This window comes from Planctomycetia bacterium, from assembly GCA_015200345.1.
In the GTDB taxonomy this organism is placed as follows: Bacteria; Planctomycetota; Phycisphaerae; order UBA1845; family UTPLA1; genus PLA3.
Window position 1 is genome coordinate 2,075,928 of sequence record CP054187.1, and the last position, 57,671, is coordinate 2,133,598.

General features: G+C 64.2%; 44 protein-coding genes (1 of these 44 only partly in view). 24 read left to right on the forward strand and 20 right to left on the reverse strand.

Annotated features, from left to right (window positions below):
- The 5 genes from HRU71_08590 to HRU71_08610 form a co-directional block, all read left to right on the forward strand.
- Positions 1 to 1,192 carry the 3' portion of a sigma-54-dependent Fis family transcriptional regulator gene (locus HRU71_08590; protein ID QOJ03535.1) on the forward strand. Its footprint begins 176 nt before the window's first position, so only the last 1,192 of its 1,368 coding nucleotides appear in the window; its start codon lies off the left edge, out of view; the stop codon is at positions 1,190 to 1,192.
- Positions 1,193 to 1,289: 97 nt separating this feature from the next.
- A complete protein-coding gene (gene ribD, locus HRU71_08595; GenBank protein ID QOJ03536.1) occupies positions 1,290 to 2,402 on the forward strand; it encodes a bifunctional diaminohydroxyphosphoribosylaminopyrimidine deaminase/5-amino-6-(5-phosphoribosylamino)uracil reductase RibD in 1,113 nt (370 codons plus the stop codon).
- Positions 2,403 to 2,434: 32 nt separating this feature from the next.
- A complete protein-coding gene (locus tag HRU71_08600) occupies positions 2,435 to 3,664 on the forward strand; it encodes a redoxin domain-containing protein (protein ID QOJ03537.1) in 1,230 nt (409 codons plus the stop codon).
- A 93-nt stretch (positions 3,665 to 3,757) separates the two neighbouring features.
- A complete protein-coding gene (locus HRU71_08605) occupies positions 3,758 to 5,536 on the forward strand; it encodes a glycosyltransferase family 39 protein (GenBank protein QOJ03538.1) in 1,779 nt (592 codons plus the stop codon).
- Between the two features lie 173 nt (positions 5,537 to 5,709).
- A complete protein-coding gene (locus tag HRU71_08610) occupies positions 5,710 to 6,930 on the forward strand; it encodes a redoxin domain-containing protein (GenBank protein QOJ03539.1) in 1,221 nt (406 codons plus the stop codon).
- Positions 6,931 to 6,972: 42 nt separating this feature from the next.
- On the opposite strand, the gene recG is transcribed toward HRU71_08610, so the two are convergent.
- The 4 genes from recG to HRU71_08630 all read right to left on the reverse strand — a co-directional run bounded on the left by recG (position 6,973) and on the right by HRU71_08630 (position 11,102).
- Positions 6,973 to 9,066, reverse strand: coding sequence for an ATP-dependent DNA helicase RecG (recG, locus tag HRU71_08615; GenBank protein ID QOJ03540.1), 2,094 nt, complete (start codon positions 9,064 to 9,066; stop codon positions 6,973 to 6,975).
- Complete coding sequence (locus HRU71_08620) at positions 9,063 to 9,437, reverse strand: LysM peptidoglycan-binding domain-containing protein (protein QOJ03541.1); 375 nt, start codon at positions 9,435 to 9,437, stop codon at positions 9,063 to 9,065. Before HRU71_08620 ends, recG begins: the two co-directional genes overlap by 4 nt.
- A 35-nt stretch (positions 9,438 to 9,472) precedes the next feature.
- Positions 9,473 to 10,552, reverse strand: a complete 1,080-nt coding sequence (locus HRU71_08625; GenBank protein QOJ03542.1) for an HlyC/CorC family transporter — start codon at positions 10,550 to 10,552, stop codon at positions 9,473 to 9,475.
- A gap of 124 nt (positions 10,553 to 10,676) precedes the next feature.
- Positions 10,677 to 11,102 (reverse strand): hypothetical protein, encoded by a 426-nt coding sequence (locus tag HRU71_08630; GenBank protein QOJ03543.1) that lies wholly within the window; start codon positions 11,100 to 11,102, stop codon positions 10,677 to 10,679.
- Between the two features lie 215 nt (positions 11,103 to 11,317).
- Here HRU71_08630 and sdhA point away from each other — a divergent pair, with 215 nt between their 5' ends.
- A complete protein-coding gene (gene sdhA, locus HRU71_08635; GenBank protein ID QOJ03544.1) occupies positions 11,318 to 13,297 on the forward strand; it encodes a succinate dehydrogenase flavoprotein subunit in 1,980 nt (659 codons plus the stop codon).
- Positions 13,298 to 13,346: 49 nt separating this feature from the next.
- On the opposite strand, the gene clpB is transcribed toward sdhA, so the two are convergent.
- Positions 13,347 to 15,977 carry an ATP-dependent chaperone ClpB gene (gene clpB, locus HRU71_08640; protein ID QOJ03545.1) on the reverse strand — a complete coding sequence of 877 codons (2,631 nt, stop codon included), beginning with the start codon at positions 15,975 to 15,977 and terminating at the stop codon, positions 13,347 to 13,349.
- 360 nt (positions 15,978 to 16,337) lie between these two features.
- On the opposite strand from clpB, the gene HRU71_08645 reads away from it, so the two are divergent.
- The gene (locus HRU71_08645; protein QOJ03546.1) at positions 16,338 to 19,172 is read left to right on the forward strand and encodes an insulinase family protein; all 2,835 of its coding nucleotides are present in this window, start codon (positions 16,338 to 16,340) and stop codon (positions 19,170 to 19,172) included.
- Between the two features lie 67 nt (positions 19,173 to 19,239).
- Here HRU71_08645 and recJ read toward each other — a convergent pair whose 3' ends face one another.
- Complete coding sequence (gene recJ, locus HRU71_08650) at positions 19,240 to 21,000, reverse strand: single-stranded-DNA-specific exonuclease RecJ (GenBank protein QOJ03547.1); 1,761 nt, start codon at positions 20,998 to 21,000, stop codon at positions 19,240 to 19,242.
- 169 nt (positions 21,001 to 21,169) lie between these two features.
- Here recJ and HRU71_08655 point away from each other — a divergent pair, with 169 nt between their 5' ends.
- The 12 genes from HRU71_08655 (at position 21,170) to rimO (ending at position 35,119) form a co-directional block, all read left to right on the forward strand.
- A complete protein-coding gene (locus HRU71_08655; protein QOJ03548.1) occupies positions 21,170 to 21,841 on the forward strand; it encodes a phosphoribosylanthranilate isomerase in 672 nt (223 codons plus the stop codon).
- 200 nt (positions 21,842 to 22,041) lie between these two features.
- Positions 22,042 to 22,752, forward strand: a complete 711-nt coding sequence (locus HRU71_08660; GenBank protein ID QOJ03549.1) for a hypothetical protein — start codon at positions 22,042 to 22,044, stop codon at positions 22,750 to 22,752.
- A 106-nt stretch (positions 22,753 to 22,858) separates the two neighbouring features.
- Entirely contained in the window at positions 22,859 to 23,110 is a 252-nt protein-coding gene (rpmA, locus tag HRU71_08665) for a 50S ribosomal protein L27 (protein ID QOJ03550.1), read from the forward strand.
- 96 nt (positions 23,111 to 23,206) lie between these two features.
- Complete coding sequence (gene obgE, locus HRU71_08670; protein QOJ04967.1) at positions 23,207 to 24,232, forward strand: GTPase ObgE; 1,026 nt, start codon at positions 23,207 to 23,209, stop codon at positions 24,230 to 24,232.
- Between the two features lie 103 nt (positions 24,233 to 24,335).
- The gene (locus HRU71_08675) at positions 24,336 to 25,946 is read left to right on the forward strand and encodes a methylcrotonoyl-CoA carboxylase (GenBank protein ID QOJ03551.1); all 1,611 of its coding nucleotides are present in this window, start codon (positions 24,336 to 24,338) and stop codon (positions 25,944 to 25,946) included.
- A 160-nt stretch (positions 25,947 to 26,106) separates the two neighbouring features.
- Positions 26,107 to 26,883, forward strand: a complete 777-nt coding sequence (locus HRU71_08680) for an enoyl-CoA hydratase/isomerase family protein (protein QOJ03552.1) — start codon at positions 26,107 to 26,109, stop codon at positions 26,881 to 26,883.
- A gap of 69 nt (positions 26,884 to 26,952) precedes the next feature.
- On the forward strand, positions 26,953 to 28,536 hold the full coding sequence (locus HRU71_08685) for an acetyl-CoA carboxylase biotin carboxylase subunit (GenBank protein QOJ03553.1): 1,584 nt from the start codon (positions 26,953 to 26,955) through the stop codon (positions 28,534 to 28,536).
- Positions 28,521 to 29,099, forward strand: a complete 579-nt coding sequence (locus HRU71_08690; protein ID QOJ03554.1) for a hypothetical protein — start codon at positions 28,521 to 28,523, stop codon at positions 29,097 to 29,099. The genes HRU71_08685 and HRU71_08690 overlap by 16 nt, the downstream gene beginning before the upstream one ends.
- Before the next feature lie 29 nt (positions 29,100 to 29,128).
- Positions 29,129 to 30,115, forward strand: coding sequence for a hydroxymethylglutaryl-CoA lyase (locus HRU71_08695; protein QOJ03555.1), 987 nt, complete (start codon positions 29,129 to 29,131; stop codon positions 30,113 to 30,115).
- Positions 30,116 to 30,282: 167 nt separating this feature from the next.
- On the forward strand, positions 30,283 to 32,004 hold the full coding sequence (locus HRU71_08700; protein QOJ03556.1) for an HYR domain-containing protein: 1,722 nt from the start codon (positions 30,283 to 30,285) through the stop codon (positions 32,002 to 32,004).
- A 169-nt stretch (positions 32,005 to 32,173) separates the two neighbouring features.
- A complete protein-coding gene (locus HRU71_08705; GenBank protein ID QOJ03557.1) occupies positions 32,174 to 33,463 on the forward strand; it encodes an MFS transporter in 1,290 nt (429 codons plus the stop codon).
- A 171-nt stretch (positions 33,464 to 33,634) separates the two neighbouring features.
- Entirely contained in the window at positions 33,635 to 35,119 is a 1,485-nt protein-coding gene (gene rimO, locus HRU71_08710) for a 30S ribosomal protein S12 methylthiotransferase RimO (protein QOJ03558.1), read from the forward strand.
- A gap of 15 nt (positions 35,120 to 35,134) precedes the next feature.
- On the opposite strand, the gene HRU71_08715 is transcribed toward rimO, so the two are convergent.
- The 4 genes from HRU71_08715 to HRU71_08730 all read right to left on the reverse strand — a co-directional run bounded on the left by HRU71_08715 (position 35,135) and on the right by HRU71_08730 (position 41,396).
- Positions 35,135 to 38,023: an insulinase family protein gene (locus tag HRU71_08715; GenBank protein QOJ03559.1), complete on the reverse strand. Its 2,889-nt coding sequence runs from the start codon at positions 38,021 to 38,023 to the stop codon at positions 35,135 to 35,137.
- Between the two features lie 144 nt (positions 38,024 to 38,167).
- Positions 38,168 to 39,313, reverse strand: a complete 1,146-nt coding sequence (locus HRU71_08720) for an ABC transporter permease (GenBank protein ID QOJ03560.1) — start codon at positions 39,311 to 39,313, stop codon at positions 38,168 to 38,170.
- Positions 39,310 to 40,260 carry an ABC transporter ATP-binding protein gene (locus HRU71_08725; GenBank protein ID QOJ03561.1) on the reverse strand — a complete coding sequence of 317 codons (951 nt, stop codon included), beginning with the start codon at positions 40,258 to 40,260 and terminating at the stop codon, positions 39,310 to 39,312. The genes HRU71_08720 and HRU71_08725 overlap by 4 nt, the downstream gene beginning before the upstream one ends.
- Entirely contained in the window at positions 40,257 to 41,396 is a 1,140-nt protein-coding gene (locus tag HRU71_08730; protein QOJ03562.1) for an efflux RND transporter periplasmic adaptor subunit, read from the reverse strand. Before HRU71_08730 ends, HRU71_08725 begins: the two co-directional genes overlap by 4 nt.
- 299 nt (positions 41,397 to 41,695) lie before the next feature.
- Here HRU71_08730 and HRU71_08735 point away from each other — a divergent pair, with 299 nt between their 5' ends.
- The 3 genes from HRU71_08735 to HRU71_08745 all read left to right on the forward strand — a co-directional run bounded on the left by HRU71_08735 (position 41,696) and on the right by HRU71_08745 (position 43,409).
- Entirely contained in the window at positions 41,696 to 42,571 is an 876-nt protein-coding gene (locus HRU71_08735; GenBank protein ID QOJ03563.1) for a DUF4097 family beta strand repeat protein, read from the forward strand.
- 109 nt (positions 42,572 to 42,680) lie between these two features.
- The gene (crcB, locus tag HRU71_08740) at positions 42,681 to 43,067 is read left to right on the forward strand and encodes a fluoride efflux transporter CrcB (protein ID QOJ03564.1); all 387 of its coding nucleotides are present in this window, start codon (positions 42,681 to 42,683) and stop codon (positions 43,065 to 43,067) included.
- Positions 43,068 to 43,070: 3 nt separating this feature from the next.
- Positions 43,071 to 43,409, forward strand: a complete 339-nt coding sequence (locus HRU71_08745; GenBank protein QOJ03565.1) for a DUF190 domain-containing protein — start codon at positions 43,071 to 43,073, stop codon at positions 43,407 to 43,409.
- A gap of 64 nt (positions 43,410 to 43,473) precedes the next feature.
- On the opposite strand, the gene HRU71_08750 is transcribed toward HRU71_08745, so the two are convergent.
- From HRU71_08750 to HRU71_08775, 6 genes are all read right to left on the reverse strand, one after another.
- Positions 43,474 to 44,247 carry a type II secretion system protein gene (locus HRU71_08750; GenBank protein QOJ03566.1) on the reverse strand — a complete coding sequence of 258 codons (774 nt, stop codon included), beginning with the start codon at positions 44,245 to 44,247 and terminating at the stop codon, positions 43,474 to 43,476.
- 213 nt (positions 44,248 to 44,460) lie between these two features.
- Positions 44,461 to 46,056 carry a hypothetical protein gene (locus HRU71_08755; GenBank protein ID QOJ03567.1) on the reverse strand — a complete coding sequence of 532 codons (1,596 nt, stop codon included), beginning with the start codon at positions 46,054 to 46,056 and terminating at the stop codon, positions 44,461 to 44,463.
- Positions 46,049 to 47,473 carry a sigma-54-dependent Fis family transcriptional regulator gene (locus tag HRU71_08760; protein ID QOJ03568.1) on the reverse strand — a complete coding sequence of 475 codons (1,425 nt, stop codon included), beginning with the start codon at positions 47,471 to 47,473 and terminating at the stop codon, positions 46,049 to 46,051. The genes HRU71_08755 and HRU71_08760 overlap by 8 nt, the downstream gene beginning before the upstream one ends.
- A 74-nt stretch (positions 47,474 to 47,547) precedes the next feature.
- Positions 47,548 to 48,909, reverse strand: a complete 1,362-nt coding sequence (locus HRU71_08765) for a HAMP domain-containing histidine kinase (protein ID QOJ03569.1) — start codon at positions 48,907 to 48,909, stop codon at positions 47,548 to 47,550.
- A gap of 255 nt (positions 48,910 to 49,164) precedes the next feature.
- Positions 49,165 to 50,814 carry a hypothetical protein gene (locus HRU71_08770; GenBank protein QOJ03570.1) on the reverse strand — a complete coding sequence of 550 codons (1,650 nt, stop codon included), beginning with the start codon at positions 50,812 to 50,814 and terminating at the stop codon, positions 49,165 to 49,167.
- Positions 50,815 to 50,855: 41 nt separating this feature from the next.
- On the reverse strand, positions 50,856 to 51,770 hold the full coding sequence (locus tag HRU71_08775) for a CPBP family intramembrane metalloprotease (GenBank protein QOJ03571.1): 915 nt from the start codon (positions 51,768 to 51,770) through the stop codon (positions 50,856 to 50,858).
- A gap of 72 nt (positions 51,771 to 51,842) precedes the next feature.
- Between HRU71_08775 and trpC the strand changes: the two genes are divergently transcribed.
- Entirely contained in the window at positions 51,843 to 52,640 is a 798-nt protein-coding gene (trpC, locus tag HRU71_08780) for an indole-3-glycerol phosphate synthase TrpC (GenBank protein ID QOJ03572.1), read from the forward strand.
- Between the two features lie 56 nt (positions 52,641 to 52,696).
- Here the strand turns inward: trpC and HRU71_08785 are convergent, their stop codons facing one another.
- A complete protein-coding gene (locus tag HRU71_08785; GenBank protein ID QOJ03573.1) occupies positions 52,697 to 53,860 on the reverse strand; it encodes an SGNH/GDSL hydrolase family protein in 1,164 nt (387 codons plus the stop codon).
- Between the two features lie 47 nt (positions 53,861 to 53,907).
- Here HRU71_08785 and HRU71_08790 point away from each other — a divergent pair, with 47 nt between their 5' ends.
- Positions 53,908 to 55,128, forward strand: coding sequence for a homogentisate 1,2-dioxygenase (locus HRU71_08790; protein ID QOJ03574.1), 1,221 nt, complete (start codon positions 53,908 to 53,910; stop codon positions 55,126 to 55,128).
- A 57-nt stretch (positions 55,129 to 55,185) separates the two neighbouring features.
- Here the strand turns inward: HRU71_08790 and HRU71_08795 are convergent, their stop codons facing one another.
- The 3 genes from HRU71_08795 to HRU71_08805 all read right to left on the reverse strand — a co-directional run bounded on the left by HRU71_08795 (position 55,186) and on the right by HRU71_08805 (position 57,665).
- Positions 55,186 to 55,950 carry an N-acetylmuramoyl-L-alanine amidase gene (locus HRU71_08795; protein ID QOJ03575.1) on the reverse strand — a complete coding sequence of 255 codons (765 nt, stop codon included), beginning with the start codon at positions 55,948 to 55,950 and terminating at the stop codon, positions 55,186 to 55,188.
- A 192-nt stretch (positions 55,951 to 56,142) separates the two neighbouring features.
- Positions 56,143 to 56,799 carry an RdgB/HAM1 family non-canonical purine NTP pyrophosphatase gene (gene rdgB / locus HRU71_08800; GenBank protein QOJ03576.1) on the reverse strand — a complete coding sequence of 219 codons (657 nt, stop codon included), beginning with the start codon at positions 56,797 to 56,799 and terminating at the stop codon, positions 56,143 to 56,145.
- Positions 56,796 to 57,665 (reverse strand): hypothetical protein, encoded by an 870-nt coding sequence (locus tag HRU71_08805; protein QOJ03577.1) that lies wholly within the window; start codon positions 57,663 to 57,665, stop codon positions 56,796 to 56,798. Before HRU71_08805 ends, rdgB begins: the two co-directional genes overlap by 4 nt.
- Between the last annotated feature and the right edge of the window lie 6 nt (positions 57,666 to 57,671).

Consider the following 57,671-nt stretch of genomic DNA (forward strand, 5'->3'; position numbering starts at 1 on the left):
CGGAAAAGTGAACGGATTGGAGGTGCTGTACGCGGCGAAATCGGTCAGCACGTGGACGCAGGGCATTCTCATCACCGCGCACGGCGACGAACGGCTGGTGCGTGACGCGCTCGTGGAAGCCGGGGCGTTTGATTACCTGCCCAAGCCGCTGGACCTCGAGCGGTTGCGCGATGCGGTGCAGCGCGCGGCGCGCAAGGCCATGACCCTGCGCGAGAACTTCATGCTCCGCGAGCAGTTGGGCCAGGCCTGTTCGTTTGAGGGCATCATCGCGGCGAGCAGCGCGATGCGCGGCGTGCTCGATCGCGTGCGCCGGCTGGCCAACACCAAGCTCACGGTTCTGATCTACGGCGAATCGGGCACGGGCAAGGAGCTGATCGCTCGTGCGATTCACAACAATTCCGACCGCCGCCGCAAGCCGTGGATTCCCGTCAACTGCGCCGGCATCTCCGAGGGCATTCTCGAATCCGAGCTGTTCGGGCACGTCAAAGGCGCGTTCACCAACGCGCTCACCGACCGGCGCGGGTTGTTTGAGGAGGCTGACGGCGGCACGATCTTTCTCGACGAGATCGGTGACATGCCGCTGACGATGCAGAGCAAGCTGCTGCGCGTGCTGGAGAACGGCGAGGTCGTGCGCGTCGGTTCGAGCAAGCCCATCAAGGTGGACGTGCGCGTCGTGGCGGCGACGAACCGCGACCTGAAGGAGGCCGTGAACAAGAAGGAGTTCCGCGAAGATTTGTTCTTCCGCATCAATCAGGCCGACATCAACCTGCTGCCGCTGCGCGATCGCAAGGAGGATCTCGCGCCGCTCATTCACCATTTCATCGAGCAGGCCAACGAACTGCACGGCAAAGAGGTGAAACACATCACGCCGGAGTGCCTGCGCCTGCTGATGAACTATCGCTGGCCCGGCAACGTGCGCGAGCTGCGCAACGCGATCAACCAGATGGTCGTCTTCTCATCGGGTGATACGCTCGACGTCAAGGACCTGCCCGCGACGCCGCCGATCAGCGCGACGACCGACATCGTACCGGTGCGCCCACGGCCGTTCAGCGCGACGTTAAAGGAGCTCGAAGTCGTGGCGATCCAGCACGCACTGGCCGCGAACCAGGGCAACCGCGAGAAAGCCGCGAAGCAACTCGGCATCGGCGCACGCACGCTGTATCGCAAAATAAAGGAATACGGCATTCAGTAGGATGCGTCCCGGACGCATCGGAAATCGCGCGACAATAATTCTTGCTGGCGCAGGGTGGGCATGGCCCGCCTTTTCTCTCACGGTTCACAGCGATCGCATGCACTCTCCACGTGACGCACAACTCATGCAGCGTGCCCTGGAACTCGCACGGTGCGGCGAGGGATTCGTCGAGCCGAACCCGATGGTCGGCTGTGTGATCGTGCGAAGCGGGCGGATCGTCGGCGAGGGATATCACCGCCGATTCGGCGGTCCGCACGCCGAGGTCTTCGCCCTGCGGCAGGCCGGCAAGAGGGCACGCGGCGCGACCGCGTACGTCACGCTTGAACCGTGCAGTCATTTCGGCAAAACGCCGCCCTGTGCCGACGCGTTGATCGACGCCGGCGTGAAGCGCGTCATCGTGGCAACGTGCGATCCGAACCCGCGCGTCAGCGGCCGCGGATTGAAAAAGCTGCGAGCGGCCGACATCGACGTGCGCATCGGCCTGCTGGAGGCAGAGGCGCAGCGTCTCATCGCACCGTTTGCGAAACTCATCCGCCGGCGCACGCCGTATGTCATCCTCAAGTGGGCGCAATCCTTGGACGGGAGATTGGCTACGCACCGCGGCGATTCAAAGTGGATCACGTGCGAGGCCAGCCGCGCGGCGGCCCATGCCATTCGCGCCCGCGTCGATGCGGTGCTGGTGGGCATTGAGACCGTTCTCGCGGATGACCCCGACCTGACGGCGCGGCATGTCCGGCCGCGGCGCGTGGCCACGCGGGTGGTGTTGGACAGCCGTCTGCGCACGCCGCCGAGGTGCCGGCTGGTCCGTACCGCGCGGCGTGCGCCGGTGCTGATCGTGACATCCACCGCGCGCGCACGGGATCGCGCGGCAGTCGCGCGGTGGTCGCGAGCAGGGTGCGAGGTAATCGGCGTGCCGGTTCGCGGCGGGCGGCTGGACCTGCGGCGGGTGCTGTTGGAACTGGGCCGCCGCAGCATGACGAATGTCATGGTCGAAGGCGGCCCGAAGGTGCTTGGAGCGTTCCTGTCGGCCGGGCTGGTCGACGAGGGGCGGGTGTTCGTCTCGCCGAAATTGCTGGGTGGCGAGGGACCGCACGGGCCGATGGGAGAGTTCGCCGTGCCGGCCGTCCGCCGGGCGCTGTCTCCCCGCGTTGAGCGGATCGAGGCAATTGGCGAGGATTTGTGTTATATTATGAGCTTTCGCGGCGGCTGATGGTCGCCGTTCGCCGGACAAGGTCAACCGCCATGCAAACCATTCATCGACGCGCTGCCGCGGCGCTGGTGGGCAGTCTGCTTGTTGCCACGAACGTCGCCTCGGGGCAGGTCGCGCCCGAGGCGGCCGAGATTCTGCGCAAAGCCGCCCAGGTCGCCGCATCCCTGAAGTCGATCGGCTATTCCGCCAAGTATGTACCCGAATCACAAGATAAAACGGGCTTGCCGGCCATCGATGCAACGGTCATTGCCACGCGCGGTTCAAGTTCATCATCTCACCGCATTTCCATCATGGGCACGACCCAATCACCCCACCAGCCACGGCAAGCCGCCTTCGCCTATGCCTGCGACGGTGCAACCGTGTACTGGGTCGATCACAACGAAAAGAAGTTCTCCTTCGCTCCGGCGGCGCAATCCTACTTTATTGAGCGTCAGGCCGTGTTCCCGGAGCACTATTTTTCCGCCGACGCGTACGAGCAGGAATTGAAAGCGCCGCGCGTGAACCTGCAGCCGTCGCAAACAATAGGCCAAGTGCCCTGCCACGTTGTTAAGATTGAATACGATCCGCGAGGGCAGGCGTCTGCGGTGTTCTTTCTCGGGCAACGGGACTTCATCCTGCGACGGATCGAGCGGCGGTCCAACCAGCCCGGCATCGGACAGTCACAAGGGAGTGTTTTTTCCGTCTCGTCCATGCAAATCAACCCGACAATCTCCGATGAGGTCTTCACGCCCAAGCCTCCCGAAGGCTTCAACGAACAACCGATGCCGGCAGCGCGCGTGCGACCCGCACCGCCGCCCGAAACATCGACCAATGGCAAGCACGCCGACCGCACCGCGACCGGTCCCCTCGCTCCGGATTGGACGCTCAAGTCGATGGACGGGCGCGACGTGCGGCTGGCCGATCTGCGCGGGCGCGTCGTGCTGCTGGATTTCTGGGCGACCTGGTGCGGGCCGTGCCGGATGGCCATGCCGGGCGTGCAGCGACTGCACAACAAGTTCGCCGGAAAGCCCGTGAGCATTTTCGGCGTGAACTGCCTGGAGCGCGGCGGCACCGATCGCGCGGTGCAGTTCATCCGGGACAAGGGCTACACCTACCCGCAATTGATCGACAACGGATTCGTGGCCAATGCTTACGGCGTGCGCGGAATTCCTACTTTTGTCGTGATCGGCCCTGACGGCCGAATTCTCTTCCGCGGCAGCGGTTACAGTCCGCAGCAGGAAGAAAAGATCGAGTCCATCATCGAAAGCGCCATTCCCAACTAGCGCCTGCGTGGTCGCGGCGAAAACCACGATCGCGGGAGCGAACCGCCCGATCCCCCTTGAGGCCGCGAGCGTCCTGATCCAGACTTGCGGCCCGTGAAGATACCGCAATCCGATTCACCGCATCCCGATCCTGGCTCGCGCGCACGGTACGGTCGTTCGCTTCACCTCGCGTTCTGGCTGATCCTTGTCGGGGCGGCCGTGGTGCGCTGCGCCGGATTGGGCAGCTTGCCCCCGCCGCTCAACCAGGACGAAGCATCGCGCGGCTACGACGCATGGGCTCTGCTGGAAACCGGGGCCGACCGCCACGGTGCGGCGTGGCCCTTCTTCCTTCGCAGCTTCGGGCCGGGCGATTACACCGCAGCCCTGTCAACGTACCTGACGATGCCCTTCGTGGCGATCCTCGGGCCTACTCCGACCGCAATACGCCTGCCCACGGCGATCCTGTCGGTCTGCACGGTCGCCATGCTGTTCGCACTCGTTCGACGGCGCCTGGGGGACGGCCCGGCGCTGGTTGCTGCCTCGATTCTGGCACTTGATCCGTGGCACGTCGGCCTGTCGCGCACGGCGCACGAAGCAGGCTTTGCGCCGTTCTTTCTCATTCTCGCGCTGCTCGGGCTGGACCGCGCCGGCTTGTGGCCGGCGGACACGGAATCATCGGCGAAGCCAATCAACCCATCGGCGTCACGACGGGAGCAATGGGTCGCCGCGGCCTTTGCCGGCCTCGGACTGGCCTGTCACGCCTGGGTGTATCCCGCGACGCGGCTCTTTACGCCGCTGTTCCTCGCTGCGTATGCGATCCTCTACCGACGCCCCCTCAAGCGTATGTTGGACTCTCCCTCGCAACGCGTCATCGTGATGGCGGGGTTCGCCGGGCTGATCGCGGGTACCACGCCCTTGTGCATGACGGCCATCACGCACCCCGAGCAACTGGCGGCCCGTGCGCAAACCGTACTGCTTGATCCCGCTGCGGGCAGGTGGCCGATGCTGCGCAATTTCACTCTGAACTTCGCATCCGATTTTTCGCCGCGTTCGCTCTTCTGGCACAGTGATGACGTGACCGGGGTCTCGTTGCCGGGTGTGGGGCGGCACCTGCCGATCACCGCGCCGCTGGCCCTGGCCGGGCTGCTGGGCATCGTTGCTCAACTGCGACGCGATTGCACGGCGCGGCTGCTGTTCGCCTGGCTGTTGCTTTATCCGGTCCCTGCGGCGATCTGCGGCGACTGGAATCCACACCCGTTGCGATCGGTGGGCGGCGTGCTGCTGTATCCGGTGATGTGCGCAATGGGCGTTGCCGTGTTCACAAGGCGGCGCGTTCCATTCACCGCGGACCGGCTCGCTCGACGCCGGCGCGCGGCGTGGCGCACGATCGCCGCGCTGGCGCTGACTGTGAATGGCGCAGACGCCGCGCGGCGCTACGTCCGGGCGCTGACGGGCGACGGCGCAGTCGGATATCAGGCGGCGCTGCATCGGGCGATGGCCTTTGTCGCCCGGCACGGGCAGGATGCCGATTTTGTTCTGGTCACAAATCGATGTGTACAACCGTATATTTATGCGCTGTGGGTCGAACCGATCGCGCCGAATGCCCTGCGTGGGATGGACTTCGCCGCGGTGCCGGGGGTAAAAGGGTTTGACAACGTCGTCCGGGTCGGTCGCTATTATTTTGTCCCCAAGGACCCCCGCGACGCGGCCGAGGCGGCAGCGCTGTTTCGCAAGCACTGGGACAAGGTGCCGCGAACGGCGATCGGATTGATCATCGCACGTTGCGACGAGGCAGGAACAGGGACGCTTCTGGCGACGTTTCAGACCGGTTCGCCGGACCAAGGGGACTGCTTTGGGATATGGCGGGCGAGCCGGTCAGCCATAACTGATTGAATGACAGTTGGTTACAAGCCGATCTCAGTTGTCCCGAGGCCGAATGGAATGATTGAGGACCGAGTTTCGTTAAAGAGTATTGTGGAGACCGAGGCTCGCACGGCGCGGGCGGGTTCCAGCGGGTGGATCACGGCGCGGGGTGCGGACCTTGTGCGCAAAGGAGTCGGACCGGCATGGTCAATTTAATTAAATCGTCTATTTTAATCGTGGTGCTGGGCGCCGGACTGGGGGCGCGTGCTTCGTTCGCCGTTGCGGGCGAACCGGACGCCATGGAGATTTTGAAGAAGGCCGATGAAGCGACCAAGGAACTGACCGAAGTCAGCTATGACGCCGAATACTTCGGCGAAGGCGCCTATGCGAAGCGCGTGCCGCGCGTGACGGGCAAGGCGATGCTGCGCGAAGGCAAGACGAGCATGCTCGGCGCGCTGTTCGGCGGCAGCCGGCAATTGATTCGTTTCGAGGGCGAGTTCAGCCCGCCGGATTCATCGGTGAAGCAGCCGTTCCTCGTGGCGAGCGACGGCAAGCGTGTGTACAGCCTGGATCCGAGCGAGAAAACGTACACGTCGGCGGAACTGGCCAGCGGCGGCGACATCCTGCTGCGCCAGGGCGCGACCCTCTTCATGCGCGAGTACGTTCACCCGACGCCGTTCAGCGATGAGATCAACGCAACGGTGCAGCGCTACGAAGGCGAGAAGGAAATCGGTGGCGAACCGTGTCACGTGGTCTTTGTGGAATACAGCGGCAACCAGGGCCAGGCCCGATGGTACTTCAGCAAGAATGATTACCTGCCGCGGCGCGTCGATCGCATCAGCAAATCGCGCGACGGCAAAGAGGCCGCCACCGTCCTGTCGGTCAGCAACTTGAACGTCCATCCGAAGCTGACCAGCGATTTGTTCGCGCCGACCAAGCCCGAGGGCTACGTCACCAAGAGCTTCGAGGAAGCCGACGACGAGCCGGAAATGCTGAAGATCGGCACCGCCGCGCCGGACTTTGCCCTCAAGACGCCCGGCGGTGAGAACGTGTCGCTGGCGGGCCTGCGCGGCAACGTCGTCGTGCTGGATTTCTGGGCAACGTGGTGCGGGCCGTGCAAGATGGCCATGCCGGGCGTGCAGCGGCTGCACGAAAAGTTCGCCGGCAAACCGGTGCGCGTCTTCGGGGTGAACTGCTGGGAGCGCGACGGCGACCCGGTGCAGTTCATGAAGGACAAGAAATACACCTACGGCCTGCTGCTCGAGGGCGACGACGTGGCCGAGAAGTTCAAGGTGCGGGCCATTCCGACGTTCTACGTAATCGACCGCGCCGGCAAAATCGCATACGCCGGCTTTTACAAACCGGGCCATGAAGACGAGCTGACCGCCGTCATCGAAAAGGCACTGAAGCAGCCGGAGCTGTAAACGCGAATCAACCAATCGCCGACCATCTCATGCAAGGTCGAGCTACCCTGTATGAACGAGCTGAAGCGCGTCGCGATGCCGCTCATGCAGGGCTGCGCGCAACGCCGCGTGCGCCGGCTTGGCCAGCGCCGGATCGCCCCGCAAGATATCATCGGCGTCCTGCTGGGCCAGCCGAAGCAGCGCCGCGTCCCCGATCAAATCGGCTGCGTGCAACGCAGGCAACCCATGCTGCCTCGCGCCGATCAATTCTCCCGGTCCGCGCAGTCGCAAGTCCTCCTCCGCGATTTTGAAGCCATCCTGCGTCGATTCCATGATGCGCAGCCGCTCGTTGTCCGCTGCGGCACGCGAGTCGGTCATCAGCAGGCATGTCCCCGGCTTCGCTCCACGACCAATTCGCCCGCGCAACTGGTGAAGCTGCGAAAGGCCGTAGCGCTCGGCGTGCTCAATCACCATCACGGTGGCGTTGGGCACGTCGATGCCGACTTCGATCACGGTCGTGGCCACGAGCACGTCGATCCGCCGGGCGAGGAATTCCTTCATGACGCGATCGCGCTCGTCGGCGGCGAGGCGCCCGTGCAGCAATCCGACGGCGCGGCCGGGAAAGACCTCCTGCGCCAGCCGCTGGGACTCGCGCGAGGCCGCTCGAATTTGCTGCGTGTCGGACTCGTCGATGACGGGATAGACCACGTAGGCCTGTTCGCCGGCTGCGAGGCACTGATTGACGAACCGCCACGCAGCCTCGCGCCCGACGGGTGTCACGACGCGCGTCTGAATCGGTGACCGCCCCGGGGGCAACCCCTGTATCGTGGTGACGTCCAGATCCCCGAAGACGGTCATCGCCAGGGTGCGCGGGATGGGCGTCGCCGTCATGACGAGGTAGTGAGGAGACAGCCCCTTCTGACGGAGCACCGCGCGCTGGCGCACGCCGAAACGATGCTGCTCGTCGATGATGACCAACCCCAGGCATTTGAACGTCACGTCGGATTGAATCAGCGCGTGCGTGCCAACGACGAGATCGATCTCTCCAGCGGCCAGCGCACGAAGGGTCGCCGCACGATCGGCCTTGCGCATCCCGCCCGTGAGGCGCGCGAACCGCACGCGGCTGCCTTCGAGGTAGCGCGTGATCGATCGCAGGTGCTGCTCGGCGAGCAGTTCGGTCGGCGCCATGATTGCCGCTTGGGTTCGATTGGCGACGGCGAGCAGCGCGGCGTACAACGCAACAACGGTCTTGCCACAGCCCACGTCCCCCTGAAGCAGTCGGTGCATCGGCCGACGGCGGGCCAGATCGGCGGTGAGCGCGCGAATCGCTCGATCCTGCCCCGGCGTGAGCATGAAGGGAAAGCGGCGTCGTATCCGCGCGTCGATCTCCGGCGTAGACGGCAGCGGCCGCGCCGTATCGCCGGCGCGCGTCGCACGCCGGCGACCGACGGCAAGCTGGAGCAGCAGCAGCTCGTCGTATGCGAGCCGGCGCCGTGCCTGAATCGATTCGCCATCGCTTCGCGGGCGATGCATCCCGCGCAACGCGGCGGCCAGCCCGATCAGCCCGCGGCGCTTCAGGTGATCGGGCGGCAGCGGATCGCGCACCAGCGACAGAAGTCGATCCAGGTGTGCATGAATCAGTCTCGCGATGACCGGCGCCGGCAACTCCTGCGACGCGGGGTAGACCGCCTCGAATCGGGCGGGAGCCGATTCATCCACGGGTGGCGCATCCGCCCCCAGCACCTCGATCTTCGGGTTCACGAGTTGCGGCAAACGCTGAAACTCCGTGACCTTGCCGCTGGCGCGCACGACGTCGCCGCGGCGAATCTTGTCCGCCATCCAGGGCGCGTTGAACCACACGAGGCTGCATCGGCCGGTGTTGTCGATCAAGGTGGCCGTGGTGCGTCCGCCGCGCCAGCGACCCTCGGTCCGCACGGCGGTGACGCGCCCGACGACGGTGGCGCTGGTGTCGTAATCGAGGTGGATGATCGTGCGCGCTTCGTTGCGCTCGTGTCGATGCGGCAGATGGTAAAGCAGATCGCCACAGGTGCGAATGCCCAGCCGCTCCAGGGCCGCGGCGCGCTTCGGACCGACGCCGGGCAGAAACTGGACCTGGTCGGTCAGCGAGGGCGCGGAGCGGGCGGCAGCAGTGCTCATGGAATAATGAGCTTCATGCCCACGGGGAGATTCCGCGGGTCTTTCAGGCGGTTTCGATTCGCGACAAGAATACGATTGTATTTTAGACCGCTTCCGTAATAGCGCACGGCGAGGCTGTACAGCGTGTCGCCCGGCTCAACGATGTGGACGCGACCGGGCACTTCACCGGGCTGCACGTAGTCCGCCGCCTCATCCGAACCGCCCAGGGTCGCTGATCTGGCGTCAACCTCATCGCTGGCCGCCGGCTGCGACGTCGTTCGTTCCGGAGCAGGGCACCCCGAAAGCGTGATCCACATCGCCGCGCACCAAACGGCCCCCACCGCCGTCGAAACACGGGAGCGCGAGAAGCGAAATGGGTAGCGTGTCGCCATGGCTGTGAAATTGTCGTCTGCGCACGCGGGCGCTGTCAACGCGGGCGGCGGATCGGCCATTGGCGCGTCTCGCTGCGAATGTCGCCGACAATCGACGCGAGAATATCTTCCAGCGTCACGATGCCGAGTTCGTTACCGGTTTTGTCGCGAACCACGGCGAGATGCTGGCGGCTGGTGCGCAGATCCTCCAATGCGTCGATCAAAGGCTCGTCCGGATCGAGGTAACGCACCGGCGTGGCGAGATCGTGGAGAATCACGGCCTGTCCCGCGGCAATCGCGTTGGCATACAGCGCCATCTTCACGTTGACGACGCCGTTCACCTTGCCGGTGGCCGGGTCGCGGATCGGCCAGCGCGTGTAAGGCCGCTCGTGCAGGTAGGCGGCGAGTTCCTCGACGGTCCAGTTGCTCGGCGCGACGCCCGCGGAATGCATCGGAATCATGACATGCCGAACCGTAAGATCGGCGAAGTCGAAGGCCCGCCGGAGCAGTTCGCCGTGCTCCTCCTGGAACTCACCGGCGTCATCGGCGCGATCGACCATGATCTCCAACTCGTCCTCGGTCGGCACCGGCTCCTCGATCCTGATGCGACCGAGGCCAAGCATGCGGACGATGCCGTTGCCGGTCCAGTTCATCACGCGCACCAGCGGCAGGCAGACGATGTGGCAAAGCTGAATCGGGCGAGCCACGAACAGCGCGATGCGCTCGGTGTATTGCAAGGTCAGCGCCTTGGGCAGCAATTCACTTAACACGACCGTCAGGAAAGTGACGATCAGCAGGCCGGTGATGAGTCCGATGGGCCGCGCATAGGACGCGGGCAGAATGAAATTGAGCGGCTGAAGCAGCCAGACGATGAGTCGCGTCATGCTCGGCTCGGTGACGGCGCCGATGAGAAGATTGGTGGCCGTGATGCAGATTTGAATGGTGGCCAGCGAGCCGCTGACGTCCTCCTTCAGACGCGACAACAGCAAGGCGGCTTCGATGCCCTGGCGCCGCAATTCCTCAATTCGCGTGCCGCGCATCGTGACCACGGCGTACTCGGCAGCCACAAAAAAAGCATTCACGCCGATGAGAATCGGCACCAGGAGCAATTGTAGAAACAGGGAAGGCTCGTGCATGGATCGAAAATAACCTACGCGGAGGCGGTCGGATTCGCAAAAATGAGCGAAAGCTCCCGAAGTGAGCAGCGCCCGGCGATCAGGCCGCGTTGGACGCACGACCTACCGACCGTCACGAATTCATTCACACGCCCGGCCTATGCTCGCGATAGATCCAAGCCCCGAGCACCGTCGCGATGCACACTTCCACCAGGCTCCATGGCGCGGCCACCCACAGCCGCCATCCCGTCAGTACATCGAGGTTGCTTAATGTCATCGTCATCACCAGTCCGGAGAGCAGCCACGTAACGGTGCCGGCGAGGACAGCCGTGCGCGGGCCGGCGCCGAAGCGCGTGCGAAAGCCGACGTAGATAAATACCGCCAGAAACCCGATGAGAAATCGCAGTCCCAGATGCTCGAACATCGACGCAGGCGTCATCGGAATCCTGGATTTGAATCGCTCGAAGTATTCCGGGCCCAGCACGAAATGTGCCAGGCAGATTCCGCTCACGTTTACAAACAGCCCTGCCGCCAGGCCGCCAAGAACGAGTCGAGATCGATTGATGGCCATGTGAATAGCCCCGCCTGATGTGCTGCCCACGGCTCATCTTAATCGCGGAAGCAAACGGCGTAGCGTCCCGATCACGGGAACGACAATGGCTGCTGATCCCGGCATTGAGACCCTTTGCCGATGTCTGATTGCTCACGCTTGCCGCCCCTACGCCGTGCGACGTAGAATCGCCTCCGCGCGGACGTGCAGTGCCGCGATGAAGGATGACAACAGGCATGGCAAAGCAACGAGTGGCGATGATCGGCGGCGGGTTGGCGGGGTTGGCCGGGGCGATGAAGCTGGCCGAAGAGGGCGTGGCCGTCGATCTGGTCAGCATGGTGCCGGTGAAGCGATCGCACAGCGTCTGCGCGCAGGGCGGCATCAACAGCGTGAACACCGTGACGCGCTCGCAGGGCGACAGCGAGTGGAAGCACCTCGATGACACGGTCTACGGCGGCGACTTTCTCAATCATCAGCCGCCGGTGAAGGAGATGACCGACTGGGGGCCGAAAATCATCGACCTGCTCGATCGACTCGGCGTGCCGTTCAACCGCACCCCCGAAGGAAATCTCGACCGTCGTCGATTTGGTGGCACGCTCTACAAGCGCACGGCTTTCGCCGGCGCGACGACCGGCCAGCAATTGCTGTACGCGCTGGATGAGCAGGTGCGCCGATGGGAGACCGAGGGGCTGATCACCAAATACGAACACTGGGAGTTTCTGGGACTGATTCTCGACGACGCCGGCGTCTGCAAGGGCTGCGTCATTCAGGACATGTTCTCGATGCAGCTGAAAGCGCTTCGGGCCGACGCGGTCGTGATGGCGACCGGCGGTTGCGGGCTGATCTTCGGCAAGAGCACCATGTCGATGATCTGCACCGGCGGCGCCAACGCGCGGGCCTTCCAGGAAGGCGTGAAGTACGCCAACGGCGAATTCATCCAGGTGCATCCGACGGCGATTCCCGGGGCCGACAAGCTGCGACTCATGAGCGAGAGCGCCCGCGGCGAGGGCGGCCGCGTCTGGGTCCCGCGCAAGCCGCAGGATCCGCGCGATCCGATGACGATTCCCGAAAGCGAGCGCTACTATTTCCTCGAAGAGCGTTACCCGACCTACGGCAACCTCGTCCCGCGCGACATCGCCACGCGGGAAATTTTCGACGTGTGCGTCAACGGCGGCCTGTCGGTGGAGAAGGAAGACCTCTGCGTCTATCTCGATCTGACGCACCTCCCCCCCACCGCCCATCACAAACTCGAAGGCATCCTGGAGATTTACGAAAAGTTCGCCGGCGGCGACCCGCGCACGACGCCCATGAAAATCTTCCCCGCCGTGCACTACTCCATGGGCGGCCTCTGGGTCGATTACGAGAAGGACGCAAAGACCGGCGGGCTGGCGCTCGGCTCGCCGCGCAACCAGATGACCAACGTGCCGGGTGTGTATGCCATCGGCGAGGCGGATTATCAGTATCACGGCGCGAACCGCCTCGGCGCGAACTCGCTGCTTTCGTGCATCTTCGCCGGGCTGATCACGGCCCCCTCGATCATCAACTACTTCAAAGGCTGTAAATCGGCCGCTGCCGATGCCCCAGCCCCCCTGTTTGACGGTGCCGTCAAACGGCACCATGACAAGTTCAAGGCGCTGGCCGCGCGAACCGGCGAGGAAAACGCTTATGAACTGCACCAGGAACTGGGCCGCACGATGACGGCGAACTGCACGGTGGTGCGTTACAACGACAAGATCAAGCAGACGCTGGCGAAGCTCGACGAGCTGGCCGAACGGTACCAGAAGGCCCCGCTATCGGACACGGGCCAATGGACGAATCAGAATCTGTCCTTCGTGCGGGCGCTGGGCGACATGATCGTGCTCGCCAGGGTCATCGCGCTGGGTGCCTTGCAGCGCGACGAATGCCGCGGCGCACACTACAAACCGGACTTTGAAATCAGCGGCCTGGACCCGACCGCCGGCGACATGACGGCGCAGGCGCGCAAATGGTGCCAGCTCTTCAAAAAGCGTAACGACGACTGGCTCAAGACAACCATCGCCGAACACACGCCGTCCGGACCGAAGATGTCCTACGAGGCGGTGGACGTCAGCCTGATTCCGCCGCGACCGCGAACGTACGGCCTGAAGGGCGCGGAGGAAATCGAGCGCATCTGGAAGACGGAATTCTCCGCCGGCAGCGCGGGCACGGAGAAGAAACAGGCTCCGGTCGCCGTTTGAATTGCGCGACGAGGGGCCGCGTTTTCACCACATCGTCCTGACTCGGACCCTATCCAGCAATCGCAGCACGCGACCGCTCCGAGTGGGAGAAGATAAAACCGTCCCCGCCGACATCGACCGTCACGCTATGGCCCGGCGCAAAATCGCCTGACAAAAGGTGCCGCGCCAGCGGATTCTCCACCTCCTGCTGGATGAGCCGCTTGAGCGGTCGCGCGCCGTAGATCGGGTCGTACCCGTCGCTCGCCAGCTTGTCCACCGCCTTGGGGGTGAGCGTCAGCGTGATGCCGCGTTCGGCGAGCCGATCGCGCAAGTGTTTGAGCTGAATGTCCACGATCGACCGCAGGTGTTCGCGCCCCAGACGATGGAAGATGATCGTCTCGTCCACGCGGTTGAGAAACTCCGGCCGGAAGTGCCGCTTGAGATCCTCGCGCACGGCGTGCTCGATCTCCACCTCGGCCGCGCCCGATTCGCTCAACCGCTGGATGTGCTCGCTGCCGATGTTGCTTGTCATTGCGACAATCGTATTTCTAAAGTCGACCGTCCGGCCGTGACCGTCGGTCAGGCGACCGTCGTCCAGCACTTGCAACAGCACGTTGAACACATCGCGATGGGCTTTCTCGATCTCGTCCAGCAGGATCACCGAGTACGGCTTGCGATGCACGGCCTCCGTCAGCCGACCGCCCTCCTCGTAACCGACGTAGCCCGGCGGCGCGCCGATCAACCGCGCAACGCTGTGCTGCTCCATGAACTCGCTCATGTCGATGCGGATGAACGCCGATTCGTCGTCAAACAGAAACGCCGCCAGCGCCTTGCACAACTCCGTCTTGCCCACGCCCGTCGGACCCAGGAACAGGAACGAGCCGATCGGCCGATTCGGATCGCCCAGACCGGCGCGACTTCGCCGAACCGCATCGGCCACGGCGCGCACGGCGTCGTCCTGACCGACGACGCGCTCGTGCAGCCGGTCCTCCATCTTCAGCAGCTTTTCCTTCTCGCCTTCGAGCATCCGTGCGACTGGAATGCCCGTCCACTTGCTGACGATCTCGGCGATCTCCTCGGCCGTTACCTCCTCGCGCAGCAGGCCGCCGCCCTCGCGGTGCAGCGCCGCCAGCTTTTCCTCCGCCTCGTGCATCTGCTTCTGTGCTTCAGGCAGTTCGCCATAGCGGATGCGCGCGGCTTTCTCCAGTTCGCCGCGGCGCTGCGCCTCATCCAACTCGGTCTGCAAAGTCTCGATCCGCTGACGCACCGCCTTGATCGATTCAATCTGTCGTTTCTCGTTCTCCCATGCAGCCGTCAGCGCGGTGTTCCGCTCCTTCAGCTCCGCCAGGTGCTTCTCGTTCGCCGCGAGCTGCTTGCGGCTGGCGTCGTCCTTTTCCTTCTTCAGCGCCTCGCGCTCGATCTCCAGCTGCATGATGCGACGCCGCAGTTCGTCCAACTCCGCCGGCAAACTGTCGTTCTCGATCCGCAGACGCGACGCCGCCTCGTCCATCAGGTCGATGGCCTTGTCCGGCAAATGCCGATCCGCGATGTAGCGATGCGAGAGCGTGGCGGCTGCGACGATGGCGGAGTCCTGAATGCGCACCGCGTGGTGCGTTTCGTACTTGGGCTTCAACCCGCGCAGGATGGCGATCGTGTCTTCCACGCTCGGCTCGCCGACGTACACCGTCTGGAACCGCCGCTCCAGCGCCTTGTCTTTCTCGATGTGCTTGCGGTACTCCTCCAGCGTCGTCGCGCCGATGCATCGCAACTCGCCCCGCGCCAAGGCCGGCTTCAGCAGATTGCCAGCGTCCATCGAGCCTTCCGTCCTGCCCGCGCCGACCACCGTGTGCAGCTCATCCACAAACAGAATGATCGCACCGGCCGACTCGACGACTTCGCGCACGACGGCCTTGAGCCGCTCTTCGAACTCGCCGCGATACTTCGCGCCGGCGATCAACGCCCCCATGTCCAGCGAGACGACGCGCTTGTTCTTGAGCGCTTCCGGCACGTCGCCGGCAAGGATACGCTGCGCCAGCCCCTCGACGATGGCCGTCTTGCCGACCCCCGGCTCGCCGATCAGCACGGGGTTGTTCTTCGTACGCCGCGCCAGCACTTGAATGCAACGGCGGATCTCCTCGTCGCGCCCGATGACCGGATCGAGCTTGCCCTTGCGCGCCAGTTCCACGAGATCGTGCCCGTACTTCTCAAGTGCCTGAAACGTGTCTTCGGGATTCTGCGACGTGACGCGCGCGCCGCCGCGCAACTCGCCCAGCGCCTTCTCGATGGCGGATCGTCCCGCGCCGCTGACCGTGAGAATCTCCCGCGCTTCGCTTTTCACGTCCGCCAGCGCCAGCAGCAAGTGCTCCGTGGAGATGTACTCGTCCTTCATCTTCTCCGCGATCGACTGTGCCGTTTCGATCACGTCCTGCAACGCGCGCGACGGCGACGGCGACGAACCGCTGACCTTCGGCAGTCGACCCAGCTCGGATTGTGCGATCGAGCGAATCTGATTGACGTTTGCTCCGGCCTTCTGCAACAACGGCACAACCATGCCGCCGTCCGCCGCGCTGCCGTGCGCGTCCTCGACGAGTGCGGCCAAGAGATGCAACGGCGAAAGCTCCGGATGGCCCTGCCGGCGCGCGAGCGACTCGGCGCCCTGCAAAGCCTCCATCGCCTTGATGGTAAACTGATCCTGTCTCATGCTTTTTTCTCCGCTGGCGCGGCCCGCCTGTTACTCCAAAGCGCCGCCCCCGCAGGTTATACACGCCGTGTTCCCACAACCCCTGTAATCACAACTCTTTTACAGGCAATTAGTTACGCGGGCGTGGCGGCGCTCGGGCTGTCAGCATGGCAGACTGTTTTTGACAGGTGGCAAACGGGGCGAGGCGGCTGCACGCTCCCCGACGCGCCGAACAGGCGACGGTGTGCGATACTTCCTCAACGCCGCAACGTTAAATGGATGCGGAAATGCCTCGTTGTCCCAGGCTGGTGCCGGGGCCGGGTTCCAAATAAGCGGCCTGACGATTTCACGCCACGGCCCATCGACGACAAGGAGTTCACCATGCGACGCACACTGCTGGTCGGCTTTCTTTTCGGCGCGCTGATCACGCCGGCCCTCGCCGCCGAGCGCCAGTACGCTTTCGAGCAGATCGAACTCTCCAACGGCATGAAGGTCATCTCGCTGGAGGATTTCTCCTGCCCCATCGTCGCCGTGCAGGTCTGGTATCACGTCGGCGCGAAGAACGAGGAAGAGGGGCGGCAGGGCTTCGCCCACATGTTCGAACACATGATGTTCCGCGGGACCGACCGCCTCAACGAGACGGCGCACTTCGACAACATTCGTCGCGTCGGAGGCGATTGCAACGCCTACACTTCGTTTGACCAAACCGTCTACGTTCAGGAAGTGCCGTCGAACCAGCTTGAACTCGTCCTCTGGCTTGAGTCCGAACGCATGGCGTTTCTCAAGATCGATCAGAACGGATTCGACACCGAGCGCAAAGTCGTGGAAGAAGAACTGCGCCAGGGTCACAACCGACCCTACGGCCGAGTCCCCGAAAAACTCCTCGCCGAAATCTACGGCGACAAGCCCTACGGCTGGACGCCCGGTGGGCAGATTTCGCACCTGCGCAAGACGCCGCTGGAGGACATCTCCGCGTTCTGGGACAAGTACTACCTTCCGAGCAATGCGACGCTCGTCGTCGTCGGCGCGGTGAAGCACGCCGAGGTGCAGGGGCTAGCGAAAAAGTATTTTGACTGGATCCCCGGCGGGCCGAAGCCCAAGCCGGTGATGGCGCCGCCGATCAAGCAGTCCAAACCGCGCGCCGTGACCATCAAGGAAGACAAAGGACCGTTGCCGATCCTCGGCACGGTTTATCGCACCGTGCCGATGACCCATCCCGACGCCCTGCCGTTGCAGATGTGCCTGGGCATTCTCGGCGGCGGTGAATCGAGCCGCCTTTACCAGGACATCGTGAAGGACAAAAAGATCGCGCAGGTGGCGCTGGGCGGCGCGTTCGCGCTGGAAGCCGACGGCTTCGCCGGCGCGGGCGGTGTGCTGCTGCCGCTGGTCGGCAAGAAGAAAGAGCTTATGCAGACCATCCGCGAGCACATCAAAAAGATTCGCAGCGAGCCGGTCACCGAGGAAGAACTCACGAAAATGAAGAACCAGATGCGCCGCGGAGAGATCGCCGGCGCGCTCACCGTCGCCAGCAAGGCCGGCCAACTCGGCAGCTACGCCGTCCTCTACGGCGATGCCGAGCGAATCAACAAACGCCTCGCGGAGATCGACGCCGTCACCGTGGCGGACATTCAGCGCGTCGCGAAGAAATACCTGATCGACAAGCATCGCATTGACATCACCGTCGAGCCGAACGTCGCCGGCGCCCTCGGGTCGCTGTTCGGCGGCAAGGGCAGCGAGGACGAAGGGCCCGAGCCGCCCAAGCTCGAGAACCGCATTGCCAAGCGCACCGGTCCCAAGGCCGAGGCGAAGCGGCCAGAAGGTTTCCCCGACCAGCCGCCCGCCGGAAAGATGATGGACGATCTGCCGCCGATTCCGTACACCGAGAAGAAACTCGACAATGGTCTGCGTGTTGCGGTCGTGGCGAACCACGAAGTGCCGATGGTCACGATGGTCCTCGGCATCAAGAGCGGCGCCTGGACCGAGAAACTCCCCGGCACGGCCATGACCGCCATGGCCATGCTGACCCACGGCACCAAGACGCGCACGGCCAAGCAGCTCGCCGAGACGCTTGAGTTCAACGCCATCTCGCTCGGCGGATCGGCCGATATGGACACGGCGCGGCTCACCTGCTCGGCGATGCTGCCGCAACTGGACCTGGCAGGCGAACTGCTCGCCGACGTGCTGCGCAACCCGACCTTCCCGAAGGACGAGTTCACCATCATGCAGCAGCAGCAGAAGATGGGCATGCTCATCTCCACGAAAACGCCCGAGTACCTCGCCGAACGCGAAATGCGCCGGCAGATGTACGGCAGCCATCCCTACTCCCGCACGCCCTCGGGCGAGTTGGAAGACCTCGACGCCGTCACGATCGAAGCCCTGCGCGAATGGTGGGCCGAGCATGTGCGACCGGAGAATTGCGTCCTGTACTTCGCCGGGGACATCACGCCGGACGACGCCTTCAAGCTGGCCGCCAAGCACCTGGGCGATTGGAAGGTCGAGGGCACGTTCACGCCGCCGACTCTGCCAGAGGCCCCCGGCCCCAAGCAGACCCATATCTACCTCGTCGATCGCCCCGGCAGCGTGCAGAGCCAGATTCGCATCGGCCATCGCAGCATCACGCGAAGCGACCCGGCCTATTTCACCAGCCGCGTCCTCGGGCAGATCTTCGGCGGCGGATTCAACAGCCGGCTGAACAAGGCCGTGCGCGTCGAGAAGGGACTGACCTACGGCGCACGCGGCGGGTTCAACGCGCGGCGCTTCGGCGGTGAGTTACAGATCAGCACGTTCACCAAGACCCCCAGCACGGCCGAGACGGTCAAAGTCGTGATGAATGAAATCGAGAAGATGCGCGCGGCCCCGCCCGAAGCCGGCGAATTAAATGACACAAAAACCTATATCGTGGGGTCTTTCCCAGGGGATCGCGAAACTCCCGAAGCGACGGTCGGCGATCTCTGGATGATCGAAACGCAGAACCTGCCGAGCGATTACCTCCAACGGCTGCTCAAGGGCGTGCGCGACACGACAGCCGACGACGTGCTCAACGCCGCCAAGTCGCTGATCGACCCGAAGAACATGACGGTGATCGTGGTCGGCGAGGCGAAGCAGATCAAGAACGATCTCGAAAAGATCGCGCCGGTGACCGTGGTCAACGCTCCGGCGGGGGAGGAGGAGGCAAGGGATGGCGAAGCCGCGCCGGGCGGGGAGGAAAAACCGTAGCAATCGTCAAAGGAGCGCATGATCGCGCCGGCGAGCCATGCTAACTCGATGGCGGGCAGTGCTAGCCCTACGCCGGAAACTGAAAATCCACCACCTGCATCTCGACGCTGCGGCGGCCGTTCCATTCGTTCAGCGTCGGCTTGAACGCGATCCGGCAGCGGCGATGATCCAGCAGCATCGGGCGAAACTCGGCCATCCCGAAGGCGATGGCTTTGCAGGTGCAGCGCCCGTCGCTCACCGTGACCTGCATGTGCCGCTCGCCGTTGCCGACGAGGCGAGGCTCGCCGACGACGTCGAGCCAGCCGGTGGCGAGCTTGGGGGCCGGGTTCCCGGCCCCGATCGGCTCCAGCCGGCCCAGATCGGCCACGAGCGATTCATCAAGCTGGTCGAGCCGCACCTCGTCGTCCAAGTGCAGGCGCGGCGCGAGATCAGAATGCGTGAGCACCTGGGCCGCACGAGCCTGAAACGCCTCGCGAAACGCGTCGATCTTCTCGGTGGCGATCTTCAACCCCGCCGCCATCGCGTGCCCGCCGAAGCTCAACAGATGCCCGCGGCAATCGGCCAGCGCCTCGACCAGCGAAAAGTTTCGCACGCTGCGCGCCGAACCCTGACCCGTACCGTTATCGACCGCGATCATCACGGCCGGTCGGCCGAACGCATCGGCGATGCGCGACGCGACGATGCCGATGACGCCGGCGTGCCAACCCTCTGACGCCAGCACGACGGCGCGTACGTGATCGGCATCCTGCTTCTGGGCGATGACCATCTCCTTCGCCTGCGCGGCGATCTTGCGCTCCAGCGATTGTCGGGCGCGGTTCTGCTGCTCCAGATTCGCGGCGATCTCGGCCGCCAGCGCGTCGTCCGCACGCGTGAAGAGGTCCACCGCGAGCCGCGCGTGGCCCATGCGACCGATGGCGTTGAGCCGCGGACCGAGCTTGAACCCGATGTCGTAGCCGCTGATGGCCTGCCCGCCCAGACCGCTCGACGCGATCAGCGCGCGAACGCCGGGCAGCTTGCACGCGCGCAGACCGAGCAGCCCCTTCGCGGCAATCAGGCGATTCTCCCCGAGCAACGGCACAACATCGGCGACCGTTCCCAGCGCCGCCAGCGCCATCGCGTCAACGAGAAACTCACGAAACGCCTGCGAAACCTTCGCCTGTCCGCCGCAAACCTGGCCGACGGCCCAGGCGACCTTGAGCGCGACGCCCGCGCCGGAGAGATTCGGATTCTCATACGCCGCGCCGCCATCGGCGACGAGCGACGCCAGGCCGGGGTGAACAATCTGCGCATCGGGCAACCTCACCGCGCCGGTCTCGTCCACCTGCGGCTGGTGATGATCGGTGATGATCAGTTCAACCCCCAGTGCCCGCGCCCGCGCGGCAGCCTCGACCGCCGTGACGCCGCAATCGACCGAGACGATCAACTCGGCTCCTTCGGCGGCGAGCGTTTCAATCGCCGCAACGTTCAGACCGTACCCTTCTTCGAGGCGATGGGGGATGTAAAATTCGGCCGCACCACCGGCGAGGCGAACGGCGTGCCAGAGGATGGCCGTACCGGTGACGCCGTCGACGTCGTAGTCGCCGTAAATGACGATTTTCTTTTTTTCGCGGATGGCTCGCACGATCCGCTCGGCGGCGGGCATCGTGCCGGGCAAAAGCTCGGGAGCGAGCAGATCGGACGCGGCGGGTTTGAGAAACTTTCGCGCGCCGGCCTCGTCGGAGACACCACGGTTGCAGAGCACTTGCGCTACGACCGGCGAGATTCGCAGCGCTGCGGCGAGCGCGTCCCTGCCGGGCGCCGGTGCTGCGATGACCCAATCCATGGGCATGTTCCGTTCCCTGTTTTCAGCGCCGAGGCCTATCGCCACCGGTGAACACGCGAGCAACGCCTTGCGGGCGACGCCGCAAATGGTACGCTCGCCGGCGCCCGTGACAAGTTCGATTTGATTTTGAATCGGCCGCGGCGCGAAAAACGCTGAATCCCGCGGGAAATCGCCCATGGTGCGGATCAAGATTTGCGGAATCACGCAGGCGCAGGACGCCGTCGCCGCCGCCGAGGCCGGCGCGGACGCGATCGGTCTGGTCTTCGCGCCCTCTCCGCGGCGCGTCACGCTCGTCGCCGCGAAGCAAATCGTCCGCGCGCTGCCCCCGTGGATTTCGGCGGTGGGCGTCTTTGTTAACGCGGAACCATCCACGATCCGCCGAGCGATCGACACCGTCGGCATCGGTGAAGTGCAGCTGCACGGCGAAGAATCACCCGAGATCATCGCGAAACTAGCTGGCGTTCGCGTGATTCGCGCACTGCGTGTGCGTGACCGCCGATTCCTTGAAGATTTGCGAATTTGGCATCAGGCCGGCGTATCGGCAATTCTCCTGGACGCTTTTTCCAAGGACGTGCGCGGCGGCAGCGGAAAACGGTTCGACTGGGATCTCGTGTCTGCGATCCGGCTTGGCGATGCGATCCCCGCCGGCGTGCGATTGATCCTGGCGGGAGGGCTGACGCCTGATAATGTCGCTTCGGGAATCCGCGCGGTCCGGCCGTGGGGCGTGGATGTGTCCAGCGGCGTCGAAACGCGACCCGGCCTGAAGAGTGCCGAGAAGATCGAGCGCTTCGTCGCAGCGGTGCGCAGCGCGGGTGATAATCGGCCCAGTCGGCGTCGAACGCGCTGAAAAACGCAGCCTATTCAGGCTAAAAGCACCCTCGCTCCCGGCCCGATTCGTTGACAGTGCCCGTCTGCCCCGTAAAATAGATGGATTGATCCTGCAAGCAGCAACGGTTGCGGCCGCGCGAGGGCATTGCGACCCGCGCCCCACCCAATCCGGACAATCCGTCAAGCCGAACCGGAAGCGCCGTGCCGAGGGATGAACTCATGTGCAATCGTGGAATTTCGAGCTTCGCCTGGTGCGCCGTGATTGCGGCCGGGCTGATTCATGCGGGTGCCGCACAGGCCGAGCCGCAGCCCAGCCCCGTTCCGACGGCGTGGGAATTGACGCTTCAACCGACCGAGCCGACGCGGATCGTCGTCGATCTGGGCGGCGTTAAAAAGACATTCTGGTATTTCTTGTACACAGTCACCAACAACACCGGGCAGGACGTGGACTTCCACCCCGAGATCGTCCGCGTCAGCGAGATCGAAACCGAGGCCACCGCGACGCAGGCGCAGAAGAATCCGGACCAGGCCCCGCGCATCACCACCGACCCGGCGATGATCGGCCTGGACTCGCGTGTCTTCAAAGCCATCGCCGAGCGGCACCAGCGAACCCACCCCTTCCTGGTCACGCCGGTCAAGGCGATCGAACGGCTGCTTCAGGGGCGGGACAACGCTCGCACCAGCGTCGCCGTCTTTCCGGATCTGGACCCGCGGGCCAGCAAATTCACGATCTATTTTGGCGGGTTATCGGGCGAACAGATCTCCAAGCCCAATCCCACCCACAACCCCAGGAAGGCCGAAAGCGAAGACAACCCCCGCTTCTTCGTGATTCGCAAGACCCTGGCGATGCCCTACACGATTCCGGGAGATGAGCGAACCCGAACCACGGCAATCCCCGTCCTGGGCCGCATGACATGGGTCATGCGATAGGCTATACTGCCCGGCTCGGCTAATTGGCCGGTCGTTAGGCCGGCATCGGAAGGGCAGCAAATTCAATGGGCGCATCGCGTCGCCCGGGCAACGAGGTTATTACGTCATGGCACATAAGAAGGGACAAGGTTCCACTCGCAACGGTCGCGACAGCAATCCGAAGTATCTCGGCGTCAAGCGGTATGATGGCGAGACGGTCACGGTCGGCACGATTCTCGTTCGCCAGCGTGGAACGCCGATCCGTCCGGGGATGTACGTCGGGCAGGGCCGGGACGATACGTTGTTTGCCCTGCGCGCCGGCAAGGTAGTCTTCAAGTCGGGCAAGGTATCGATCGAGCCGTCGGCCGAATCGAACTAGCTCGCGCTGCTTTTGAAACCGTTCACAATGCCCGCGGCTTGCCGTGGGCATTTTTTATTGGCGTTGACGCGGCATCGCGCGGCGGATGGGACCATGATTTTCATCGATCAAGCGGAGATTCACGTCGAGTCGGGTCGCGGGGGCGACGGCTGCGTGAGCTTTCGGCGCGAGAAGTACGTGCCCAAGGGCGGGCCGGACGGCGGCGACGGCGGCGACGGCGGCAGCGTCTATGTGCAGGTCAACGAGCAGTTATCGACACTGGTAGAATTGACCGGCAAGCACCACTGGAAGGCCCGGCCCGGCCAGATGGGCATGGGATCCAACTGCACCGGCAAATGCGGGCGCGACGAGATCATCGAAGTCCCCGCCGGCACCATGGTCTATGACCGCGACACCGGTGTGCTGCTGCGCGACCTGGTCCACCCCGGCGAGCGCGTCTGCGTCGCGCGCGGCGGACGCGGCGGACGCGGCAACGCCAGGTTCGCCTCGCCGACCCATCAGACCCCGCGCGAATTCGAGCACGGCCAACCGAGCGAATCGCGCTGGCTGCGCCTCGAACTGAAGCTCATCGCCGAAGCCGGCATCGTCGGCCTACCCAACGCCGGCAAGAGCACGCTGCTGTCGCGCGTGTCGCGGGCGCGTCCGAAGATCGCCGATTACCCCTTCACGACGCTCGTGCCGAATCTGGGCATCGTCTCGCTGCCGGGATATCGACAATTCGTCATGGCCGACCTGCCGGGATTGATCGAGGGCGCGGCCCAAGGGCACGGTCTTGGGCAGACGTTCCTGCGACACGCCGAGCGCACGCGCGTCATCGTTCACCTGATCGATTTGTTTCCCGTCGAAGGCCAGCCGACGCCGATCGAGGCCTATCGCATCATCCGCGGCGAACTCGAGCAATACAGCGCGGCGCTCGCTGCCAAGCCCGAATTGATCGTCGCGAACAAGCTCGACCTCGCCGGCAAGACGGACCCGCCCGAACTCGCCGAGCTGTCGCAGGCGCTGGGCCGACCGATTCTCGGCATCTCCGGCGTGAGCGGCCGCGGCGTCGAAACGCTGATCAATCAAATCTTCGAGATGATCCAGTCCCAGCGCGCGGCCGAACCCACCGGCGCGGTCTGACGCACCGACCCGTTGCATTCAGTGCGAACTCATCGCTACGCGCGCCGCCGGAAATGTGCTACAGTTCCGCTTTCGGTGTTCACACAACTTTGGCGCGCACCGCATGGATATTCTTCCGACACACGTACGAACAAACGACCCCGCCTTTGTCGAAAACGCCGCGCACCTGCGCGGCCTCGTGGACGATCTCAAATCGAAACTGGCGACGGTCAAACTCGGCGGCGGCGAGGCGGCGGTGCAGAAGCATCGCGCCCGCGGCAAGCTGTTCGTCCGCGATCGCATCGAACGATTGATCGACCCGGACAGCCCCTTCCTGGAATTCAGCGCCTTGGCCGCATGGGAGATGTACGACGGCGAGGCGCCCGGCGCGGGGATCGTCACCGGCATCGGGCGTGTCTGCGAGCGCGAATGCGTCATCGTGGCCAACGATGCGACGGTGAAGGGCGGCACGTATTACCCCATCACGGTGAAGAAGCACCTGCGAGCGCAGGAGATCGCGCGGGAGAATCACCTGCCGTGTATCTACCTGGTTGATTCGGGCGGGGCGTTTCTGCCGCTTCAGGCCGACGTTTTCCCCGACAAGGAGCATTTCGGGCGAATCTTCTTCAACCAGGCACAGATGTCGGCGCGGAACATTCCGCAGATCGCCGTCGTGCTCGGCTCCTGCACCGCGGGCGGAGCATACGTCCCCGCGATGAGCGACGAATCGGTGATCGTGCGCAACCAGGGAACGATCTTTCTCGGCGGTCCGCCGCTGGTGAAAGCGGCGACGGGAGAGGAAGTCACGGCCGAGGAACTGGGCGGCGCCGACGTTCACTGCCGCACGAGCGGCGTCACAGACCATTACGCGCAAAACGATGATGACGCCCTCGCCATCACGCGGCACATCGTGGAGCATCTTGGCGCGCCGCGGCGCACCGAGCTGAAGATGATGCCGCCCGAGGACCCGGCCTACGACCCGGCCGAAATCTACGGCATTCTCCCAAAAGACATTCGCAAGCCGTACGACGTGCGCGAGATCATCGCGCGGATCGTGGACGGCAGCCGGTTTCACGAATTCAAGGCGCTGTACGGCTCGACGGTCGTCTGTGGCTTGGCGCACCTCTGGGGCTACCCCGTCGGTATCGTTGGTAACAACGGCGTACTGTTCCGCGAGAGCGCCCAGAAGGCGGCGCATTTCATCGAGATGTGCAGCGTGCGCGGCGTGCCGCTCATCTTCCTGCAAAACATCACCGGCTTCATGGTCGGCAAGGCGTACGAGTCCGGCGGTATCGCCAAGGACGGCGCGAAGATGGTCGCGGCCGTCAGCAACGCGGCCGTGCCGAAGTTCACCGTCATCATCGGCGGGTCGTATGGCGCGGGGAACTACGGCATGTGCGGTCGGGCGTTTGGCCCGCGGATGCTCTGGATGTGGCCCAACGCGCGGATCAGCGTCATGGGCGGGGAGCAGGCGGCCAACGTGCTGCTGACCGTGAAGAAGGACCAGCTCGCGCGCGAGAAGAAGAAAGCGATGACCGCCGCGGAGGAGGAAGCCTTCAAGCAGCCGACGCTGGAGAAATATGCCCACGAGAGCAGCGCCTATTACAGCACGGCGCGGCTGTGGGACGACGGCGTGATCGACCCGGTCGACACCCGCCGCGTGCTGGCGCTGGGCATCGCGGCGTCGTTGAACGCGCCGTTCCCGAAGCGCCGCGTGGGCGTGTTCAGAATGTAGAATGTGGCCGGTAGCAGAAGTCCGCGTCCGGTCCGTTTGATTTCATGGATTTAGCCGGCGAGCTTGCTCGCCGCGTTGGCCACCCCGTCGCCGGGCCTTTGCGGTTTCGCGAATTCGTTACAATTCGTCACGAATCGCCGCATCGGAGGGAGAGAACTGAATGCCGTCGTTCATCCGAACCCATGCACAAGGCCCGATCGCCCGCGTGACGCTGGCGCGGCCGGACCTGCACAACGCCTTCAACGACGAGATGATGGCGGAGCTGACGGCGGCGTTCGCAACGCTCGGCGCGGCCACGGCGGTGCGGATGATCGTGCTGGACGCAGAAGGGAAGAGCTTCTGCGCCGGGGCCGACATCAACTGGATGAAACGCATGGTCGGCTACACGATCGACGAGAACGTGGCCGACGCGAACGTGCTGGCGAAGATGCTGCGAACGATTCGCGAATGCCCGCGGCCGACGATGGCGCGGGTGCATGGGGCGGCGTTCGGCGGCGGCGTCGGCCTCGTGGCGGCATGCGACATGGCCGTGGCGACGGCCGAGTCGATGTTCTGCTTGAGCGAAGTGAAGCTGGGAATCGTCCCGGCGGTGATCTCGCCGTTTGTCTTGGAAAAGATCGGCGCGGGCCACGCGCGGCGCTACGCGCTGACGGCCGAGCGGTTCGACGGGCGCGAAGCACACCGCATCGGCCTCGTGTCGCAGGTAGTGGATCAACCGGCGGAACTCGATCCGTGGATCGAGCAAATCGCGGCAAGCGTGAGCGGAAACGGTCCGGCGGCCGTCGCGGCGTGCAAGCGGATTCTCGACCGCGTCGGCGGTCAAAGCTGGGACGACGTGCAGGCATTCACGACGCGGCAGATTGCGGAGATTCGCGTCTCGCCGGAAGGACAGGAAGGACTGAAATCGTTCCTCGAAAAACGCAAGCCGAACTGGTGAGGAAACAGGCGCCGGGATGAGCACCGCCCACTACTGATTCAACCACTGACGGCTGACCACTGATCACCCATGAAACACTTCCGCAAAATTCTGATCGCCAACCGCGGCGAGATCGCCGTGCGAATCGCGGCGACGTTGCGCGAGATGGGCATCGCCGTCGTGGCGGTCTATTCCAATCCCGATGCCGGTGCGTTGCATGTCCGCGCGGCCGACGAGGCTTATCCGCTGGAGGGCGCCAAGTCCTCGGAAACCTATCTGCGCGGCGACAAAATCATCGACATCGCCCGCCGCTGCGGCGCCGACGCGATTCACCCCGGCTTCGGGTTTTTGTCGGAGAATGAGGATTTCGCGCGGGCCTGCGCCGACGCGATGATCACCTTCATCGGCCCGACGCCCGAGGTCATCCGCGACATGGGTGACAAGATCGTGGCCAAGGCGAAATTTCAGGCCGCCGGTGTGCCGATCGTGCCGGGCTGGTCCGGCGACGCGCACGACGATTTCAATACCATCGCAGGACACGCCGATCGCATCGGTTACCCCGTGCTGATCAAGGCGGCGGCCGGCGGCGGCGGCAAAGGCATGCGCGTCGTGAAGAAGCCCGAAGATCTGGCCGCCGGGCTGGAATCGGCACAGCGCGAGGCGACGGCGGCCTTCGGCGACGGCCGCGTGTTCCTGGAGAAGTATCTCGTCAACCCGCGTCACATCGAGGTGCAGATCTTCGGCGATCACCACGGCAACGTCGTGCACCTCTTCGAGCGTGAATGCTCCATCCAACGGCGGCACCAGAAGATCCTCGAGGAATCGCCCTCCCCCGCGCTGTCACCCGCCCTGCGCGAGCAGATCTGCGGCGCGGCCGTGCGCGCGGCCAAGGCCATCGGCTACACCAACGCCGGCACGGTGGAATTCATCCTCTCCGAATCGGGCGAGTTCTATTTCCTGGAAGTCAACACGCGCTTGCAGGTTGAGCACCCGGTGACCGAGGCCGTGACGCAGTGCGATCTCGTCCGGACGCAGGTGCTCGTCGCCGCGGGCCAGCCGCTGCCGTTTCGACAGGAGGACATTCGCCAGATCGGCCACGCGATCGAGGCGCGCATTTACGCCGAAGACGCATCGCGCAACTTCATGCCGTCGGTCGGGATCATCGCCTGCTACGAGCCGCCGACCGGGCCGGGCGTGCGCGTGGACAGCGGCGTGGAGTGCGGCAGTGAGGTCTCGGTGCATTACGATCCGATGCTCGCCAAGCTGATCGTCCACGCCGGCTCGCGCGACGAAGCCATCGAACGAATGCGGCGGGCGCTGCAAAACTACGCCGTGCTCGGCGTGACGACGAACATCACCTTTCTGCACGACGTCGTCTCCCACCCCGAGTTTCGAGCCGGCCGGCTGCACACGCACTTTTTGGAGCAGCACGCCGTCCGCGCGCCCGGCTCCGCGCCGCCGGAGGAAGCGCTCATCGCCGCCGCGCTCGTCGCCACCTCGATAAACTCCCACGCGGCGACCGGCCCGGGCGCCTCGCGCACGCAACGAGCCGCGGGCCAACGAGCCGCGGGCCAACGAGCCGCGGGCTTCAGCCCGCGCGGCTTTTCGACGACGAGTGACCCAGCCGCCGTGGACAGCCCCTGGCACGGCATCGGCCAATGGAGCAACGTCTGATGCGACGCGTGCAGCTCATTCCGCTTGCCGAATCCTCCACGGAGGAGATCAAACCGCTCGAGATCGCCATCGAACGCGCCAACGGCGACGCGGGGCGCGATTTCACAGCCGGCCTCGGCGATCGGCGCATCAATGTGCGCGTCGACTGGCACGACGCCGCCGGAACGGGCGCGGCGGCGTCCCGCGGAACCCTGCACCTGCACGGACGCGTCGTTCCGTTTCACGCGATCCGGCGCGACGACACGATTGAACTCTGGATGCAGGGCCGACTCTGGCGGTTCGAGGTGCCCCAACGAACCGCGCGCCGCGCGACCGGACTCGGTGCTTCAACCGCATCAACCGGCCGGCTCACCGCACCCATGCCGGGGACCGTGCTGAAGGTCACCGTCGCCGACGGCGACAAGTTCGAGGCACACCAGCCGCTGATCGTGATGGAATCCATGAAGATGGAAATGACGCTCTCCGCGCCGCACGCCGGCCGCGTGGCCGAGGTCTGCTGCCTCCCGGGACAACTTGTGGAGATGGGGGCCGTGCTGCTCCGCTTCGCGGACAATGCAGAATGAAGAATTGAGAGTGCAGAATGGCCCAGGCCATGACGATCCCACGCCGCGTCCGCATCGTCGAAGTCGGCCCGCGCGACGGCCTGCAAAACGAAGCCACCCCGATTCCGACTGACGTCAAGCTGCGCTTCATCGAGAAACTTGCCGCCGCCGGACTCCGCGACATCGAAGTGACGTCGTTCGTCCATCCCAAGGCCGTACCGCAAATGGCCGATGCGATGGATCTGGCGCGTCAGCTCCCACACCGCGAACGCGTCACCTACTCGGCACTCGTGCCCAATGCCGTCGGCTGGGATCGCTGCCTGCAATCGGGCATCGAACGCATCGCCGTCTTCACCGCCGCTTCGGAGACGTTCACGGCGAAGAACATCCGCATGACCATTGACGAGTCGCTCGCGGTCTTCGCGCCCATTCTTCACGATGCAGCCCGGCGTGCATTCACTTCCCGCGCGTACATCTCGACCTGCTTCGAATGCCCCTACGAAGGCCGCGTCGCGCGAGGCAAGGTCCGCGAACTGGCCCAGCGATTGATCGAAATGGGAGCGGGAGAAATCGCCATCAGCGACACCCTCGGCGCTGCGGCGCCCTCCGATGTGGCGGAAACGGTCGGCCATGTTCTGGAGCGCGTGCCGGCCGATCGAATCGCGCTGCACTTTCACGACACCTACGGCACAGCGCTGGCCAACGTCTGCGCAGGACTGCAACTTGGAATCGAGACGTTCGATTCGTCAGCGGGCGGGCTGGGGGGTTGTCCCTATGCACCGGGCGCGGCGGGAAACCTCGCCACCGAGGACCTCGTCTACTTGCTGGACAGGATGGGGATCGAATCCGGCGTGAACCTCGCGGCTGTGGCCGAGGCCTCGTCGGTGATCGCTTCCGCCCTGGGCCGCAGCGCTCTGCCCAGCCGCAACTGGTTGCGGCTGATGCAAGCAAACTGTGCGAAAGCGAACGGAGAAGGGCATTCGGTCGCCCCCGGACCTGCAAGCCCACTCGACAGTCCAAATGGGCCGCCCCGCTGACGCGTAAACGCACCACTTGGCTTATCGGGCGGATATTTCCGATTCGGCCTTGTCCGACGGTGCCTTCGAGCGTTTAATTGGGGTGGTTGGGATCGCATTGGATTTGTCGTACAATGGCGGCGAGATCGAGCCGCCTTGGGGCGATTCGCCCGCTTTGTGAGCTGCGTATGAAATCCTCGCTCCGGTCATTCTTGGCGCTGGTGCTTTGCGCGCTGCCGCTTGCCACGGGCCTCGCCGGATGCGATCTGTTTTCACAGTTCTTCGGCCAGACGGCTGACGTCCCCATCATCGACCAAGGCTCCATTCGACTTGTGGCGCAGAACGAGTCCGGTCTCAACGTCGACGTGGATGCGACGTTCACCGTCGGCGGCGTGCAGGTGCGCGAAACCCGACTGGCCCTTTCGCCGATCGGCCCCGAATCCATCAAGAGCATTCTGCGTACGACCGCCGAGCGGATCGATGTCGTCGCACGGGTCGGCGCACCGATGAGCGGCAACGCCTCGCTGGCCATCGGCACGATCTTGCTGAAAGCGAGTTATGTCCTGAATGTCGACTACGTCGCGGGTGGAACGATTTATTTCATTGTGCCCGCGGTCAATCCTACCGAGAATCCGAATCCGATCTGCGCGGACCTCGGTCCGCCGACGATTACCTGCCCGCCGAATGTGACGCTTCCGTGCGGCTCATCGGTTATCCCCGGTTTGAATCCGGCCTTGACCGTTGCGATGGGCGTGGACGATTGCGACGTGCAGGTGAACGTCTCGTTCTCCGACGAAATCCAGGGCGACTCGTGCTCGAAACTGATCGTCCGCACGTGGCGCGCGACGGATGATCTCGGCAAGAGCGAGTTCTGCCAGCAGGGAATCGTTCTCGCGGATGAGACCGGGCCGGTCCTGACCGTTCCGGCTGATGCGATCGTGGAGTGTGGTGACGACCTGGCCCCGGCGGCCACGGGCGAGTTGATCGCCTCCGACGCCTGCAACGATCTGTTGCAATCGCCAACGTACGTTGATCACGACCCCGTCGGCAGTTGTCCGAAGACGATTCTGCGCACGTGGACCGCGATGGACGTCTGCGGAAATGCCACTCATGCCAACCAATTGATCACCGTCGTCGATACGCTGGCTCCCTCCATCAACGACTGCCCGACCGACGACGTGCTGCCGGCCGAAACGGGCTGCTCGACCGCCGCGCCGGATTACACCGGGCTGGTCAGCGCGTCGGATGCCTGCACGTCGCAGCCGGTGGTGACGCAATCCCCCGCCCCGGGCGAGCCGCTCCCGCTGGGCCAGACCGAGATCGTCTTCACCGTGACGGATGACTGCCTGAACTTGACCACGTGCTCGATGTACGTCACCGTGGAAACGGGCGATGCCGACGAAGACGGCGTTCCGGATTGCGCCGACCAATGCCCCGGCTACGACGACACGATCGACTGCAACAACAACGGCATGCCCGATGCCTGCGAAATTTTCGCTTGCGACGGCGATCCGGCGTGTTCCGACTGCAACGATAACGGCATCCCGGACGGCTGCGACATCGCCAATTGCCTGTACGACCCGGCGTGCGGCGACTGCGATCAGAACGGCGTGCCCGATGGTTGCGAATACTACCTCGCCGACTGCAACGGGAACTTCATCGCCGACGAATGCGAGTTGGCCCAGGGCCTGGCGCACGATCTCAACGACAACGATTCACCGGACGAGTGCGACTTGAGCGGTGACTTGGACGGCGACGGCGTATTGAACGCCCAGGACATCGCGGCGTTCATCACCTGCCTCCTGGAGGGCGACGCCCAGGGTCCGTGCTCGCTGGCCGACCTCGACGGCGACAACGACGTCGACTTCGACGACCTTTACCTCTTCATTCTCCTGTTCCTCGATCTGTGATCGCGCGGCGCGGGGAGGCGGGCAGTCTTGCGCGGCATCGCTCCCACGCGCCGTGGTCCAATGCTGGGCGCGCCATACCCTTGCATCGCTCGCGTTTCCGACTTGGCTCGTTTCTAATGCCCGTCCGTGACGCGGACCGCTCCGCCGCGACCGGCCATTGAGCACCCCCATGATTCGACCGTATCTTGAACTGCCCCGCACGGTCTACGTCCTCGCGCTGGGTTCGTTCATCAATCGCGCCGGCGCCTTCTTTATTGTCTTTCTCACAATCTACCTGCAGGACCACCTGCACCTCGGAGAACGCTTCGCCACCCGAACCATGGGCATCTTCGGCTTGGGCGCGATCGTCGCGGCGCTGGTCGGCGGGCACCTCGCCGACTGGCTCGGCCGCAAACGCATCATGATGGTGAGCCTCTTCGGCGGCGCGGCGGTGCTCTGCGCCTTCACCACCTTGACACTTTCGTGGCAATTGCAGGCGGCCGTCTTCGTATTCGGATTTCTCGGCGAGATGTACCGCCCGGCCTCCAGTGCCATGGTCAGCGACGTGACCACGACCGCGCAGCGCCCGACCGCATTCGCCCTCCTCTACTTTTCCGTCAACCTCGGCTTCGCGGTCGGCCCGGTCATCGGCGGGGAAGTCGTCGAGCGCTTCTCCTTCCGCGCCATCTTCTTCGCCGACGCCGCGACCTCCGCCGCCTACGCCGTCATCATCCTGCTGGCCATTCGTGAAACGATTCATCTCGCGCGGGCGCAGGCAGTCCAGGCACCCGGCAGCGCGGCGTCAAGTGACGCTCAATCCGGCACCGCCGCGGCCGCTCGCAATCCTGCACCGCGCGTCGATATCGGTTGGCGCCAGGCGCTCGCTCGTCTCGGCCGCGATCGGGTTTTCCTTGTCTTCTGCCTCGCCACGCTGTGCATCAGCATGTGCTACATGCAGCACCTCTCCACGCTGCCGCTTTTCGCACGCGAGCACGGCATCGGCGTCAAGACCTACGGGCGGCTGATCGCGCTCAACGGCACGTTGATTGTCCTGCTGCAACTGCCGCTCACGACGATGCTGCGCCGCTTTGATCGTGGAAGGATGATCGCGCTGTCGGCGGTGGTGGTCGGCGCGGGCTTCGGGCTGACCGCCTTCGCGCAAAAGCCGACGGAGTTCGCGGGAACGATTGTGATCTGGACAATCGGCGAACTTATGCAATTGCCGTTCCTGTCGTCGGTCGCCTCGGACCTGGCGCCGGCCGATATGCGCGGGCGGTACATGGGAGTGTTCGGCCTCTGCTTTTCCAGCGCCAACATGATCGGTGCGCCCATCGGCGGAGAAATACTCGCCCGGTTCGGCGGCGGCTACATCTGGGGCGGCTGCTTCGTACTTGGGCTGATGTCCGGCGCGCTCTTCCTGTTGATCCGGCGCCATCTTTCCATTCGGGAAGCAACGCGGCCCATCGTTGCATCACCGTGAATGGCCGATCCAGGTAAGATGCGGACGGATTCAGTTCACGCAAACTGACTGAAACCGACGGATGGCCGTTCGTCGGATTCCGGCGGAGACTCGCGGAATCTGTGAATTCTGCTACAATCGTGCCTGTTTCGTTGTAACGGATCGCCTGTTTTTCGTCCGCGGGAGTCTTGATTGTCAGCGCCGTCCGTCTCATTCGTATCCCTGGGATGCCCGAAAAACCTCGTCGACTCCGAGAAGATGCTCGGGCTGCTCGCGGAGGCGGGCTGCCCGATCGTCAGTCCGGATGACCGCGCCGACGTGGTGGTGGTCAACACCTGCGGTTTCCTGTCGGCCTCGCGCGAGGAGGCGGTCGGCATCCTCCGCGAACTGGCCGATCAGAAGCGCGCGGGGGAGTTGAAGCGCATCGTCGTGGCGGGCTGCCTCGTTCAACGCGATGGACAGGGCCTGGTCGAAGCCGTTCCCGAGATCGACGCACTGGTCGGCGTAAACAATCGGCAGGACGTGGTGCGAGCCGTGCTGGGCGGCAAACCAAAGCACGGCGCCGGCAGCAAGGCGAAAGCCAAAGCTGGCGCGAAATCCAAGTCGACCGCGAAATCATCGTCCCGCAGCTTGCCGGTCGTGCAGCCGGACACCATGCCCGATCTGTATCTGGGAGACTATCACGCGGCAAGTTGGACCGAACAGAATCGCTCCGACCGTGCGCGGCTGCGCCTGACGCCGACGCACTACGCCTACCTTCGCATGAGCGAGGGGTGCAACCAGAAGTGCACCTTCTGCACGATTCCGTCGATCCGCGGGCCGATGCACTGCAAGACGCCCGACGAGATCATGGCCGAAGCGCGCGAGCTGATCGACGACGGCGCGCTGGAGTTGAACCTCATCGGGCAGGACACGACCAGCTACGGGCAGGACATCGGCTACGAGCCGGGCCTGTCGGGGCTGCTGCGGACGCTGAACACGCTCGACGGCGTGCGCTGGATTCGCCTGATGTACGCCTATCCCAGCGATTTCACCGACGAGATGATCGACGCCATCGCGCAAAGCGAGAAGATTGCCCCGTACATCGACATCCCGCTGCAACACATCAACGATCGCGTGCTGAAAGCCATGCATCGTCGCGTGACGCGCGCACAAACCGAGACGCTTCTGGCGAAACTGCGCGAGCGCATCCCCGGCGTCGCCATTCGCACAACCTTCATCGCCGGCTTCCCCGGCGAAACCCACGCGGAGTTTCAGGAACTGCAACGGTTCATCGCAGAGTTCGGCTTCGAGGCGGTCGGCGTGTTCCCGTATTCCAGCGAGCCGGGCACCCCGGCGCACAAGATGAAAGGGTCCATCGATCCCGACATCATCGAGGAACGCGTCGGCGCGCTGATGCAGACGCAGCAGGAGGTCGCCTTCCGCCGCAACGCCGCCATGAAGGGCCGCGAGATGCTCGTGATGATCGACGACTTCGGACGCATGGAGGGCCCCGGCTGCATCAGCGTCTACCCCGCGCGGCACGCCGGCCAGGCGCCGGAAGTCGACAGCGTCACGCTCGTCCAGGGCGGCGAATACGATCCCGGCGAGGTCGTCCGCGTCCGCATCACGGGTCACAGGGACTACGACCTGCTCGCGGCCCCGGTCACGATCGGCCTGCCGGTCCTCCACGGATAATCGTCGCGCGGCGAATCACCCCGCGGTGGCTGCGGGTTTCTTCTTCGCCGGAGCAACCTTGTCCGCCGGGGCATCCTTCAGCGATTCGGGCGTGACGACGATACGAATCATCCGCTCGTCGGTCATGTATTTCGCGGCGGCCGCCTGGAGGTCCTTCGCGGTGAACGTCTCGAAGACACCGGGCAGTTCACGCAGCTCGTCCAGGCCGTGCTTGCGATAGACCATTTCGCCGAGCTGGTTGTGCCACCATGACGGCTCTTTCATCGTCGTTTCCAGCCGGGTCGCCGTCTGCTTCTTCGCGGTCGCCAGCTCCTCGGCCGTCGGGCCATCCTTCGCAAAGGCGCGCATCATCTCAATGATCGTGTCGGCGAGCTTCGCACCGTTCTGCGGATCGGTCGGGGCCATGGCGATGATCAGGCCCGTGCCGGGAATGACCTGCGCCGCCTGGCTGCTGCATCCGATGCTGTAGACGAGCTGCTCCTCCTCGCGGATGCGCTTCACCATGCGATCGGAGAGAATCCGCGACACCAGTTGCAGCTTGCGCCGGTCGGCCACGTTCGCATCGTCGCATCCGAGAAAGCCGCCCAGCGCCGTCGCCTTGGGCGTCACGCTCTCGAACACCGCGTCGGCCTTGTACGGACCGCGGCCGCGTTCAATCTTTCGCAATTTGTCGAGACAATCGAAGCCCGCCGACCGCTGCGGCAGCGCGCCGAGGTATTTCGCGCACAGCGCCAGCGCCGCATCCGCCTGTATCTCGCCCACCACCGCCACCTCCATCGGCCGCGTCGCCACGATTCGCTGGAACCATTTCAAACCCGTTTCGGGCTTCATCTTCTCCACCTGCTCCACGCTCAACGGCGTGAATCGCACATCGCCCCCGTACACCGTCCGGGCCATCAGTTTCATCATGTGACCCTGGGGCGTTTTCTCCATCTGCTCGATCTGCCGCAGGCGCGACATGTACCAGTTGTCGTACGCCGCCTGCTCCAGCTTCGCGTCGGTCAGCAGCGCATACGCCAGTTGAAAACCGGTCTCCAGGTCCGCCGGCGAGCCGGTGATCGACAGCGTCAAGGTGTCCGAGCCGACCCCGCCGCGCACACTGACGTTCTTGCCCGTCAGGAGGTCGATGATTTGCGTCGACGACAGTCGGCTTGTCGCGGGCCGATTCAGGATGATGCTCGCCACTTCGCTCGCGCCGCGGTTCTCGTCGGTCTCTTCAATCGAGCCGCCGGGCATCGTCAGGCTCACCAGCACCGAGTCCTTCTTGTAGTCCATGAACCGGTGATGAACGATCACCCCGTTGGAGAGCGTGGCGGTCGTAATCTCCAGTTCGGCGTCGACGCGCTTCTCCGCCACGTCCCCGCCAGCCGGCAGCTTCGCCAGCAATTGCTCGTTGTCCGCCGACTTCGTGGGCGGCTCGACCTTGCGCGACCACGCCGCCGCCGCAGCCGCCAGCACGTCCTTCTCGCTCGGAAGCGCCTCGCCGCCCTTCGGCTCCGGCATCATGAGGCTGTACGTGTAGTTCTTTGTCTTGTAGTTCTCCGAGAAGACGGCGTGCACCTCGTCGGCCGACACGTCCTTGAGAATCCGCTCCAGCAACTCAAGATTCTGCGCCGCCGAGAGGATCGGCTCGTCCATGCCCACCGCGCTGCTGAATCGGTTCACCAGCGCCGAAGCGCTCAACGTCTTCTCCGTCTGCACGGCACGCCGGGCGTTGGCGAGCAATTCCTTCTGCGCCAGCTCCAGCTCGCCCTTGGTGAAACCGTGCTCACAGGCCCGGTTAATCTCAACAATGACCTGATCCAGCATGGCGTTCCAATCAGCCGGCTCGCCCATGGCCAGGGCACGCGGCGTGATCGCCTCATGAAGAACGCTTCCCACGCTGACCCCGGCGCCGCGGAACTTCGCTGTGCCCGCATTGATCATCTCGCGCAGGCGGCGGCTGACGATCCACGTGCCCATGTTCTCTATCTCGTTGAAGCGATAATCGGCGAACGTCGTCATCGGTTTGCGGCCGGGAAGAACACACACCAACTGCACCTGGGCCATCACCTGTTCGGGGTCGCTTAAGACAAACGCGCGCGGCTTGTCGGGCGGATTCTTCCCCGGCTCGATGCCCGTTGTGCCAGGCTTGCGCGCCGGCCCGCGCGGGGCCAGCTCGCCCAGATGCTTCTTCGCCGCCTTCTCGATGTCGGCCGGCTCGATGTCGCCGACGACGATGAGCGTCAGGTTTTCAGGGCGATACCAGGTATTCCAATAGTCTTCGAATTCAGCTTTTGGAAAGGCGGCGATCTGCGCCTCGTCGCCGATCACGTCATGCCGCGAGACCTTCATATCGGGGAACATCAGACGACGCCATTGCTTCTGGAGCCGCTCCTGGGCGCTCTTGCGAGCGCGCGATTCCTCCAGAATGACCTTGCGCTCCTTCTCGATCTCCTCGGCGTTGAGGAGCAACCCGCCGGCGTAATCAGCAAAGATGGTGAGCGCGTCGGCGATCGTCTCTGGCTTGTTGTCCGGCATGTTGAGCTTGTAAACCGTCTCGTGCTGATTCGTGTGGGCGTTGGTGTCCGCGCCGAACTGCATGCCCAGCTTGTTCAGATGCGGCACGAGCGTCCCCGGTGGGTAATGCTTCGAGCCGTTGAAGGCCATGTGTTCGAGGAAGTGCGCCAGGCCGTTCTGTTGGTCGCGCTCGTTCAGTGCGCCGGTGCGGACGTGCAGATAAAGCGTGACCCGCCCGGGCGGATTCTGGTTCCTGCGAACAATGTAACGCACGCCGTTGTCGAGCTGGCCGTAGGTGTTGTTCGGATCGCGCGGCAGCGGTTCGGCCGATGCGACCACCGGCAGCCGGCAACCCATCGCCAGGAACACAACGAAACATCGCCGAATCAAGAGGGTACGCTCCATGGAATGCTCCCTTGAAGAGGTTCAATGCACGCTTCGCCGCCCGCCATGCCGCGATGAGGCATTGTATCACGAAGGCACGAAGCAGGAGAATGATGCATCGAGTCGCAGATCCGCCCTGGCGGAGACGCGCCCTCCGGCTGACTCTCAATCCAACTGCTTGCGGAACCGGGCGATGCTTGCCGCGAAAATGACGATGCAGCAGGCCGACAGCCCCACGATGGCCGGAAGCAGGTCCGACGCAAGGGCCGCGCGAAGGATGACGCCGCGCAAGATCTCGATGAAGTACGTCACCGGCAGCACGAACCCGGCAAGGTAAAGCGGCAGCGGCATCTCCTGCCGCGGGAACATGAACCCCGAAAGCAGAACCGACGGCAGCATGACGAGAAACGACAATTGCATCGCCTGCAACTGCGTCCGCGCGATCGTCGAGATCATCAGCCCCAGGGCCAGCGCCGTCACAATGAACAGGCTCGACAGCGCCAGCAGTAGCCACAGGCTCCCGTGGATCGGAACGCCGAACAGCGTCGTCATCAACAGCAGCACGATCAGCAATTCTCCGAACGCCATCACTGCGTAGGGCACGAGCTTGCCGAAGAGCAGCCCCAGCCGGCCGACCGGCGTCACGAACAACTGCTCCAGCGTGCCGTGCTCGCGCTCCTTGACGATGGAGAAACTTGTCAAAAATACGAGCACGAGTTGCAGGATGATGGCGACCAGCCCCGGCACAAAAAAATGCGAACTTTCCAGATCGGGGTTGAACAGCATCCGCGGGCGGGCCTCGATCGGCAGCGCGACGCGGCCCTTCTCGTCGCGCGCCGGGCCAACTTGCAGCGACTCGCCGACCAGCCGCGCCCGGCCCAACGCGAGCTGCCCGACGATCAGGTTCGCGGCGTTCATCGCGGTCGTCGCGACCTGCGAATCGCTGCCGTCGATCAGGAACTGCACGTGCGCCTGCTCGGCTCGCAGCAGCCGGGCCGAATAATCCGCCGGGATGATGACCACCGCCTTCGCCCACCCGCCGGCCAGCGCGTGCCGCCACGCTTCACTGCTGGTCACGCGCTGGGTGACTTGAAAGCTGCGCGAGGCCTCCAGCGCCTCGACCAGGCGGCGGCTGTCCTGCGAACCGTCGAGGTCGTGTACGACGAGCGGAATGTTCTCGATGGTCGTCTCGATGGCGTATCCGAAGATGGTCAACTGCAACGCGGGCACGATGAAGGTGAAGAAAATCGTCGAGCGATCACGCCGGATGTGCGCGAACTCCTTGGACAGGATGGCGCGAAAGCCTCTCATGCCTCCCCTTTCGTCTCTCGCGCACGGCTCAAGGTGACGAAAACATCCTCCAGCGTGGCGCCGGTCGGCACGATCGTCGCGTCGGACTCATCGGGCGCGAGCCGCTTCAGCAAATCGCCCGGCGCAACCGCCCCGTCAGCCAGCAAATGCAGCAGGTCTCCGAACATCGTCGCGTCGCGCACGTCCGCCAGACCGCGCGCCGCCGCAAGGGCCTCGGTCGGACGCCGGCATTGCACGAGGTATCGCGCCGTGCCCGGCGGCGTCACGTCAGGCATCGCTTTCAATTCCACCGGTCGCCCCAGCGCGATCAATTGCGACGCGAGGACATACCCGACACGCGTGCACCGCTCCGCCTCGTCCATGTAATGGGTTGTCACGAACATCGTCACGCCGCGATGCGACAGGTCAAACAACAAGTCCCACAACTCACGCCGAGCCACCGGGTCGATCCCCGCGGTCGGCTCGTCGAGGAACAGCAGCTCCGGCTCGTGGATCATCGCGCACGCCAGCCCCAGCCGCTGCTTCCACCCGCCCGACAACTGCCCCGCGAGACGCCGCGCATACGGCCCCAGGCCCGTCAGGTCGATCACGGCCTCCTCGCGCGCACGCTTCCGCTCGCCGGTCAACCCATATATACCCCCGTAAAAATCAAGATTCTCCGCCACGGTCAAATCGGCATAGAGACTGAACTTCTGCGACATGTAGCCGATGCGCGGCTTGACGTCCTCGGGATTTCTGCAAATGTCAATTCCCAGCACCGAGCCGCTGCCCGCGCTGGGACGCAACACGCCGCACAACATGCGGATCAGCGTGGACTTGCCCGCGCCGTTCGGCCCCAGCAGCCCGAACACGTCCGCCCGGTCCACCGTCAGACTCAAATCACGCACGGCGTAGAACGCGCCGAAACAGCGCGACAGGCCCTCGGTGCGAATCACCGGATCGCTCATGGCAGCTCCTTCTCCGCGAGCAGCACGTCGGCCGACATGCCGACGCGCAGCCGTTCGCCGCCCTGCTCGATCGCCACTTTGATGCGAAAGACCTGCTTGCTCCGTTCCTCGGGCGTCTGCACGTTCCGCGGCGTGAACTCGCCCTCGCGCGAGATGAACACAATGCGCCCCGTCACGTCGCCCCCGCCCGACGACGCCACGCGCACCGGCACGCGGTCGCCCAGCGCGATCTCCCCCAAGCGCCCCTCCGGCACATATGCTCGCACCCAAAGCTTCGACACGTCCAGCAGTGAAATGCTCGGCTGGTTCGGCGACACCAGCTCGCCCGGCTGCAAATCAAACGCCTCCACCACGCACTGACATGGTGACGACACCGTCATCTCCGCCAGTTGCTTTTCAATCGCCTGAACACGCGCCGCCGCAGCCTCCACCTGCGCCGCAGACCGCGCGACATCCTCCGCACGGCTACCCGATTCGAGCAACTTCAACTGCTCCGCCGCCTCCGACAACGCCGACCTCGCCCGAGCGATGTCTTCCTTTCGCGATCCCTCCTCCAACAGCGACAACTTCTGCTGCGCCGCTGCCAGTTCACCCTGCGCCGACTTCAGCATCCGCACCGCCTCGTCGTATTCACGCGGTGCCGCCACCTGCTGCTGTTCGACCAACCGCGTCAGCCGCGCATGCTCCTTCTCGGCAAACTCATACGACGCACGGGCGATGTTGACCTGCTCGCGCGCCGCTTCGATGTCCTGCTTCCGAGGACCGGCTTCCAGCTTCGCCAGTTCCGCCGCCCACTGATCACGCTTGGCCCGCGCCTGCTCAATCTCCTCCGGGCGAAATCCCTTCTTCAGACGCTCGTGTTCCGCCTGCGCTGCCGCGTGCGCCGCCTGCGCTTCGGCCAGCCGTTCTCGAAGATCGAACGGGTCAATTGTATAGAGCGCCTCCCCGGGCGCCACAAATTGACCCTCGGCCGCTTTCACCTCCGCCACGCGCCCTCCCACGCGCGAGCCGACGCGGATCTCGTCGGCCTCGACAAAGCCCGACACGACGAGCGGCGGCACCCGGCTCTGTTGCCAGATGAGAAAGCCAATCATGCCGGCAGCGACGACGACGAATACGATCAGGATGGGGCGCATAAGACCCTCCCATTTGGCAGGCTGCGGCAGACGCGCCTGCGACAGGCGTATGGTCGTTCCGGAGGCGTCGTGAATCAACACAACGCAATCGGGCCTGCTCCATCTCCCGCGACTGGCCGAACGGTCGCTTCGTGAGACAATTGCGCCCAACCCCGGAATCGTGCCAAACACGGAGAGTCCCCGAACCCGCAAAGTCCCTCGCCCCATGACGTTGAAATATCCGGCATCACGGGTGCAATACGCTTTGTGCCCGCCGCGCTTCCGCGGCGGATCTCCAACTTTTTTACAAGGATCGCTCCATGACCTCGAGACCTGCTACGATTCGCAACATCTTCGTCCGGAGCAAGCCGGCATCTTTCGTCGCCTTGAGCCTTGCCCTGCTGCTTCCGCTCGGTTGCAGCATGGGCTCCGTCGTCTGGGTCGAACAGACCGAGGACATGCAGATTGACGCGGCCCGCCTCAAGAAGCTCGCCGTGAAGACCCACAACGGCACGGTCAATTACAACGGTAGCGCCGGCAGCGCGAGCACCATTCAGGTCAAGATCACCAAGAAAACCGGCGGCCTGACCCAGGCCGACGCCGAAGAGGCCATGGCCAACCTCGACGTCTTCAACGAGGCTGACGGCACCGAAGGCCGCGTGATCAATCACCGCTGGAAGGGGGTCTGCAAGTCAAACTGGAACGCGCAGGTCAGCTACGAAATCAGCGGACCGGACAGCTTGGCGCTCGACATCGAATCGCACAACGGCGCGACGACGGTGCGCGGGCTGAAGTCCTCTCTTCGCGTCACCTCTCACAACGGACGAATCGATACCGAGTCCACAGGCCCGTCGGCCCACGTCGAGTCGCACAATGGCGCGATCAACGTTTCCTACGAAGGCCCCAGCATTCACGCGACGACCCACAACGGACCAGTGACGGCCGACCTCTCGCGCTGCGCGGCGATCGGCGGTGAAATCGGCGCCCACAACGGCCAAGTCGTCGTCCGCGTCGGCGATCAAACCAGCGCCAACCTCGCCTGCCAGACCCACAATGGCAGCGTCGATGTAGACATCGCCGCAGGATGGAAGGTATCTCACGCGTCGCGCACCCGCCTGGCCGGCGTGCTGGGCGACGGCGGCCAGCCGCTCAACGTCACGACGCACAACGGGAAGGTGAAAATTCAGGCGAATTAAGACGAACCATGAGCCGAGAATTGTTTGTGCGTCGTGGCAACCGGCCGGGGGCGGCCCGAACGCCCCACGCGGTGAGCAGATCACGGGATCGCGCGATAGAATCCCCTTCATGTACAAGCTCGGCTTGATCTTCCTCGGTTCCGGACTGGGCGGCGTCGCGCGGTTCACCGTCGCCGGTGCGGCACAGCGATTGAACCCGCAGGCAGGCTTTCCGATCGGTACGCTGCTCGTCAACCTCACCGGGTGCCTGGCAATCGGATTCCTCTCCGCCGCGCTGGCAAGCCGCTCGCTGATGCGTGAAGAATTTCGCATAGCACTGCTGGTGGGTGTGCTTGGCGGATACACGACTTTTTCGACATTTGGCTGGGAAACGTTTGCGATGCTCAACGGCGGGCAGTTTGTCCGCGCGGCGATGAACGCACTGTTCAGCGTCATCGGTTGTCTAACTGCCGTATGGGCCGGCTATCGCACGGCACAATACTGGCTGGGAGCCTGATCCATGAAGATTCCCGAACAAGGCTGGTTGCTGCGCGTGTTCATCGGCGAGTCGGATACATGGCAGGGCCGACCGCTGTACGAAGCGATCGTACTCAAAGCGCGCGAGCTTCACTTGGCCGGCGCAACCGTGCTGCGCGGCTTGATGGGCTTCGGCGCAAACAGCCGCCTGCACACGGCCAAGATTCTGCGGCTGTCGGAAGACCTGCCGATGGTGATCGAAATCGTCGACGCGCGCGAGAAGATCGATCCGTTGTTGCCGTTTATTGACCAGGTGGTGGGCGAGGGACTGGTGACGCTGGAACCGGTAGAAGTCATTCGCTACCGCGGCAAAACGCCTTGAAGATACCTCATCAGAATCGAGCCGCGGCGGGATAGGGATTCATCACGCTCGCACCGATTACCGATCAATCGGGCTGGAAACTCCACCGCCACCAGGGCTCGGTGAGCGGCGAGCGGCTGGAAAGAACATGCCCGCCGATGAAGGCCACGTTGATCTGACCGCGGTGACGAAACGACGGGAACCAGCTTAATCCGTTCGAGTAGATGTCAGGCGGACCGTCGTTGGGCAGCGGCGGCGCAGTAAAGTAAGGACCAACGCCATTGGCGACGGCCTTCTTGCCGTCCACGTCAAGCACCAGTGGCACGTCGGGGTACATCAGGACCTTTTCATTGAGATAGACTTTTTGCGGGAACGGGCTTCCGTTGACGTACCGCGTCTTGGAGTCCAGCCGCTTATTGAGACCGGAACTGACGTTGGGCGCCGGTCCGACCGCGCCGGCGGTGCAGGGCATCTCGGCGCGGCGATCGAGCAGATCCGGCCCGGCGGGGCACATCAGCGGCTGCTTGCCGGGCTGGTAGGCGACGCGTTCGAGCGTTGCGGGGCCATCCCAAAACTCGTGAACGCGGTAAACGGACTCCTGGAAATCTTCGATCTTGACGATCGAATCCCCCCACTGCTCACCATCGCCGTGATGCGACGAGCGGCTGACGAAATCGACAAATGAAAACGCGACCTCGCGGTACTGGGCGCGGCACTTCAGGCTGCGCGCAGCGTCGCGTCCGGAGTTCAACGCTGGAACTAGAATGGCGAGCAGGATGGAAAGGATGCTGATCGCCACCAGCACTTCAACCAGCGTGAAGGCACCCAAGCGGATGATATGGCGGTTACGCGGAATCATGCCAGGTACACCCGGCAGACCGCAGTCGCCGTGGGTGCGAGCCAACGGTGACGTTCCGGTCGTGCAAGGGGCGATGCGCCCCACGATTTCTGCGGACGTGTGTAATGTAACACAACGACCGTGCGAAGGGAAGACGTACCGATAGGCGGCACCGGATACCGTCAGGGGACTTTTGGCCCTGTCCCTTCCTGGGGTCGAATCGAGCCGCCAGACTTATTGAGAACTGTATTTCGAGGGCGGAGAGATCAGATAGTGAATGAACCCCTGAATGTCGGCCCCGTCGACGCGCCCATCGCAATTCAGGTCCAGTTTAGCGATAACAATGAGTTCCTCCTCGGTGTTGCCGGGGGGCCCGCCGGATCCGAGCAGCCGGTTGACGAACTCCTGAACGTCCTCGATGTCAAAGACGCTGTCGCCATTGAGATCGCCCGGGTGCACGTAGTCCATCCAGTTCACAAGTCCGTCGTAATTCAGATCGTGAACATCAAACCCGCGGCTGAAATCGGGAATCTGGAGCGAGTTGTTGGCGCTGTTTCCGTCCTCGTCGAATCCGAACTGCCCGTCGTGCGTGGCGATGTACTGTAGCTGCCAGGCGGCATCGCTTGGATCGGTGCATCCGTCCCCGTTGAAATCCCCGGGATGGGGATTGGGATAGACATCTGTCCAGGCATAGCGCGCCCCGGGAATTTGATTGACGTAACATGCGCCGACCAGCGCGCACGTGCGCCACTGAAGCGGGTTGAGCGCAGCCCCGACGTCAGTCGACGCCCAACCGGCCAGCAGCACAAAGCGCGGATCCTGCTGGGTCCACGGGTCGGCGAACTGGGCGCTGAATTGCAGATCAATCAACGCCTCCTGAATGGAGTTCTGATTGCCGGCGCACCCGTCCGTCGGCTCGGCGACGACGCCCGGGCCCAGGAGCGCAGCGCTGGCGGCGTTCGTCAGCGGATAGACAAGCGTCACCAGGGTGCGATCCGCCGAGACCGAATGGGTGAATCGCAACTGGACGATCGGCAGGTAGCCGCCCGGATTCGTGGCGCACTGAAACGCGAAGGCTTCAAAACTGTGGGCACGGTGGAAAAAGTCCCCGGTGAGAATCCACGACTCGCCGGCCTCGAAGATCTGCGGATTCCCGCCCGTCGCCTCGGTTTCGATCGCGATGGACTGGATGGATTCCCCGCGAAATGCGATGTGAAACTCCTCTCCGCTGCGCTCGACATATGGCGGCGAGGGAACCCACCCGTCGAAGGCGAGCCCGTTTAACGCGGCCCGTCCCGCGAAACGCGGCTCCTGGGGCACGCCGCCAAACCGGGCGACGTTTCCAAGATACCGATAGCGCGGCACGGAGGTCTCGCCGCCGGTGTTCTCATTGCCGTCCAGATCAAACTCGATCCAGCCGCAGACGGGATTCGGCCCGTAGCGGAACGGGTCGTACTCGGGGTTCACATCGTCAAACCAAAGCGGACCCGGCGGATTCATCAGCCCGACAAACTCCAGATCGATGCGAACGAAATCCCCCGCCGTGTTCCACGCGCCGGCAAAGCGATTCTGCCATGGAACGTTCGGCATGAAGCGGCCCCAGCGGATCATCGTGAGATCGGGCATCCGATGCGAAGACTCGTTCAACACACCGATGTTCCCCGGATCGGTTCGGCGAATCCTCGCGTCGACCGGGTCCTGCACAGTCTTGAACTGGGCGCGCACCGGATTGGCCGAGCAGAGACCCAACACCCATGCCGCCGACACCATCGATCGCGCGACCCCGCGCCGCAGCCCGGTCCACCCCAATCCCGGTCGGCTCCTACGCATGCTGGGACTCACTCTTTCCCGTTTCGGCGAAACGATTCAATCGATAGCGCAAGGCTTCGCGCGTAATGCCCAGGATGCGCGCCGCGCGACTAAGATTTCTACCCGTGTATTCAAACGCCGCGGTCAGGATCGCCTGCTCGATCTCTTCGAGCTTCGGTTCGCCCTTGGCAAAATCCAGCGCGATGGTACGCCCCCCCGTCATCTCGATCTGCACGTCCACCGCCATGGCACTTCCGCCCGCGAGGTTGAGGTCGCCCGGTTCGATCTGCTGGCCGTCAACCTGAAGGACCGTGCTCTCGATGAGATGGCTCAATTCGCGCACGTTGCCAGGCCAATTATACCGTTTCAGCACGGCCATTGCTTCGCGCGACAGGGTTTTGGACTTCAAGCCGAACCTCCGGCAGTGCGATGCGAGAAAATGCGCGGCGAGCGGTTCGATGTCGTCCAGCCGGTTCCGAAGCGGCTCCACGTGGATTTCAACGACCCGCAGGCGGTGGTACAGATCGCTGCGAAACTCTCCGGAATCAACGGCGGCCCGCAACGGCCGGTTGGTGGCGGCGATGACGTGGACGTTGATGGACCGGGGATCCGTGCCGCCGACGGGTCGGATTTCACGTCGCTCCAGGGCGAGGAGGAGCTTGGCTTGCACATCGGCTTCGAGGTGCCCGATCTCGTCGAGGAAGATCGTCCCCCCGTGGGCGACTTCGAACAGCCCGCGCTTGGCCTGGGCCGCGTTGGTGAATGCGCCGCGGACATGGCCGAACAGCTCGGATTCAAAAAGCGTCGCGGGCAGGGCCGTGCAGTTGACGTGAATGAAGGGGCGACCTTTACGCGGCCCATGGTAGTGAATGGCCCGCGCGACGAGATCCTTCCCGGTGCCGGTTTCACCGGTGATGAGCACGGTCGGGGGATCGGGCAGATTCAGCACGTCGGTTCGCGTCAGGCGCTGAATGGTCTCTTTCAGGTTTCGCGTTGCCTCGGATGCGCCGAGAATGCTGTCCAGCCCGCTGGCCTGCTCCTCGCGATGCCGGAGGAAGTGCAGATTGTCTCGTACCTGTTGATGCTCGGCGGACCGCGCAACGACCAGCATCAGCTCGTCCAGATCGACCGGTTTGGTCAGGTATTCCTCCGCGCCGCTCTTGATCGCGTCCACTGCGATGCGCTCGTTCCCGTGCGCGGTGACCACAATCACCGCGCACGACGGCGACTCGGCCTTGATTTTCTGTAGCACCGCCTGGCCGTCCATGTCAGGCAGGCGCAGATCCAGCAAAACGACATCCGGCGAGAAGCGCCCCAGGGCCGTCAAGGCATCGCGCCCGCTGTGTACGGCGGCCGCTTCGAAATCATGCGACGCCAGCTTCTCGCAGAAATTCTTAGCAAGGACGCGCTCGTCCTCGACGACCAATACTCGCGGCATGATCCTGCTCCTTCGATTGGCTCGCTCTCGCCGATGTGCCGGCTTCGTGAATCCGCCGGCGTGATTCGCCTCGCTCACGTCCTCGTGGTCGGCAACGTCACCTCGAATCGCGCCCCGCCCCGCGCCGAACGCGCCAGCGTGACGTCGCCCTCGTGCAGCCGGGCAATGCCCTTGACCGTGGCCAAACCGATGCCCGTGCCGTGTTCCTTCGTCGTGAAGAACAACTGAAACACGCTCGATCGAACCGCGTCGGGTACGCCGGGACCGGCATCGTCCACGGCCAGCACGGCCCGGCCGTTCGCGCCCGGACGTTGACAGGCAACGATGATCGACTCGCCGCGGGGCGAATGCTCCATCGCGTTCGACACCAGCTCCACGACCAGTTGCTCCAACTGATGCCGATCCCCCCGCACGACGATCGGATCGGCGGCCAGTTCGCGCTTCAACGTCAGCCCCAGGCGCTCCAGTTCCGGCCCCAGACCCGATACAGCCCCCGCGACGACGTCTTGAAGACATACGTCTTCAAATGACTCGCTGCCGGCGCGGGCCATCTTCAGCAGGCCGCTGACCCGGTCGCCCAATCGCGTCCCCTCGATCAGCACATCCTGCAACCGCGCCCTCGATGCATCGTCCAGCTTGCCCAGGTCCAGCGTCAACTGCGTCGAACTGCGAATCGCGGCCAGCGGATTGCGAATCCCGTGCGCCACGCTGGAACACAACTCGCCAATCGCCGCCAGCCGCTCGCGCTGCGCCGCCTCCGTCGCGCGGCGCTGCGCGGCCAGCGCGCGATCGGTCTGACGCAACCGCCAGCCGAACCATGCCATGCCCAGCGCCAGCAGCACGAGCAGCGTGACGACGTAGCGCTCCATCGTCAGACGCGCTTGCAGGCTCACTTCGTGCTCCTCTAGGATGTTGCGCTGCTCGGCTCGAACGCGCTCGGTCAGAAGACCCAGCTCGCGAACCGCGCTCATCTGCTTCTCGTCCGCTCGCGCCATCGCGCGCGAGGCCGCCGTCAACGCCTCGGCCTGCGCGCCGCTGTCCGCGCCGGCCTCGCGCATGCGCATCACGTTTTCAAACACTTCGTCCGCCCCTGCCGCCATCTCTTCCGTCAGACGCGTCAGTCGTGTCACGTTCAAGCCGTACGATCGCCCCTGGGCGATCGCCTCGTCCAACTTCAGACGAGCACGATGCAATCGACCTCGATGCGACGCCACATCCCAATCCGCGAAGACCGCGTTGGCCGGCGCGATCAGTTCCAGCACGCATTGCTCCGCGCGCTGAAACCATCGCTGCGTCTCCTCCAGCCGACCGGCCGTCTCCATCAGCCGCGTCACGCTGGAGAACGTCCGCTGGTGCATAACCAGCGACAGGGCCACAACCGCCGCCGCCAGCCCGACGGGCAGCAGAATCGACTGAAACAATTGCAATCGCCGCATGCTCGAAATCCCGATTCGGGGCCGTCAACCCCCGGACCGACAGCCGCCCTCGCCGTAATCGTGCTCATAGTCACGGCGAATTGTGTATGGACGCACAGATACCGCCCATTGTAACCGATGTGCGCCACAGAATTTCGAGCGGACAATTGCTGTAAGTCTTTGTAAAAAAACCAGTAACGCAATTATCACCGCTTTCGTGACTCCCAGACTCACGCAAGCGGTGTGCCAATCGATCACCCCGTAGTGCAAATGTTCTCAATGAGCAGCTCGGGTTGTTGCGGAACGGAAGACGCGATAGATGCGAATTGCCGCGCCCTGGGCGAGCGGCGTGTCGCCGCGCGGGGGATAGACGCAGGTGAAGAGATCGGGGCGCTCATCGAGCTTCGCGCGTAGAGCCGGGTGGTCGCGACAGACGAGCACATAGGAGGCGGCGAACTCGCTCTCGACGTCGTCGAGCGTGACGTCCTCGTGGCCGAAGCCGGCGGCACCGATCACGTCAGCCGGCAAAGAGGTCGGGGTCTGACCGCGGGTGATGGCGCGGTAGCGCGCCCAGAGGGCCGGGTACGGCCTGCTGGTGAAGACGGGGTCAAGGCCGACAGCGAAGACATTATGCTGATTGTAGTAAAAGCAGTAGGGGAAGATGTCCCAGTCGTCGGTGAGAACGAGGCTGTCGGCGGGTGAGTTTTCCTTGAGGAAGTTCATGGCGCGCCGAATCGCGCCGACGTTGGCGCCGGGCTGGGCTTCGCGCGTTGTATGAAGGAGGTTTGCATAACCGTATCGCAGCGCACCCGCTGTCAGAAGGATGGCCAGACCAAATCTTGGCGCGGGCCCGAGTCGCACAAGCGGCGCGGTGAGCGGTGTCCGCCCGCGCGTTGCGCGATCAAGCAGATAGGCGGCGTGAAGGGCGCAGAACACGGGCCAGTATTCAATGAAGCGACGCGATTTGCAAGTGAGCGCGAAGAACGCCAGGTTCGTAAGCAGCAGGATCATCTCGCTGCGCGTGATGGGCGTGCGCCGCGCGAGTCGTGCTACCGCGCAGACGACCCACGCGACGATCAGCGGCCACGCCATTTGAATAAAGAACATCGCGTTGAACGGTTTCCACTCGATGCCGGACTCGCTCGGCGCGCCCAGGCCGGTTTCGAACAATTGCGTGTACAGGAAGCGAAAGTTCGCGGGGAAATACGGGTGGATCACAAGCCCCATCAGCAGGCCGATCGAGGAGGCGAAGGGGGCAGCCAGCACGATGCGCCACGGCCGACCCGTTGCAAACTCGGCCCCCGCCGCGGCGAGCGGAACGAGCAGGAACACGACCGCGCCGCCGTAGATGTGGACGAACACAAATCCCAGCACGGCGAGCAATTTATATCGTCGTCGCAATACGAGCGGCAAGGCCGCCATCATCAGCGGCAGGCCGATCAGCGGCGCGCGGATGAACGAATGCCGCAGCCAGAAGTGCCACGGGAGGCACGCCAGCGCGAGCACCCAGAACCAGCGGTGCCGCACGTGCCATCGACGCAGGATGTGTACGAACAACGCGGCGCTCGTCCCCATCGCGAGCATCGCCGCGATCTTGCCGCCGAGGAACGCCTCGCCGGTGATGCGGTCGGACCATCGCACCAGCGGCGCGAGCAGCACATGAAATCCGTGATGGTGGCTCACGAACGCGTCGCGAAAGAGGGTCCAGTGCAGCCACGGAAACGTCTTGATGAATCCCTCGTCGGGCAGCATGCGCGCCATGGCGAGGTGGTAATACGAGTCGTTTCCCGCGACGTAGGGCGTGGCCGACTGGATGACCAGCATGGCCGCCGCGCCGAAGAGGGCTGCGGCGAGCATTTCGAGCCAGCCTGGAATGCGGCAATGGTGGATCGCGGGTTGCGTTTCGTGGACCTGCTTCACAGCCATGACGTGCATCATCGTAGTAAAGAGTCAAAGCCCGCGTCGCGTCAGGATGCGGGCGCGTTTCCCGCGCCGAGCGCCAGCCAGATCAGCGTCTTGGCATTGAAGATCATGTGCAGGCAAATGGCCAGCAGGAGCGAGCCGGTCTTGGCGCGGGCATAGCCCATCGCGACGCCAAGCAGCGCGAGCGGCGCTACGGTCTGATAGAGCGGCACATGAAAGGCGCCAAAGACCACCGCAGCCAGCACGATGCCCGCCCAGGTGCTCCCCGTGGCCTGTGCAATCAATGGCTGGAACATGCCGCGAAAAAGGCACTCCTCCACGGCGGACGCGAGGATCAGCGCGTTGAAGAAAACGATCGTTCGCAGCAACGATGACGTGCCCGGTTGCATCAACAGCGCGATCGTCGTGTGTTCCTCGAGGACGTGGTCCGGCCAGAATCGTGTGATGAGATAGACGCTTGCATAGAACAATCCGAAGCACCAGGGCCAGATACCGAGAAAGCCGATCAGACCACGGCGCAGATCGCGCGGCAGACGCCGCAGGTCGATGCCCCAGCCGATCAGGCCGTTTGCGATTCGGCGCGCCGCGATGGCGATGAAAACGATGATGGTCGCCGTCTGCCCCAACAGAGCGGCGAGCGCCTCGCGCAAGGTGGGCAGCGCGGGCACGCTCGCGGGGCGGCTTATCCCTGCGGCGGCCGACTCCTCGCCGACCATCATCAGCCCCAGTAGTGAATCCGCCAACGACGGCAGCACGAGCATCGCGATGAACGCCGCGATCACGTCGAAGGCGTCGAGCGTTCCGGCGGTGCCGATCGGCCCGGGCGGCAGCGGCAGTCGCAGCGCGTCGCGAATCCGTCGCGCCGCAACAAGCCGCGCGATCGTGCCGAAGCTGAAGAGTGAGCATCCGATGAGCAGCGCGACGTCGGCGTATTCGAGCAGTCGCGGCAGCGGCGGCATGACTGGTATGATTCCCGCGACGCAGAAGGTCAATCGTCGTCGCCCGGCGCGACGCGTTCACGAGCAGGCAACATGAGCGGCACTATATTGCAAGCCATCGTCGAGACCAAGCGGGGCGAAGTCGACGCCGCCCGCCGCGCCGAGCCGCTCGCCGCGCTGGCGGCACGCTGCGCGGCCGCGCAGCCGCCGAGAGATTTTTACTCGGCTATCACGTCCGGGCCGACGATTCGACTCATTGCGGAGATCAAGAAGGCGTCGCCGTCGGCGGGCTTGCTGCGGGCGGATTTTCGACCGGCGGACCTCGCGCATGATTACGAATCGGCCGGTGCGGCGGCGTTGAGTGTCCTGACGGATCAGACGTACTTTCAGGGGAGCCTCGCCGATCTGGCGACGGTACGCTCCGCCTGCGCGCTGCCGGCGCTGCGAAAGGACTTCACGATCGACGCTTATCAGGTGTACGAAGCCCGCGCGGCCGGAGCCGATGCGATCCTACTGATCGCGGAGATTCTGACGGTGGCGCAGATCGACGAGTTCAGCGCGCTGGCGGCGTCGCTCGGCATGGCGTCGCTGATCGAGACGCACACCGAGGAACAGGCCGCGGCCGTGTTGTCGTTCATCTCACCCGCGCGACGGACCGTGCTGGGAATCAACAATCGCGATTTGCACGCACAGCGGACGGACGTGCAGATCGCGCGGCGTATCGCCGCGACGTTGCCACCGGGCACGTTTTTTGTTGCCGAGAGCGGATTGAAATCTCGCGAAGACGTAGTGGCGATGGCGTCGGCCGGCGCGTGCGCGGTGCTGATCGGCGAGACGTTCCTCCGCGCGAGCGACCCGTCGGAAAAGGTGCGCGAGCTGATGGGGCAATAGAAGCCTGATGCTCGGGCAATCGTACGTTCGCCGTCCGAACGAGGCCACGCGCTTCTTCACTTGGGTGGCGCCAGCGCGGCTGCGATCCGCTCCGCCGCGAGGCGGCAGGCGATCTCGTTGGGATGCTGGTCAGTCGGATGGACCCAGTACGCTTCCGCGGTGCGGCCCTTCGCGGCGGCGTCAGACCGGAAGATCGGCAGCAGGTCAACGCACTCGCAGCCGGCGGTTTGGCAGGCGCCGGCGATGCGCGTGTGCAGATCGGCGAAGGGGTACTGATCATCAAGCGACCAGAAGATCGGGAAGATCGCGACGACAAATCGAAAAGCGTCCTCTTTTGATACTCGCGCCATGCCGGTCAGCACGTCGCGGCAGGTCTGCCATTTGGGCGAATCAAACCCGCGGCGCGTCGTGTCGAAGAATTCGCGTTGCAGGCGATCGGTGGCCCGGCGGCGCTCAACGATCTCCGCGATGCGCGAGACGCGCGCCAGCGGCGACCTTTCAAACCCCTTTTTGGTCGCCTCGTTCTGGCGGATGGTCTCGGCCGCATCGGTCGCGTCATTCAGACAGAAACCAAGAATCACCGCGTCGGGTTTGTAGGCCGCGAGTTTGAGCAGGTACAGCGCCGCCGCGTCCTTCGTGTCATACGCCTGGATGCCCGCGTTGATGACCTCCACGCGACGACCCGGCATGCGCGACGCCAGCAACCGCTCCAACTGCCGCGGCCACGTGTCGCCTTCCTTCACGCCCTCGCCAAAGGTGAACGAGTCGCCAAGACAAATGACGCGATAGACGTCCGCGCCCTTCTCCACCGGCGGCAGCGGGCCGCGCAGGCCGAGCGAGTTGATTTCGTACTCGATGCGGCCGGCGGATCCGAAGTATCCACGAGCGTCACCGGCGAGGTCGTACACGCTCGCAAACCGCGCGCTGGGTTGATAAAGATGCGGACCGTTTTCGATGCGTGTGAAAGGCACACCATTCGGCTCGAAACGCGGCGGGTCGTAGCCGTGCGGGCCGAGTGGAAGAAACCGCAGCGCCACGTCGGCGATGACGAAGGACGCGACGAGGCAAGCGGCTGCCATCGCAAGCTTGCGATCGAACGATTGCGGTGCACGGGCAGGCCGAGCGTGTGTGACGCACTGCGTGTTCGAGCTGCCCGAACTATCCACAGGCGAGACGTTCGTGTCGCCCTGGACGGAATCATCCTGTGTGCCACCGGTCATGACGGTTATAATATCGGTGTCGCGCCGTCGTTTCAGGAGACGCATCAATGATCAATTACATGCGAATGGGCAAGGTGCCCGCCAAGCCGCATACGACCTTCTACGAAGACGGCAAATTGCTGATGGAGCATTGCCACACGCGCGAGGGGTTCGAGGGGCCGTTTTCGATCCTTTATTACCGCACGCCGCCGACCGACGAAAACGCCGTGGAGAAGCTGGCCATCCCCGGCTTCTGCCCGTTTGAGCCCCTGGCCGAGCAGCCGCTGCATCGACGGCATATTCGCACGCAGGACCTGAAGCTCTCCGGTGATTTTCTGGACGCCCGGCGCGTGCTGCTGTTCAACAGCGACGTGCACATGAGCATGGTGAAGCCGACGGCGACCAGCGCGCGGCTGTTTTCCAACGGCGACGGCGACGAGATGTATTTTGTCTACAAAGGGACGGGGCGGTTTGAGACTCTTTTCGGTATGCTGTCGTTTCGCGAAGGGGACTACGTCCACATTCCGCGCTCGACGCCGTATCGCATTCAGTGGGACGGCGCGAACCCCGAGTTTTTCGTGTTCGAAGGCCGCGGGCACATTGACATCCCCAAGGAGTATCGCAACCGCGCCGGGCAGATCACGATGTACGCCCCGTACTCGGCGCGCGACTTCCGCGCGCCCGAATCGCTGCTCACCTACGACGCGAAGCGCCACGGGTCCGCGCCGTTCAAACTGGTCGTGAAACGCGACGACGTGTTGACGGTGCACCTGTTCAAGCATTTTCCGATCGACGTGGTCGGCTGGGATGGCGCGGTGTATCCCTTCGCGTTCAACATTCACGACTACCAGCCGAAGACCTCGACGATCCACCTCCCGCCGACGATTCACATCACCTTCGCCGGCAACGAGTTTGTCATCTGCTCGTTCGTGCCGCGCAAGGTGGACTACTTCGACCGCGACGGATTGAAAGCCATCCCCTGCCCGTACGGGCATGCCAGCGTTCACATGGACGAGATTCTGTTTTACGTCGCAGGGAACTTCACCAGCCGCCGAGGCATCGACAGCGGATCGATCAGTCTGCACCCGGCGGGGATTCCGCACGGTCCGCATCCGGGGACGTATGAAAAATCCGTCGGGCACGATCGCACGAGCGAGCTGGCGGTAATGTGCGACACGTACAAGCAGCTTAAGTTGACAAAAGTCGCCAACGAGATTGAGGACAAGGACTACCATCTGACGTGGGTCAGCAAGGAGAGCGGCGAAGCCGACGCGCCAGGGGCGCGGTAGATCGCCCGATTCATCCGCCGCCCGGGATGCGCTGCCGCTTTCAACAGTGGTCCTTTGTCAGGGAATGATGCCCAGGTCCGTCTCGATGACGTCTTCCGAGACCAGTTCCGTCGCGTCGGCCGAGCGACCGGGAGCGAGGAGCCGTTTTAGACCGGGCAGCGAGAAATAGCGACCGGGGCAGGCGGTTTTGTTGGTCACGCCGCCGTGGGTGAAGACCTTCGAGGTCGGCACACCTGTCTTGTCACATAGAAAGCTGACCAGCCTCCCCAGCGCTTCCATCTGCCTGGGCGTCGGCGGGTGCGCATCGAGATTGCCGATTAGACAAATGCCGATTCCGTGGTCGTTGTAGAAGTTGTTGGGCGTCTTGCAGTGCGCGCCGTGCTTCTGCTGCGCCCACCGCGCGCCGACGTACACCGCGCCGTCTCCATAGCCGATGCCGTTGCCGATCACGAAGTGATAGCCCAGCTCATCCCAGCCGCGGCCGTTCATGTGCCAGTTGCGCATCCCCTCCGGGGTTGATTTGTCGTTGGCCGAATGATGCACCACTACGCATTTCCAGCGATTGGAGATTCCGCCCGGCGGCATCCAGCCGAGGTTCGGCCCGCCGCGCGCGACGGGCGGCGCGATGCGCGGCGTCTCCCGCGGCGGCAACGGTCGAGACTCCGGCGGCCGCTGACCCAGATACGGATCCATCTGTGCGATGGTCGCCTTCTGCGATGAGCAGCCGCTTGATGCGGCGACCACCAGGGCCAACCCCGTCAGCGACAAAATGCCCACGCGTCGGCCGCGAACCCGGGCGGCATTCTTATACAATCGTCGCACGTTGAACCCTCTCCCGATTCATGCTTCGGCGCCCGCCGGCCCGATCGACCGCGATTTCCGCCGCGCAACAGCCTATCATCGACCGGCAGCCCGGCTCAAGTAAGAAATGGGCCGCGCGACCAATCGGCTTCGCCGATAAAACCCGCCTGAATCGACGTACGCGAGCCGGGGAGCGCCGGTTCGTTCCACGGTTCATTCCACACGCGCCTGCCATGCGGCGGTTGGGAGCGACGCCAGCTTCTCGCACATCCGCCGAAGCGCCACGCCCCGATGGCTGATCGCATTCTTTTCATCGGCCGATAGCTGGGCGACGGTTTGGCCGTATGCCGGCAGATAGAAATAAGGATCGTAGCCAAAACCACCCGCCCCCCTCGGCTCGGTCACGATCATCCCCTCGAGCGATCCGTCCGCCGTCGCCAGCACACGTTCCCCATCCGCCAGCACCAGCACACACCGGTACCGCGCCGTTCGACGGTCCGGCGGGATGGCTGAAATCCGCGAAATCAACCTGGCGTTGTTAGCCGCGTCGCGCTCCGCTCGCGGACGATCGGCGAATCGTTCGTCATAATAGGCCGACGCAACGCCCGGCGCGCCCCCCAGCGCGTCCACTTCCAGTCCGCTGTCATCCGCCAGCGCAGGCATCGCCGTCGCGCGCGAGTAATAAATCGCCTTGAGCGTCGCGTTTTCAAGAAACGTGCTGCCAGTCTCCTCCGGCTCCGGCGGCGCCGAGGCAAGCGATTCCAGGCCGACCCATTCAAGGTGCGGCCTTAGCGAGCCAACGGCCTTGCTCAACACCTCGCGCATTTCCCGAAGTTTCGAGGGATTGCCCGTTGCGATGAGAAGCTTCATTCAAACTCCGGAATGACCGAGGTCGGTTTGCGATCGCGCAGGGCCTTGGCTTTGCCCGGCTGCGGAATCTCCACGAGGAACGACCAATTCGGAATCCGCTCGCGCTTGCCGGTGGCCGGGTCGGCCGTGATCCGATGGGTGATGTGCCCGTTTTCGAGATTGTAGCGGAACTCTTCCTGCAACTGGAGATCCTTGACCGCCTTGCTGTAGGCCATTCGACCGTCCGGCTCGGTCACGAACGCATCGTCACCGAAGGAGCCCACGCATATTGACGTCTGTGGCTTTTCCGGATCGTGATAGTAATAGGCCTCGTAGCCCCGGCTTCGGAGATCCTTGACCCATTCAATCGCGGCTTCCTGATAATCGCGCAGCGTCGGCGTGGCGTAGGTCACCCCCACATGCAGGGTGTACGTCCCCCGCGCGCGTTCCAGGCTCCACTCCGGCGGACCAATCTTCTCACCCGGCTTGGCAATCGGCCTCGCCTGAAAAAAAATGTACTGCCCGTCCAGCGACAACTGTCGAATAAACTCGAGGTCGCGCTTGATGGCATCGTTCAACACAACGCGCAACTCGTCGCTCGCTTTGTCGTGCTTCAGCGCGTACTCCCCGTAGTACACTCGGCTGCCGGACGCTCCGTGCTCCACCCGCACCTGGTCCCCACGCAGGTTCGGCGCGCGACGCAACGCATTCGCCGCCGTCTCGGCCGTCTCACGATGTCGCTCGCCGAGGTATTCGTTGCACTCGATCGTCCACGTTTCGGTGTCGCCCGACCGTTCGCCGAACAACGACCGGCCCGACGGCCTGAACAGCTCGTCCCATCTTGCCTTGTCTTGCTCGCTGCACGCGCCGGCTGCGTTCATCAACACGAACAA

Excerpts from the sequence above, each read along its gene's own strand:
- clpB (QOJ03545.1), bottom strand. The coding sequence starts at position 15,977 with ATGAGACAGGATCAGTTTACCATCAAGGCGATGGAGGCTTTGCAGGGC.
- HRU71_08775 (QOJ03571.1), bottom strand. The coding sequence starts at position 51,770 with ATGCCGCCGCTGCCGCGACTGCTCGAATACGCCGACGTCGCGCTGCTC.
- HRU71_08725 (QOJ03561.1), bottom strand. The coding sequence starts at position 40,260 with ATGAGCGATCCGGTGATTCGCACCGAGGGCCTGTCGCGCTGTTTCGGC.
- HRU71_08715 (QOJ03559.1), bottom strand. The coding sequence starts at position 38,023 with ATGGAGCGTACCCTCTTGATTCGGCGATGTTTCGTTGTGTTCCTGGCG.
- HRU71_08620 (QOJ03541.1), bottom strand. The coding sequence starts at position 9,437 with ATGGCGACACGCTACCCATTTCGCTTCTCGCGCTCCCGTGTTTCGACG.
- HRU71_08765 (QOJ03569.1), bottom strand. The coding sequence starts at position 48,909 with ATGCGGCGATTGCAATTGTTTCAGTCGATTCTGCTGCCCGTCGGGCTG.
- rpmA (QOJ03550.1), top strand. The coding sequence starts at position 22,859 with ATGGCACATAAGAAGGGACAAGGTTCCACTCGCAACGGTCGCGACAGC.
- HRU71_08770 (QOJ03570.1), bottom strand. The coding sequence starts at position 50,814 with ATGGCTGTGAAGCAGGTCCACGAAACGCAACCCGCGATCCACCATTGC.
- HRU71_08685 (QOJ03553.1), top strand. The coding sequence starts at position 26,953 with ATGAAACACTTCCGCAAAATTCTGATCGCCAACCGCGGCGAGATCGCC.
- HRU71_08720 (QOJ03560.1), bottom strand. The coding sequence starts at position 39,313 with ATGAGAGGCTTTCGCGCCATCCTGTCCAAGGAGTTCGCGCACATCCGG.
- HRU71_08790 (QOJ03574.1), top strand. The coding sequence starts at position 53,908 with ATGATCAATTACATGCGAATGGGCAAGGTGCCCGCCAAGCCGCATACG.
- HRU71_08610 (QOJ03539.1), top strand. The coding sequence starts at position 5,710 with ATGGTCAATTTAATTAAATCGTCTATTTTAATCGTGGTGCTGGGCGCC.
- HRU71_08600 (QOJ03537.1), top strand. The coding sequence starts at position 2,435 with ATGCAAACCATTCATCGACGCGCTGCCGCGGCGCTGGTGGGCAGTCTG.
- HRU71_08745 (QOJ03565.1), top strand. The coding sequence starts at position 43,071 with ATGAAGATTCCCGAACAAGGCTGGTTGCTGCGCGTGTTCATCGGCGAG.
- HRU71_08680 (QOJ03552.1), top strand. The coding sequence starts at position 26,107 with ATGCCGTCGTTCATCCGAACCCATGCACAAGGCCCGATCGCCCGCGTG.
- HRU71_08705 (QOJ03557.1), top strand. The coding sequence starts at position 32,174 with ATGATTCGACCGTATCTTGAACTGCCCCGCACGGTCTACGTCCTCGCG.
- HRU71_08750 (QOJ03566.1), bottom strand. The coding sequence starts at position 44,247 with ATGATTCCGCGTAACCGCCATATCATCCGCTTGGGTGCCTTCACGCTG.
- ribD (QOJ03536.1), top strand. The coding sequence starts at position 1,290 with ATGCACTCTCCACGTGACGCACAACTCATGCAGCGTGCCCTGGAACTC.
- HRU71_08655 (QOJ03548.1), top strand. The coding sequence starts at position 21,170 with ATGGTGCGGATCAAGATTTGCGGAATCACGCAGGCGCAGGACGCCGTC.
- rdgB (QOJ03576.1), bottom strand. The coding sequence starts at position 56,799 with ATGAAGCTTCTCATCGCAACGGGCAATCCCTCGAAACTTCGGGAAATG.
- crcB (QOJ03564.1), top strand. The coding sequence starts at position 42,681 with ATGTACAAGCTCGGCTTGATCTTCCTCGGTTCCGGACTGGGCGGCGTC.
- HRU71_08675 (QOJ03551.1), top strand. The coding sequence starts at position 24,336 with ATGGATATTCTTCCGACACACGTACGAACAAACGACCCCGCCTTTGTC.
- HRU71_08625 (QOJ03542.1), bottom strand. The coding sequence starts at position 10,552 with ATGCACGAGCCTTCCCTGTTTCTACAATTGCTCCTGGTGCCGATTCTC.
- HRU71_08700 (QOJ03556.1), top strand. The coding sequence starts at position 30,283 with ATGAAATCCTCGCTCCGGTCATTCTTGGCGCTGGTGCTTTGCGCGCTG.
- HRU71_08730 (QOJ03562.1), bottom strand. The coding sequence starts at position 41,396 with ATGCGCCCCATCCTGATCGTATTCGTCGTCGTCGCTGCCGGCATGATT.
- HRU71_08690 (QOJ03554.1), top strand. The coding sequence starts at position 28,521 with ATGGAGCAACGTCTGATGCGACGCGTGCAGCTCATTCCGCTTGCCGAA.
- HRU71_08695 (QOJ03555.1), top strand. The coding sequence starts at position 29,129 with ATGACGATCCCACGCCGCGTCCGCATCGTCGAAGTCGGCCCGCGCGAC.
- HRU71_08735 (QOJ03563.1), top strand. The coding sequence starts at position 41,696 with ATGACCTCGAGACCTGCTACGATTCGCAACATCTTCGTCCGGAGCAAG.
- trpC (QOJ03572.1), top strand. The coding sequence starts at position 51,843 with ATGAGCGGCACTATATTGCAAGCCATCGTCGAGACCAAGCGGGGCGAA.
- sdhA (QOJ03544.1), top strand. The coding sequence starts at position 11,318 with ATGGCAAAGCAACGAGTGGCGATGATCGGCGGCGGGTTGGCGGGGTTG.
- HRU71_08645 (QOJ03546.1), top strand. The coding sequence starts at position 16,338 with ATGCGACGCACACTGCTGGTCGGCTTTCTTTTCGGCGCGCTGATCACG.
- HRU71_08630 (QOJ03543.1), bottom strand. The coding sequence starts at position 11,102 with ATGGCCATCAATCGATCTCGACTCGTTCTTGGCGGCCTGGCGGCAGGG.
- HRU71_08755 (QOJ03567.1), bottom strand. The coding sequence starts at position 46,056 with ATGCGTAGGAGCCGACCGGGATTGGGGTGGACCGGGCTGCGGCGCGGG.
- HRU71_08660 (QOJ03549.1), top strand. The coding sequence starts at position 22,042 with ATGTGCAATCGTGGAATTTCGAGCTTCGCCTGGTGCGCCGTGATTGCG.
- recJ (QOJ03547.1), bottom strand. The coding sequence starts at position 21,000 with ATGCCCATGGATTGGGTCATCGCAGCACCGGCGCCCGGCAGGGACGCG.
- HRU71_08785 (QOJ03573.1), bottom strand. The coding sequence starts at position 53,860 with ATGACCGGTGGCACACAGGATGATTCCGTCCAGGGCGACACGAACGTC.
- recG (QOJ03540.1), bottom strand. The coding sequence starts at position 9,066 with ATGAGCACTGCTGCCGCCCGCTCCGCGCCCTCGCTGACCGACCAGGTC.
- HRU71_08760 (QOJ03568.1), bottom strand. The coding sequence starts at position 47,473 with ATGCCGCGAGTATTGGTCGTCGAGGACGAGCGCGTCCTTGCTAAGAAT.